This is a genomic window from Oceanobacter sp. 5_MG-2023 (assembly GCF_030548165.1).
Lineage (GTDB): Bacteria > Pseudomonadota > Gammaproteobacteria > Pseudomonadales > Oceanobacteraceae > Oceanobacter.
In genome coordinates this window covers 1-48772 of sequence record NZ_JAUORS010000025.1, presented here as the reverse complement: position 1 = coordinate 48772, position 48772 = coordinate 1, and the positions used below count along the sequence as shown (strand labels likewise).

General features: G+C 52.7%; 35 protein-coding genes. 9 read left to right on the top strand and 26 right to left on the bottom strand.

Features of this window, described 5'->3' with window-relative positions; translation table 11 throughout:
• Positions 1–165 precede the first annotated feature (165 nt).
• The 14 genes from Q4551_RS14335 to leuC form a co-directional block, all read right to left on the bottom strand.
• A complete protein-coding gene (locus Q4551_RS14335) occupies positions 166–1380 on the bottom strand; it encodes an O-succinylhomoserine sulfhydrylase (protein WP_303434554.1) in 1215 nt (404 codons plus the stop codon).
• 117 nt (positions 1381–1497) lie between these two features.
• Positions 1498–3024, bottom strand: coding sequence for an amidophosphoribosyltransferase (gene purF, locus Q4551_RS14330; RefSeq protein ID WP_303434553.1), 1527 nt, complete (start codon positions 3022–3024; stop codon positions 1498–1500).
• Between the two features lie 12 nt (positions 3025–3036).
• A complete protein-coding gene (locus Q4551_RS14325) occupies positions 3037–3540 on the bottom strand; it encodes a CvpA family protein (protein WP_303434552.1) in 504 nt (167 codons plus the stop codon).
• A 178-nt stretch (positions 3541–3718) separates the two neighbouring features.
• Positions 3719–4489, bottom strand: coding sequence for an SPOR domain-containing protein (locus Q4551_RS14320; protein WP_303434551.1), 771 nt, complete (start codon positions 4487–4489; stop codon positions 3719–3721).
• Positions 4474–5805: a folylpolyglutamate synthase/dihydrofolate synthase family protein gene (locus tag Q4551_RS14315; protein WP_303434550.1), complete on the bottom strand. Its 1332-nt coding sequence runs from the start codon at positions 5803–5805 to the stop codon at positions 4474–4476. The genes Q4551_RS14320 and Q4551_RS14315 overlap by 16 nt, the downstream gene beginning before the upstream one ends.
• A 32-nt stretch (positions 5806–5837) precedes the next feature.
• Complete coding sequence (trpA, locus tag Q4551_RS14310) at positions 5838–6641, bottom strand: tryptophan synthase subunit alpha (RefSeq protein ID WP_303434549.1); 804 nt, start codon at positions 6639–6641, stop codon at positions 5838–5840.
• A 14-nt stretch (positions 6642–6655) separates the two neighbouring features.
• A complete protein-coding gene (gene trpB / locus Q4551_RS14305) occupies positions 6656–7840 on the bottom strand; it encodes a tryptophan synthase subunit beta (protein ID WP_303434556.1) in 1185 nt (394 codons plus the stop codon).
• Between the two features lie 34 nt (positions 7841–7874).
• Positions 7875–8528, bottom strand: a complete 654-nt coding sequence (locus Q4551_RS14300) for a phosphoribosylanthranilate isomerase (RefSeq protein WP_303434555.1) — start codon at positions 8526–8528, stop codon at positions 7875–7877.
• A 75-nt stretch (positions 8529–8603) separates the two neighbouring features.
• Positions 8604–9428 (bottom strand): tRNA pseudouridine(38-40) synthase TruA, encoded by an 825-nt coding sequence (truA, locus tag Q4551_RS14295; RefSeq protein WP_303434548.1) that lies wholly within the window; start codon positions 9426–9428, stop codon positions 8604–8606.
• A 3-nt stretch (positions 9429–9431) separates the two neighbouring features.
• Positions 9432–12992 (bottom strand): FimV/HubP family polar landmark protein, encoded by a 3561-nt coding sequence (locus Q4551_RS14290; RefSeq protein ID WP_303434547.1) that lies wholly within the window; start codon positions 12990–12992, stop codon positions 9432–9434.
• A 251-nt stretch (positions 12993–13243) separates the two neighbouring features.
• Positions 13244–14362 carry an aspartate-semialdehyde dehydrogenase gene (asd, locus tag Q4551_RS14285; protein WP_303434546.1) on the bottom strand — a complete coding sequence of 373 codons (1119 nt, stop codon included), beginning with the start codon at positions 14360–14362 and terminating at the stop codon, positions 13244–13246.
• Between the two features lie 125 nt (positions 14363–14487).
• Positions 14488–15564, bottom strand: coding sequence for a 3-isopropylmalate dehydrogenase (gene leuB / locus Q4551_RS14280; RefSeq protein WP_303434545.1), 1077 nt, complete (start codon positions 15562–15564; stop codon positions 14488–14490).
• Between the two features lie 99 nt (positions 15565–15663).
• Positions 15664–16308 (bottom strand): 3-isopropylmalate dehydratase small subunit, encoded by a 645-nt coding sequence (leuD, locus tag Q4551_RS14275; protein WP_303434544.1) that lies wholly within the window; start codon positions 16306–16308, stop codon positions 15664–15666.
• 14 nt (positions 16309–16322) lie between these two features.
• The gene (gene leuC, locus Q4551_RS14270; protein WP_303434543.1) at positions 16323–17741 is read right to left on the bottom strand and encodes a 3-isopropylmalate dehydratase large subunit; all 1419 of its coding nucleotides are present in this window, start codon (positions 17739–17741) and stop codon (positions 16323–16325) included.
• 183 nt (positions 17742–17924) lie between these two features.
• Between leuC and Q4551_RS14265 the strand changes: the two genes are divergently transcribed.
• The gene (locus tag Q4551_RS14265; RefSeq protein WP_303434542.1) at positions 17925–18800 is read left to right on the top strand and encodes a LysR family transcriptional regulator; all 876 of its coding nucleotides are present in this window, start codon (positions 17925–17927) and stop codon (positions 18798–18800) included.
• Between the two features lie 134 nt (positions 18801–18934).
• Entirely contained in the window at positions 18935–19861 is a 927-nt protein-coding gene (gene uspE, locus Q4551_RS14260; protein ID WP_303434541.1) for a universal stress protein UspE, read from the top strand.
• 150 nt (positions 19862–20011) lie between these two features.
• Here uspE and Q4551_RS14255 read toward each other — a convergent pair whose 3' ends face one another.
• From Q4551_RS14255 to sdhC, 10 genes are all read right to left on the bottom strand, one after another.
• The gene (locus tag Q4551_RS14255) at positions 20012–21901 is read right to left on the bottom strand and encodes a propionyl-CoA synthetase (RefSeq protein ID WP_303434540.1); all 1890 of its coding nucleotides are present in this window, start codon (positions 21899–21901) and stop codon (positions 20012–20014) included.
• A gap of 247 nt (positions 21902–22148) precedes the next feature.
• Complete coding sequence (gene sucD, locus Q4551_RS14250) at positions 22149–23021, bottom strand: succinate--CoA ligase subunit alpha (protein ID WP_303434539.1); 873 nt, start codon at positions 23019–23021, stop codon at positions 22149–22151.
• A 9-nt stretch (positions 23022–23030) separates the two neighbouring features.
• Positions 23031–24197: an ADP-forming succinate--CoA ligase subunit beta gene (gene sucC / locus Q4551_RS14245; protein ID WP_303434538.1), complete on the bottom strand. Its 1167-nt coding sequence runs from the start codon at positions 24195–24197 to the stop codon at positions 23031–23033.
• A gap of 126 nt (positions 24198–24323) precedes the next feature.
• Positions 24324–25766, bottom strand: a complete 1443-nt coding sequence (lpdA, locus tag Q4551_RS14240) for a dihydrolipoyl dehydrogenase (protein WP_303434537.1) — start codon at positions 25764–25766, stop codon at positions 24324–24326.
• A 24-nt stretch (positions 25767–25790) separates the two neighbouring features.
• Positions 25791–26996, bottom strand: coding sequence for a 2-oxoglutarate dehydrogenase complex dihydrolipoyllysine-residue succinyltransferase (gene odhB, locus Q4551_RS14235; protein WP_303434536.1), 1206 nt, complete (start codon positions 26994–26996; stop codon positions 25791–25793).
• 26 nt (positions 26997–27022) lie between these two features.
• Positions 27023–29860, bottom strand: a complete 2838-nt coding sequence (locus tag Q4551_RS14230; RefSeq protein WP_303434535.1) for a 2-oxoglutarate dehydrogenase E1 component — start codon at positions 29858–29860, stop codon at positions 27023–27025.
• Positions 29861–30139: 279 nt separating this feature from the next.
• Positions 30140–30850, bottom strand: coding sequence for a succinate dehydrogenase iron-sulfur subunit (locus Q4551_RS14225; protein ID WP_303434534.1), 711 nt, complete (start codon positions 30848–30850; stop codon positions 30140–30142).
• A 13-nt stretch (positions 30851–30863) separates the two neighbouring features.
• Positions 30864–32636 carry a succinate dehydrogenase flavoprotein subunit gene (gene sdhA / locus Q4551_RS14220; protein WP_303434533.1) on the bottom strand — a complete coding sequence of 591 codons (1773 nt, stop codon included), beginning with the start codon at positions 32634–32636 and terminating at the stop codon, positions 30864–30866.
• A gap of 3 nt (positions 32637–32639) precedes the next feature.
• Positions 32640–32987, bottom strand: coding sequence for a succinate dehydrogenase, hydrophobic membrane anchor protein (gene sdhD / locus Q4551_RS14215; RefSeq protein ID WP_303434532.1), 348 nt, complete (start codon positions 32985–32987; stop codon positions 32640–32642).
• On the bottom strand, positions 32981–33355 hold the full coding sequence (gene sdhC / locus Q4551_RS14210; protein ID WP_303434531.1) for a succinate dehydrogenase, cytochrome b556 subunit: 375 nt from the start codon (positions 33353–33355) through the stop codon (positions 32981–32983). Before sdhC ends, sdhD begins: the two co-directional genes overlap by 7 nt.
• A 358-nt stretch (positions 33356–33713) precedes the next feature.
• On the opposite strand from sdhC, the gene gltA reads away from it, so the two are divergent.
• Entirely contained in the window at positions 33714–34991 is a 1278-nt protein-coding gene (gene gltA, locus Q4551_RS14205; protein ID WP_303434530.1) for a citrate synthase, read from the top strand.
• A 420-nt stretch (positions 34992–35411) separates the two neighbouring features.
• Here gltA and Q4551_RS14200 read toward each other — a convergent pair whose 3' ends face one another.
• Both Q4551_RS14200 and waaC read right to left on the bottom strand, forming a co-directional pair.
• Positions 35412–36221 carry an MOSC domain-containing protein gene (locus Q4551_RS14200; protein WP_303434529.1) on the bottom strand — a complete coding sequence of 270 codons (810 nt, stop codon included), beginning with the start codon at positions 36219–36221 and terminating at the stop codon, positions 35412–35414.
• A gap of 124 nt (positions 36222–36345) precedes the next feature.
• Positions 36346–37362, bottom strand: coding sequence for a lipopolysaccharide heptosyltransferase I (gene waaC / locus Q4551_RS14195; protein ID WP_303434528.1), 1017 nt, complete (start codon positions 37360–37362; stop codon positions 36346–36348).
• Positions 37363–37525: 163 nt separating this feature from the next.
• Here waaC and Q4551_RS14190 point away from each other — a divergent pair, with 163 nt between their 5' ends.
• From Q4551_RS14190 to Q4551_RS14165, 6 genes are all read left to right on the top strand, one after another.
• Positions 37526–38473, top strand: coding sequence for a lysylphosphatidylglycerol synthase domain-containing protein (locus Q4551_RS14190; RefSeq protein WP_303434527.1), 948 nt, complete (start codon positions 37526–37528; stop codon positions 38471–38473).
• A gap of 112 nt (positions 38474–38585) precedes the next feature.
• Positions 38586–39662, top strand: a complete 1077-nt coding sequence (locus Q4551_RS14185; protein ID WP_303434526.1) for a glycosyltransferase family 2 protein — start codon at positions 38586–38588, stop codon at positions 39660–39662.
• Between the two features lie 5 nt (positions 39663–39667).
• Positions 39668–41323, top strand: coding sequence for a glycosyltransferase family 39 protein (locus Q4551_RS14180; protein WP_303434525.1), 1656 nt, complete (start codon positions 39668–39670; stop codon positions 41321–41323).
• Positions 41316–42116: a phosphatase PAP2 family protein gene (locus tag Q4551_RS14175; protein WP_303434524.1), complete on the top strand. Its 801-nt coding sequence runs from the start codon at positions 41316–41318 to the stop codon at positions 42114–42116. Before Q4551_RS14180 ends, Q4551_RS14175 begins: the two co-directional genes overlap by 8 nt.
• A 242-nt stretch (positions 42117–42358) precedes the next feature.
• Positions 42359–43570 (top strand): beta-ketoacyl-ACP synthase I, encoded by a 1212-nt coding sequence (gene fabB / locus Q4551_RS14170; RefSeq protein WP_303434523.1) that lies wholly within the window; start codon positions 42359–42361, stop codon positions 43568–43570.
• 164 nt (positions 43571–43734) lie between these two features.
• A complete protein-coding gene (locus tag Q4551_RS14165; protein WP_303434522.1) occupies positions 43735–48624 on the top strand; it encodes a biotin carboxylase N-terminal domain-containing protein in 4890 nt (1629 codons plus the stop codon).
• Positions 48625–48772: the final 148 nt, after the last annotated feature.

Sequence of the window (48772 nt, the reverse complement as noted above, 5' to 3'; positions counted from 1 at the left end):
CGTCATTTCGCTGCATTCGTCGCCTTGCTCTGAACAACGGCAACACTCGCGCAGAGCCGTGCAGGATTAAATAGATGCCCCCAATAGTTATTCCGCTACGCCATTCTGCAACATCAGGGCATAAAAAAACGGGGCCGCAGCCCCGTCTGTGTGACCAGGATGCCGTCAGAGTGAATCCAGTCCTCGGGCCAGATCCTTGCGAATGTCGTTCACATTCTCCAGACCAACCGCAACACGAATCAAGCCTTGGGTAATACCAGCCGCCAGCCGCTCTTCTTCTGCCAAACGCCCATGGGTCGTTGTACCCGGATGCGTAATGGTGGTTTTGGCGTCGCCCAGGTTGGCGGTGATGGAGATCATGCGAGTGGCATCAATCACTTGCCAGGCTTCTTCCCGTCCACCATCCACTTCAAACGACAATACGCCACCCGGCAGACTTTGCTGCTGCTGGATCAGGTCATACTGCGGATGGGATGCCAGGCCACAATAGTTGACCTGTTTCACCTTCGGATGCTGTTGCAACCAGTTGGCCAGGATAGTGGCGTTTTCACTGTGGGCTTTCATGCGCAGGCTGAGTGTTTCCAGCCCCTTGGTAAAGACCCAGGCATTAAACGGGCTCATGGTTGGACCCGCGGAACGCAAAACACCAATCACGGGTTCAATCAGTTCGTGGCTGCCCAGTACGGCACCACCCATGCAACGGCCCTGGCCATCGATGTATTTGGTGGCGGAATGCACCACCAAATCGGCCCCCAACGCCAGCGGTTGCTGGATCACCGGGGTACAAAAGCAGTTGTCCACCACCAGCAGGGCATTGGCGTCACGGGCCACCTGCGACAGTGCAGCGATATCTGCGACTTCAACCAGTGGGTTGGAGGGAGACTCCAGGAAAAACAACCGGGTTTCCGGCTTGCAATGTGCTGCCCAATCGTTGACATCAACCGGATTCACATAATCGATAGCAACGTTGAATTTACGCAGGAATTTTTCAAACAGAACGATGGTGCTGCCAAACACACTGCGAGAGCACAGAACATGATCCCCCGCTTTCAAATGGGCCAGCGCCGCCGCATAAATAGCTGCCATACCGGAAGCCGTTGCAGCACAGGCCTCTGCCCCTTCCATCGCCGCCAGGCGGTCTTCGAAGGTGCGTACCGTCGGGTTGGTATAACGGGAATAGACGTTACCCGGGTTGTCTCCGGCAAAACGTGCCGCGGCTTCTGCGGCCGAGCTGAACACATAGCTGCTACTCGGGAAGATCGCTTCGGAGTGTTCGTTTTCCTGGGTCCGGTACTGGCCCGCACGAACCGCCAGGGTTTCCATTTCACAATCGGTCAGATCCGATTGATAAGGGGCCAACAAGTCGTGAATATCATTCATCAGGTTTCTGCCTTTTCTATGGCTTAAAAACATGGCCTAAAAACGCAACAGGGCAGCGGAGGCTGCCCTGTTATACAGATTCGGTTCAGGTGTCAGGCACCTGTAATACCGAAATAATCAGGATTCTGCCTCGTTGTGCAGGTCAATCGCTACGTTGTTGGCACTGGCGGCCTTGCGGCCTCCCTTGGAGGAATCGCTGCGCAAGTCGGACAGGCGCTGGAAATAATTGTCATCAATATCGCCGGTGACGTATTCACCGTTGAATACCGAACAATCAAATGCTTTCGCAGCCGTTTTGCTGCCTTCCAGACATGCACTGATCAGGTCATCCAGTTCCTGGTAAATCAGCCAGTCAGCACCAATGGCCGTTGCAATTTCATCGGTGGTACGGCCGTGCGCAATAAACTCTTCCTTGGCCGGCATATCAATCCCATAAACATTGGGATAGCGTACCGCAGGGGCGGCCGATGCAAAATACACATTGAGAGCACCGGCATCCCGAGCCATCTCAATAATCTGCTCGCACGTGGTGCCCCGGACAATGGAGTCATCGACCAGCAGGACATTCTTGCCGCGAAATTCCAGCTCCAGTGCGTTGAGCTTCTGACGCACGGATTTCTTGCGCTGCTGCTGCCCTGGCATAATGAAGGTACGGCCGATATAGCGGTTCTTCATAAAGCCTTCGCGGTACTTGACGCCGAGCCGATTGGCCAGTTCCTGCGCCGATGAACGGCTGGTATCCGGAATCGGTATCACAACATCGATATTGTGATCCGGCTGCTCCCGCATGATTTTTTCCGCCAGTTTTTCCCCCATCCGCAGGCGCGCCTTATACACCGCGATGCCATCCATAATGGAGTCCGGGCGGGCAAAGTATACCTGCTCAAACAGACACGGCGTCAGACAGGCGTTGTCAGCGCATTGCTGGGTGAAAATCTCACCGGCTTCGGTCATGACAACACATTCACCGGGTTCAACATCTCGCTCAAGCTGAAATCCCAGGGCATCCAGCGCGACGGATTCCGATGCCACCATGTACTCAGGGCCGGTATCGGTATCACGACGGCCATAAACAGCCGGACGGATACCATTCGGATCACGAAAGGCCACCACGCCATAACCACAGATCATGGCGACCACTGCGTAACCACCACGAACACGCTCATGCACACGACGCACCGCCCGGAAGATCATTTCCGGAGTGGGCACCAGCTGCTTTTGTTCTTGCAGTTCGTGAGCAAAGATATTCAACAGGACTTCAGAGTCTGATGTGGTATTGATATGCCGCAGATCTTCACGATAGAGGTCTTGGGCCAGATCGGTGGTGTTGGTCAGATTGCCGTTATGTGCCAGTACGATGCCGTAGGGCGAGTTCACATAGAATGGCTGAGCTTCCGCCGAGCTGGAACTGCCTGCCGTCGGATAACGTACGTGACCAATGCCCATACGACCAATCAGTCGCTGCATATGGCGGGTACGAAATACATCTCGTACCAGGCCATTATCTTTCCTTAGATAAAACTTTCCCTGATCACTGGTGACAATGCCTGCCGCATCCTGGCCGCGGTGCTGTAGCACCGTCAACGCATCATAAATAGACTGGTTGACATGGGTCTTGGCGACGATACCCACAATTCCGCACATTCGCGTATTACCTCAGAAATCAGACGGGATAGAGGACATCACCCGGTTCGCTGCGCCTGGCAACGTATTACGCGCCCAGTCTGCCAGCACTTCCAGGTGAGGAATAAACATTGATTGCTGCCACCAGGGGTCTTTCGGCACCATGGTAAGCTGCAACCCATAAACAATCGCGACCAGAACAACCAGTCCACGGATACAGCCAAAGACCATACCGAGGATACGATCAGTGCCACTCAATCCGGTCAGACGCACCACCTCGACAATCAGGTGGTTGACCATGGCACCAATAGCCAGTGTGCCCAGAAAGAGCACGACAAATGCGGCGATCCAGCGTAATGAATTGGTTTCAATATAATCAGTCAGGAGCGTGGCCAGATTACCACTGAACATGCGGGCAACCACAAACGCCCCAATCCACACAGCCAGCGACAAGGCTTCCCGGACGAAACCGCGTTTAAGGCTGATCAGGCTGGAGATTCCCAGCACCGCCAATATTACCCAATCAACGACGGCCATCTTGCTCTCGTAGCAGACTCAAAGAAGCGCGCAGTATAGGGTTTAGCATGGATTTCGACAACTGGAGAGACCGGCTTGTGGGCATTTTGCGCCAGCGAAAGCAGAAAAATTCTATCTCCCGTAGCAATCAAGCCGCATGAATCGCTCTTGAGACAATCATTCATGGGCCAGCCTGGCGTTAGCGCGCCATAAAACGTTTGATGCGAAGGTCCGAGCGCTGCAGCTTTTTTTCCAGCTGACTACGCAGTGTTTCAGCCTGCTGTTGTTGTAGCTCCGGGCCAGCAAACACACGGGTCAGACCATCATCATCGGTACGGGCAAAGGCCTTGAAACCCTGCTGACGTATCGTATCCCGGAAGCCCATGGCATTGTCAGCGCTAGAAAAAGCGCCCAACTGTACTACCCAGGCATAGGGCAAGCCACTGTCGTCGAGATGGCCTCGATCCGGCTGCTTCCTGACCGCCGCAGGGATCATGTCATCCAGCCCGGCCAGGACATCGCTATCGGCTTGCCCGGTTTCCGCTGCAACGGGCTTGGCCGTTTGGGCAGGCGTAACAGCCGGCGTGGCCGTGGATGCGGCTACGGTATTGGCACCCGTCACCGGCTCACCATGACCTGCTGCGGTTCCTTGTTGCGCCGTTGCTGCCGCTGTTTTTGCTGTTTGTTCTGTACTTGCTGTTGCCGTACCCGTTGGTTCCGTCGCCGCGGTACCGGGTTGTGGCGTCAGCAACTGGGCCGCCGCCTCACCACTGGCCAGCTGTTCCAGATCAATACGAATACGCTGCTGGTTCTGGACTTCCGTCCAGTCCGGCATATCAGGCATGGGCGGCATATCCTGATCAATCGTTAGCCGCTGGCTGGAACCATCGATCACAATCGGCACGGCGATACCCAGTGCCAGCACAGTGACAACGGCCCCGAGAATACGTTTGTTCAGATGCTTTTCCATACATACTCTCCGCTTTTTTGCTGGGCATGAATGTATGTCAATGCCTGCTCAACGGTATAGAAAGACCCAACGACCAGCCAATGCTCATCAGCAGTGGCCGTTTGTTGCCAGTGCTCCAGGGCATCACGAACCCTTGTACAGGCCGTCACCTCAGCGTCGCTGCCTTGCATCACCACGGTGTGGAAGCGCAGTGCCAGTCCGGCAACATCCAGTCCCCGCGGGCAATCAAGTCCGGCCAGCGTCCACTGCGTGGTATCGGGTAATGCCTGCACCACCGCTTCTACCGGCTTGTCGGCCAGCATGGCCAGCAGGATGCCATCCACCTCTTGCTCTCGGGTGGCCAGATACGCAGCGGCCTGTTCATTATGCGCAACATCCAGCGTCAGTCTGAGTTGTCGTCCATCCGGACACAGGCACTGCCAGCCCTGCAAACGGCCAGGAACCCGCAGGCGCTTGAGGGTTTTGACCACTTCCACTTCAGGCATCAAATGGCCAACCGCTGCCAGCGCCTGTACTGCAGTGGCGATATTGGCCGCCGGAATAAATCCGCGCGGCAATACCCACGACATCGAGGTATCCTCATCCGGACACGGCAGAAAGCGCAGATTCAGAACCGCCTCGCCCCCTTGCACACACTCAGTGATATCAAAGGCTTCGCCCCGCCCCAGCCATAAACCTTCAGCCGCCTCTACCGTCGTGCGAGCACGCTCAGGAGGCATGGGCTGACCACAGACCAGATAACGGTCTGGCCGGACAATGGAGCATTTTTCATAGGCGATAACATCGAGGTCGTTACCCAGCCAGGCTTCGTGATCCAACCCGATACTGGTGACGACCGACAAGTCGGCGTCCACTACATTGACGGCATCCAGACGCCCGCCCAGGCCAATCTCCAAGACACAGGCATCGAGATTCTGTTGTTTGAACCAGGCCAGTGCAGCCAGGGTGCCAAATTCAAAATAGGTCAACGCGATACCTTGACGCGCCTGTTCAACCAGTGCAAATGACTGGCACAGATCCGCATCCGATATATCGTTGCCGTTTACCGACACACGCTCGTTGTAGCGCAGAATATGCGGCGAATTATAACAACCGACCGAAAATCCCTGGCGTGACAACAAGGCACTCATCAATGCTGAGGTTGTGCCTTTGCCATTGGTGCCTGCGACCAGTATCACCAGCCCGGCCGGGTGCAAGCAGCCCAACCGTTCTGCGACCGTACGGACGCGGTCGAGGCCCATATCAATTTCAGCAGGATGCACCGACTCCAGGTGCTCGAGCCAACGCTTGACGTTCCAACTGCTGAAGTCAGCCATCCTGAATATCCTTCTTGGTTACGACCGGGTTATTACTGATCCATCGCGCTGCGCATTTCCTGCATCAGCGCGGCGACCAGACGTTGAGCTTCGGCGGGGTTGGTGGCATTGTCGGCGATACGGTTAACGATCGCACTCCCCACAATCACGCCGTCGCACACGGCCGATACGGCCGCGGCTGTTGTGCCATTCTGAATACCAAAGCCCACCCCTACCGGGATAGACACGTGTTGGCGAATCCGTTGCAAGTTACGTTCAACATCGTCGACATCCAGGGCTTTCGAGCCAGTCACGCCTTTTAGCGAGACATAATACACATAACCACTGCCAGCCTGGCCAATGGCTTCGATACGCTCATCGGTCGTGGTCGGTGCGATCAGGTACACCATATCCAGACCCGCACTTTTGAAGATGGCGTCAACATCAACGGCTTCTTCCGGTGGCAAGTCGACCAGCAGCACACCATCAACACCGGCAGTCACCGCTGCTGTTACAAAGGTGTCATAACCCATGGCTTCGACCGGATTCAGATACCCCATCAGCACCACCGGGGTCGTGCTGTCAGTAGTGCGGAATTCCGCCACCATCGCCAGTACATCACGTAACGAGGTGTTATGTTCCAGCGCCCGCTCACAGGCCAATTGAATGGTCGGGCCATCCGCCATCGGATCGGAAAACGGCACCCCCAGCTCAATCAGGTCACAACCGGCGTCCACCAGTGTGTGCATCATGGGAACGGTGGCGTCCTTTTGTGGATCACCGGCAGTGATATAGGGAATCAAGGCTTTTTTGCCCGTGGTTTTCAAGGCAGCAAACAAACTAGCTATACGAGACATATCGAATTCCGTCCTTATGCAGTCACGCCATCAAGAGTGGCAATGGTATGAATGTCCTTGTCACCACGACCGGACAGGTTGACCACAATCACCTTGTCGGAAGGCATGGTGGCTGCCAACTTCATCGCAAAAGCGACGGCATGGGATGACTCCAGTGCCGGCATAATGCCTTCCAGCTGTGTCAGCTTGTGGAATGCCTCAATGGCTTCGCTGTCTGTAGCGGCGACATACTGGGCACGGCCAACATCTTTCAACCAGGAGTGCTCAGGGCCAACTCCGGGGTAATCCAGACCGGCAGAGATCGAGTGTGTCCCCATGATCTGGCCGTTGTCGTCTTCCATCAAATAGGTGCGATTGCCATGCAAAACGCCAGGACGCCCTTTACTCAAAGGTGCGGCATGGTCATCTCCTTCCAGCCCCAGTCCACCCGCTTCAACGCCATACATGGCTACTTCCGGATGCTTGATATAAGGGTAAAACATGCCGATGGCATTGGAACCACCACCCACACAGGCCACGACTGCATCTGGCTGACGGCCAATCTGTTCCTGGCTTTGCGTTTGGGTTTCACGGCCGATAACAGACTGAAAATCCCGCACCAGCATTGGGTAAGGATGCGGCCCAGCCGCAGTACCGATAATATAGAAGGTGTCGTCCACGTTGGTCACCCAATGACGCATCGCTTCGTTCATCGCGTCTTTCAGGGTTTTGGTACCGGATGTGACCGATTCCACCTCAGCGCCCAGCAGCTTCATGCGATAGACATTCAGCTTTTGACGCTCAACATCCGTCGAGCCCATAAAGACTTTGCATTCCAAGCCGAAACGGGCAGCGACGGTGGCCGAGGCCACACCGTGCTGGCCAGCACCGGTTTCAGCAATAATCTTCTTTTTGCCCATAAACTTGGCCAGTAATGCCTGACCAATGGTGTTGTTGATTTTATGGGCACCGGTGTGGTTCAGATCTTCCCGCTTGAGGAAAATACGCGCCCCGCCACAGTGGTCGCTCAATCGCTCGGCGTAATACAACGGCGACGGGCGGCCAACATAGTGCGCCAGGTCGTGATCAAACGCTTTCTGGAAATCTTCATCATCACGCAGTTTCAGATACGTTGCTTGCAACTCATCCAACGCCGCGGTCAGGGTTTCAGAGACAAAACGGCCGCCGTAAATACCAAAGTGGCCGCGCTCATCGGGCAGATTAGCGTCTAATACCGCAGCATGTGCGTTTTGTTCAGGAGTTGTGTTGTTCGTAGTTGACACGATACACCTCATTCATAAATGCCTGAATCTTGCTGGCATCCTTGATGCCTTTGTTTCCGGGACCATTGGCCTCAACGCCACCGCTGACATCCACCGCAAAAGGATGTACATCGCGAATAGCGGTTGCCACGTTATCAGGAGACAGGCCACCAGCAAGAATAATGGGTTTGTTTAAATCGTCTGGCACCAGCGACCAATCAAAGGTTTCGCCAGTACCACCCGGAACACCGGGTTTGTAGCTGTCTAGCAGCAGAGACAAGGCACCTGGGAAGCGCACGCACGCCTCCACCATATCCGACGCTTGCCGAACACGGACTGCCTTGATATAGGGGCGGTTGAATTGTTGGCAAAAGCCATCGTCTTCGTCACCGTGGAATTGAATAAGGTCGATTCTAACGACATCCAAAACGCTTTGCACTTGTTCAGAAGTCGGATTCACAAAAAGAGCAGTTACCGTAACAAACGCCGGAACCATAGCCACAATAGCAGCCGCTTGCGTAATATCAACCGCTCTCGGGCTGGGTGGGTAAAACACCAGGCCAATGGCATCGGCCCCGGCATTCACAACCGCCAGAGCATCTGCTGCACGGGTAATACCACAAATCTTGGCACGCGTACGGGTCATGGGTAAGGTCGGCATCAGCAAGCTCCTGCATAAATCCGGCGATGGTAGCAGAAAACAAGCCTGCAAAGGTCTGGTTCAGCCGTCAGTCAACGCCAGTACAGGCTCTAACAGTAACGGACCAAAGGGCTGGCTGGGAATATCAAATTGCTCCGGGTAACGTACCCCAACAAAATGCAAACCATCCCCTGGGGCTGTCACCCCGGCGGCCAGGCGGGATTTGGCTTCAAGCACCTCGGTCATCCATTCGACCGGCTGATGGCCCTCGCCAATAGGAATCAGGCAGCCAACGATATTACGCACCATATGGTATAGAAAGGCGCTTGACTCCAGCTCCAGCATAATCAGATTACCCCATTGCCGTACTTCGATACGGTGCATGGTTTTGACTGGGGTTTTGGCCTGGCAATCCTTGGCCCGGAAAGAAGAAAAGTCGTGTTCACCCAACAACAACTGGGCAGCCTGATGCATACGGTCGGCATCCAACGGATAACGCCACCAGGTTAACTGCTCATATTGCAGTGCCTGACGGTATTGGCTGTTGTTGATCAGGTAACGATAACAACGGGCCTGGGCTTTGAAACGGGCGTGAAAATCCGTATCGACCTGGCCAATCCACTGCAACGAGATCTGGGCTGGCGTATTGGTGTTAATCCCCATTAGCCAACCATAATCACTGCGTTTGGAAGTGGTATCGAAGTGGATAACCTGACGGGTTGCATGCACACCGGCGTCGGTACGCCCTGCACAGGCAATCTCAACCGGGTGATTGGCGACCTTGGAGATAGCCGCCTCAAGTGCGGCCTGAACCGTGGGTTCATTGTGGTGTTTCTGCTTCTGCCAACCGTGGAAACAAGCGCCGTTGTATTCCACGATGGCAGCATAACGATAGGTATCAGACATGGATCAGGTCAGCGAATCCAGCAAGTTCTGGGCTTCCTGCTTCTGATGGTCGCTACCTTCCTGAACAATTTCGCCCAGCAGTTCCTTGGCACTGTCGGACTCACCCATATCAACGTAGGCTCGTGCCAAATCCAGCTTGGTGTCGTTGGCATCAGTACCGGACAAGTAGGCAAATTCATCTTCTGTTTCTGCCAGTTCATCCAGGTTGATCGAGTCTGCGGTGAATGATGGAATATCCATCTCGTCAAGACTTTCACCGGCTGGCTCTTCTGGTGCTTCTTCCAGGTCGGCCAGTTCCGGCAGCGCTTCAGGTTCCAGATCAAACGTTAATTCTTCGAGATCATCCAGAGGTGGCAATTCATCCTCTGCGGCGTCCTCTTCCACGGCGGCTACTGGCAGTTCTGTTTCCGTAACGGCTTCCAGTTCCGGTATATCGTCAAGGTCGCCCAACTCTGGCAAGTCTTCCAGTGTTTCTGGAGCACTGTCAGCGCTGGCCTCGTCTTCCAGCTCGGCCAGGTCAAAATCATCGAGCTCCATATCCAGCTCAGACAACTCATCCACGGCTTCTTCTGCCGCATCGTCAGACCCAGCGGCTTCAGCCTCTGCGAATTCTTCCAGCTCGTCCAGTTCCGGCAACGCCAGTTCATCATCACTGTCGTCGCTGTTGACCAGCATTCTGGCACCAGACAGGTCTTCTTCGCTCAACTTGGGCAGGTCTGTCATCGCATCCAGCGAATCCAGTTCCGCTTCCAGGCTGTCGAGGTCAAATTCCATCAGGTTATCGTCTGTCAACTCTTCAGCACTATCGCTGGCACTGGTGGCTTCTGTCGCCGATGCCAGCATTTCCAGGTCATTATCCAGACCTTCCAGATCGAATTCAGTGCCATCCAGTTCATCATCAGCAACCGCGTCGTCGTCGGCTTCCACAACTGGCAGGTCAAAACCGCTGCTTTCTTCATCGTCAGCCGTTGAGCTGTTATCTTCCTCTACTTCCAGCTCTGGGATATCCAGCTCAGGAACGTCGAACTCCAGTACGTTGTCATCGCTGCCGTGATCAGTATCCGCCAGGCTTTCTTCTTCAACCTCGCCCAGTTCTGGAACATCCAAGCCATCCAGATCAAATTCCATCACGTTATCATCCGACAGCCCGGCAGATGCGTCGCTTTCCAGAGGCTCTTCTGACAGCTCGGCCAGCAGGTCGTCTGACACATCAAAATCCATCAGATTGTCGTGTTCTGGCTCACTGACTTCTGTTTCCGGCTCGGCGGCCAGTTCTTCACTACTGTCTTCAAAGGCAGAGAGATCAAATTCCACACCCTGGTCGTCGGCAGAAATCGTGATCTCGTCGGTATGGTGCTCGTCGCTATCCGCCAGGCTATCCAGTGAAAAGTCCATGCCGTTGTCATCTGCGGCCGGAAGGTCGGCTTCGATATCGTCGCCCTGATCCAGCGCGGTTTCGAAATCCATCGCATCGTCACCCAGCACAGGCATGATATCGATGCTTTCTTCCATATCCGTGACGGGAGTCTCTGCCTCTGCTGTCGTCGCAGTGTTGTCCAGTTCACTTTGAAATTCCATGTCCAGATCATCAAGCGATATACCAGACAGAGCATGGGTAGACGGTGCAATCGGATTACTCAGGCGGGAGCGGAACTGCTCTGCAAGCGTAATATCGTCATCTGAGCCGAAGCCCAACAAACGTGCTTCTTCATCGGCAAAGGCGCTGTCATCGTTGAGTTCAGCCAACACTTCCAGCAGTTTAAGGCTGAGATCCGTGCGCCCGGGTTGGGATTCTACGGCTGGAGTCAGTTTGCTCCGTGCTTCATCAAAACGGCCATAGGCAATATCGGCATCCACAGCGGTCAGTAATTCATCCGGCGCATCCAGGCTGTCGGTTGAAATATCCAGCGCATCATCATCAAACAGGTGGTCACCCAATTGCACACCGCTGTCGCTGTCACCACTGCTGCTGCCCTGATCGAAGTTGAAGTGGTCAAAATCCTCGCTTGGTGAAGCGGCGGCGGCCACTTCCTCACTGGCTTCCTGTAACAATGCGGCTTCCGCATCGTCATCGGCTGCTTTTTTAGCAGCCTTGCCTGCCAGGAGTTTTTTCATCAGCGAATAAATCAGAGCGATCAGCAACAACAGAACGGCCAATACGCCACCCAACATGATCGGATCCTGCAGAATGCGATCGATCATGCTTGGCGCTGGCGGTGGCGGAATCACCCGAGGTTTAGGGCGCTGCTCTGCCATTTCCGGCTTGGGTTGTTTGGGTTCAACGGCGGCAGCGGCAGTGTCCGGCTTGGGCTCTGTATCAGCACCTTCAGCACTATCGGCGACGCTCTCACTGCGCTCAATCGCGCCAGCAGCCGGAGTGGTGCCTGCTTCGCTGGCCGGTGTTGCCAGGGCACTGGTTTCATTGTCCTGGCCGGCGTTTACTTGCAGGTTGGCCAGCTGGTCGTCTTTCAGGCTGACCAGACGTTGCAGAGCTGCGATCTGTTCTTCCAGAGAGGCAAGCCGGTCTACCAGTTCGTTGTTTTCACGACGGCTTTTATCCAGGGTTTCCAGTGCGATTGCCAGATCATTTTCCAGTGCTTCGCGGCGGCCATCACCACGACCGACAATCTCACCACTGGCACCGGCAGAACCGGATTGTTCTCCGCGGTCTGATACCAGGCGTACTTCACCACCGGTTGATGTTGCACGGGCAGATGGCGTGGTTGCTGCTCGCCCGGTTGCATCCAGTTGCGCGGCACCGGCAATTTCCTGATTCTGACGTGCCACTTCGGAAACGGCATCATCAAAACTGATGGTACGAATTTGCTCAGAGTCTGGAATACGCAGTACCTGGTGGGTTTTCAGGCGGTTGATGTTGCCACCGATAAAGGCATCCGGATTCTGCTGCTGGATGGCAACCATCATTTGTTGCGGTGTAATGCGGGGATCGGGCCGGGTAGCCAGAGCAATGGCCCACAGGGTGTCATTCGGCTGTACCCGGTAAGTACCCGGTGCGCCAGAGTCACTTTGCCATTGTTCCGCATTATTATGATTTGACGGCGCAGGTCGATTGGTTGGGGCCGCTGGACGGCTGGCGGCCGCTGGCGCGCTGGCTGCACCGCCAGTAGCGGTAGCCGTACTGGTTGGTGTGGATACCAGCGGTTGATAACTTTCTTCCGCAAAAGTAGGCGGGTCGAGCAATACGGTAAACTCTCGTACGACACGGCCGGATGGCCAGTTCAACTCAACCAGAAAATTCAGAAAAGGCTCGGTAACCGAATCCCGGGTCGTCAGGACAACCTTGTCGCCCACTACCTGAAATTTTATTTTGGTAAGAAAATAGGAACGTTCGACGTTGGAGCGTTCAAAGGCTTCGGCACTGGCAAGTACCGGTTTGATTTCCCATTCAGAGAGACCTTCTGAATCGACCAGAACTATTTCGGCAGCCAGAGGCTGATTCAGCGCCGACTTGAGCGTCAACTCTCCCAGTCCCAAGGCCAGTAACTGAGTTGACACGGTCAAGCTTCCGACCAGCAGCAAGGCATTCGCAAATAGGCGCTTCATTGATGCATCCTTGGTTGTCACTTTACGGCTTTATAGCCCTGATTAATCAAAAATTTACGGATATCAAATCCGTCAGCAAGCACTAATACTGGCGGAGGATAATCAAATCCAAGTATCAAGGATAACCGGTTCTGGCGCAATCGTTGCGGCCGATATGCGTCAACAAAACTGATATGTATGAAAGGTTTATGACGTACTCGAGATGTTGCGTATGAAAAAGCGGACACTCGTCCGCTTTTATTTATCAATTTCTATGAACGGTTTAACAAAATCCGCAACATTCTGCGTAAAGGTTCTGCCGCCCCCCAGAGTAATTGATCACCAACGGTAAACGCAGAAATATATTCTGGCCCCATATTCAACTTGCGAATGCGGCCTACCGGTATATTCAGCGTGCCGGTAACAGCTGCCGGAGTTAATGCCGTCATACTGACATCACGGTCATTGGCAATGACACTCACCCACTCATTATGAGACGCCAGAATGGCTTCAATTTCGGCCACAGGAATATCACGGGTCAGCTTCATGGTCATTGCCTGACTGTGGCAGCGCATGGCACCAACACGTACACAAAGGCCATCAATAGGCACTGGATTATGCCCACTCCCCATAATCTTGTTGGCTTCTACCTGGGCTTTCCATTCTTCACGACTCTGACCGGAATCCAGTTGTGAATCGATATAAGGAATCAAACTACCAGCCAGCGGTACACCAAAATGATTTTTGGGATATTCATCACTATTGATAAATTCGGATACCTGACGATCGATATCCAGAATAGCAGTAGCGGGATTGTCGAGTTTATCGCTGACATTGGAATGAATGGCGCCCATTTGCGCAATTAATTCGCGCATATGCTGGGCACCGGAACCGGAAGCTGCCTGGTAGGTCATGGGGGCAACCCACTCCACCAGCCCTTGCTCAAACAGACCACCCAGTGCCAATAACATCAGACTGACGGTACAGTTGCCGCCGACATAGGTTTTGATGCCGTCTTCGAGGCCCTGGTCAATCACACTGGCATTGACCGGGTCGAGTACAATAATGGCGTCGTCTGCCATACGCAAAGAGGAGGCGGCATCGATCCAGTAGCCTTGCCAGCCGGTCTCACGCAAAGCGGCATACACTTTGGAGGTGTAATCCCCCCCCTGACAGCTGATAATGACATCCTGCGCTGCCAAGGCGGAGAGGTCGTAGGCATCTGCCAGTACGCCGTTATCCTTGCCACCCAGAGTCGGTGCTGTTTTGCCTGCCTGGGAGGTGGTAAAAAATTGCGGGGTAATCAGGGCGAAATCACCCTCTTCTTCCATCCGCTGCATCAGTACGGATCCCACCATACCGCGCCAACCAACCAATCCTGTTTTTAACATGTGTTTTTACCTTGTTCTTGATACAGCAAAACCGCGACAGGCGCGGTTTGCATTCCAAACGGGTATCCGGGTTATCTGACCAGTCACAGTATACCCGGACATTACCCCCCGGGTATGCCGCCAGATTACAGGGCTGCCAATACGGCTTCACCCATTTCACTGGTGCTGACACGGGTCATGCCTTCCGAGAAGATATCCCCGGTACGCAGTCCCTGATCCAGCACCTTGCTGACAGCCGCTTCAATCGCATCTGCAGCGACACCTTGATCGAGGCTATACCGTAGCATCATGGCCACCGAGAGGATAGTTGCCAACGGGTTAGCAAGGCCCTGACCGGCAATGTCCGGCGCGGAACCATGACACGGCTCGTACATACCCTTGTTGTTTTTATCCAGCGAGGCAGAAGGCAGCATGCCGATAGAGCCGGTCAACATGGCGGCGGCATCGGACAGGATATCGCCAAACATATTGCCGGTAACCAGTACATCGAACTGTTTTGGAGCACGTACCAGCTGCATGGCGGCATTGTCGACATACATATGCGACAGCTCGACTTCCGGATAGTTTTTTGACATTTCTTCCATGATTTCGCGCCACAGCACGGTCACTTCCAGTACGTTGGCCTTGTCAACCGAGCAGAGCTTTTTGTTGCGCTTCATGGCTGATTCAAACGCCACTCGACCGATACGACGGATCTCGGATTCGTTATAGACGTAGGTGTTGTAGCCTTCACGCTCGCCATTTTCCAGTGTCCGTACACCCCGTGGCTGACCAAAATAAATGCCGCCTGTCAGTTCACGTACAATCAGGATATCCAGCCCGGAGACCACTTCCGGTTTCAGGGTTGAAGCATCCGCCAGCTGCGGGTACAGGATGGCCGGACGCAGGTTGCCAAACAGGCCGAGATTTTTGCGGATATCCAGCAGCCCTTGCTCCGGGCGCTTGGAGCGGTCTTCCAGCTTGTCCCATTTGGGGCCACCCACAGCCCCCAGCAGGATGGCATCTGCGGCCAGCGCCTTGTTCAGGCTGTCTTCAGGCAGCGGGAAACCGGTAGCGTCGTATGCCGAACCACCAACGAGACCATGATCAATCACCAGCCCCATGTTAAAACGACGATCGACGGCTTCCAGCACCTTGACGGCTTCCGCGACAATTTCAGGGCCAATACCATCACCTGGCAACACCAGAATTTTCTTGCTCATTATTATGTCCTGTTACTGACGGTGGCACCGGCTACCCGCCGCCACCGTAAAATTCACAACCAGCCCAGTTCGACGATCGATCCGGACCCTTGACCTGTATTAACCCGCGTTAAATAACCAGGGGGATGATTCACGGCGAGCCGCTTCGTACTGGCGAATATCGTCCGCATCCTGCAAGGTCAGCCCGATATCATCAAAACCATTCAGCAAGCAGTATTTACGGAAAGCATCCACCTCAAATGGAATATCCTGGTCATCAGGAGTCAGAATCAACTGTTTTTCCAGATCGATGGTCAGCGCATAGCCTTCGCTGCCGGATACCGCCTTGAACAGGCCATCCACAACCGCTTCTGATAATACAATCGGCAGCAAACCATTTTTAAAACAATTGTTGTAAAAGATATCAGCGTAACTAGGGGCAATCACCACACGGAAACCAAAATCTTCCAGTGCCCAGGGCGCATGCTCACGACTGGAGCCACAACCGAAGTTTTCCCGTGCAATCAACACGGAAGCCCCCGCGTAACGCGGCTGGTTCAAAACAAAATCGGGGTTTAATGGCCGACCGCTGTTATCTGCATCCGGCTGGCCTTCGTCCAGGTAACGCAATTCGTCAAACAGGTTAGGGCCAAAGCCACTGCGTTTGATCGATTTCAGAAACTGCTTCGGTATGATCATGTCGGTATCGACATTGGCCCGGTCCATTGGCGCTACGATGCCGGTGTGTACAGTAAATGCTTTCATGCTATTTCTCCGGATCAGAATTCGCGAACGTCAACAAAATGGCCTGCAACAGCAGCGGCAGCGGCCATTGCCGGGCTGACCAGATGCGTCCGGCCGCCATACCCCTGACGACCTTCAAAGTTGCGGTTAGAGGTGGAAGCACAATGCTCACCGTTACCGAGCTTGTCAGCGTTCATTGCCAGACACATGGAACACCCTGGCTCACGCCATTCAAAACCGGCCTCGATAAAAATCTTGTCGAGCCCTTCCTGCTCAGCCTGGGCTTTCACCAGACCAGAACCCGGAACGACCAGCGCTTGCATCACGCTGCTGGCTACCTGGCGGCCTTTGGCAATGTCAGCGGCCTGACGCAGATCTTCAATACGGCTATTGGTACAAGAACCAATAAAGACCCGATCCAACTTGATGTCGGTAATTTTCTGACCAGCTTCCAGCCCCATATAGGCATAAGCCCGTTCAAAACCGGCACGTTGAGCACTGTCGCGCGCGTCGTCCAGAGTCGGGACGGTTGCATCAATGGTGGTGACCATTTCTGGCGAGGTTCCCCAGGTCACTTGTGGTTTGATGTCTTCCGCACGAATCTCAACGACCTTGTCAAACACGGCATCGTCGTCAGACACCAGGTCTTTCCAGGCCGCCATGGCCATATCCCATTGCGCGGCTGTCGGCGCGTAAGGGCGACCCTTGACGTACTCCGCCGTAATTTCATCAAAGGCCACCATGCCCACACGGGCACCTGCCTCAATGGCCATGTTGCACATGGTCATGCGGCCTTCCATGCTCATTGAGCGAATGGCAGAGCCACCAAATTCCATCGCACAGCCATTACCGCCAGCCGTACCGATAATACCGATGACGTGCAATACCACGTCTTTACCCGTAATGCCTTTGCCTAACTCGCCGTCTACCTTGATCAGCAGATTTTTCATCTTGCGCTGGATCAGGCACTGGGTCGCCAGTACGTGCTCAACTTCCGAGGTGCCAATACCATGTGCCAAAGCCGCAAAAGCGCCGTGGGTCGCAGTATGTGAGTCACCACATACAACGGTCATGCCCGGCAAGGTAGCTCCCTGCTCCGGCCCCACAACGTGCACGATGCCCTGACGCTGGTCTTTCATCTTGAATTCGGTAATTCCGAATTCATCACAGTTGCTGTCCAGTGTGACGACCTGGATCTTGGAAACAGGATCAACAATACCGTCCACTCCGGATTCACGCTCGACGGCGGTGGTGGGTACATTGTGATCCGGTGTCGCCAGGTTGGCATCCAGCCGCCATGGTTTACGCCCGGCAATACGCAGGCCTTCAAACGCTTGGGGTGAGGTTACTTCGTGTAATAACTGACGATCGATATAGATCAGAGCGGTGCCATCGTCACGCTCTTTGACGACATGCTGCTGCCAGAGTTTGTCATACAATGTTTTACCGGCCATGGTGGCTCCTTATTGGAATTCTCTGTCGACTGGTGTGCTTTCACGGTCCCCGCCCTTTGTATGCGGACGATTGCGTTATGGTACTCACTCTGATAAACAACACAAATTCATTCTTTTTCTATATTGAATTCCTAACAGGAATACTTTGCCAGCCATCAAGCCGGAGGCACCATCGGAGGCATTATGGACAGCCAACAACTGAAAGCTTTTTTGGCCGTTGCCCATCACCGGTCCTTTTCACTGGCCGCGGAACAGTTGTTCCTGACACAGCCCGCAGTCTCCAAACGTATCCATCAACTTGAACAGCAGCTGAACAGCCCACTGTTTGATCGTCATAACCGTTCTATCAGTCTGACGGAGTCCGGTCAGCGGCTATTGCCAAAAGCCCGAGATATTCTCGAATTAATGAATGATACCCAGGTACAGATCAGCAACCTGACCCATTCGGTTGAAGGCACATTAAGCATGGCCACCAGTCACCATATTGGCCTGCACAGAATCCCGCCTTTTTTGAAATCCTTTGTACGACAATATCCAGCGGCCCAGCTGGATATCCGCTTTCTCGGTTCAGAAGATGCCTATCAGGCGGTAGAGCAACGTCAGGTAGAATTGGCTCTGACAACATTGGATAAACGTCAGCCGGATAAAATAACCGCCATCCCGCTGTGGCAGGATGATATGGTCTGCGTCTGTGCCCCCGGCCACCCGCTCGCACAGCAACAGGTCACTCTGGCCAGCCTGGCGGAGAATGCCGTTATTTTGCCAGAGCCAGATACCATTACCTACCGGGTGGTAGACGCAGCCTTCCGGGAAGCGGGGCTGACTCTGGAAACCCGGATGCCGACCAATTACCTGGAAACCATCAAAATGATGGTGGGCGTTGGGCTTGGCTGGTCAGTGCTTCCGTCCAGCATGGTCGACGAACAACTGTCGGTTCTGCCCTGGCCCGGTGTACCGATGACCCGCTCTCTCGGCGTGATCCACCTGACCAATCGTACTCTGTCGAATGCCGCCAGCGCCCTGATTAGCCTGCTCAGTAACAACAATCCTGACGCATGACATCATGACACAAGGCACCAGGGCGTAAGCTGAAAACATAAACGATCAATACCAACAAGAAGCTTGGCTTCTGCCCTGGCGGTCTGTCACGGTATGATCGCTGCTTGCACATCAATCACACGGGAGACGCCGTTATGCTGAACATCAATCATTTGCTGGTCGTACTGGACTCTGACCACCCAGAACAAACGGCACTGAACAAGGCACTCTGGTTAGCCGAAGTACTGAAGGCTGATGTGTGTTTACTGGCCTCTGTCTACGAACCTTATTGCGGTGAAAGTCCTTATCTGGAAGAAGAAACCAAACAACAGATCCGGCGGGCACGCATAGAAGCGACCAACCGCTGGATTGAAAGTTTTGTACCAGAAGTGGAAGAACGTGGTCTCAAGGTTCGTACGGAAGTACATTGGAACAAGCATCTGCACGAAGCCGTCATCGAATCTGTCCGTACAACCGACTACGACCTGGTTATCAAGGGAACCCAGCCCCATAATCTGATCGACCGTTTGTTTACCAATACCGACTGGAATCTGATGCGCCATTGTCCGGCGCCGGTCTTACTGGTCAAGTCCCCGGCATCATGGAAACAAAACCGCATTCTGGCAGCGATTGATGCGACCTCAACGGATGAAGGCCATCAGCGCATCAACGACAATATCCTCGCCTATGCAGAACATCTGGCCGACCATTTTGAAACCGACCTGCATATGGTCAACGCTTTCCCTCAAGTGGATCTTGCCTTCGCCATGGTGCCCGAAGTCACTGCCCCGGATGATATTCAGGCCTATATCACCGAGCAGCACAAAGATGCCTGCGAACAGTTGGCGAAAAAATACAATATCAACACCGATCATGTGCATATTGTGGAAGGAGAAACCGACATCGTTGTTGCCGAGACCGCAGCAACCATCGCCGCGGATGTATTGGTCGTCGGGTCCATCGGACGCAGTGGTATTTCTGGTGTATTTATTGGTAACACGGCTGAGCAGCTGGTCGACAAGATTGCCTGTGATGTTCTTATCATCAAGCCACAAGATGGCGTACTGCCGGACGCTGAATAACCTGGCGAGCCGGGAATTGCGGGCATAAAAAAACCGGGCCTCAGGGCCCGGTAAAATTCAAGATCAGAGAGTGAGAGAGCGTGATATTCGGGCTGCAGAACAGCCCGGGTCACAATGATATGACTCACTAATCAGATTAAGTTCCTGCTTTTATTTCCTGACGCCTTTTTCTTTCAGGGTGGTTTCGATTTCGGCCAGGCATGCCGGATCATCGATTGTCGATGGCGCGGTGTAATCTTCATTGTTGGCAATATTCCGCAAAATCTTACGCAAGATTTTGCCGGAACGGGTTTTTGGCAAACGCTGTACAACAACCGCATGTTTGAAACTGGCGACCGCACCAATCTGGTCACGAACACGTTTCACCAGCTCACGCTGCAACTCACCTTCGTCAACGTCGATACCATCTTTAAGCAGGATCAGGCCCAGCGGCTCTTCACCTTTCAAGTCACTGGTTTGGCCAATAACAGCACACTCCGCCACTGCTGAGTGCCCAGCCACGACCTCTTCCATTTCACCTGTCGACAAACGGTGTCCGGCAACGTTAATGATGTCGTCAGTACGGCCGAGTACAAACAGGTAGTTATCTTCATCCAGATAACCACCGTCACCGGTCACGTAATAGCCTTCAAAGGTACGCAGGTATCCAGCAACAAAGCGGTCATGATTACCCCAGATGGTTGGCAAACATCCCGGCGGCAATGGCAGTTTAAGCGCAATGCTGCCCTGCTCGTTACCAGCAACCGGATTGCCCCGTGAGTCCAGAATCTGCACATTGAATCCCGGTGATGGACGGGTCACAGAACCTGCTTTTACCTCAGCAGGCTCAAGCCCCATATGATTACCAGCGATAGCCCAGGCTGTCTCGGTCTGCCACCAGTGATCCACAATCGGCCGCTTGATATGTTCCATCACCCAGTCATACGTCGGTGGGTCCAGCCGCTCACCGGCCATAAACACGGTTTGCAACTTGCTGAGGTCGTATTGCTGTGCCAGCAGACAATCCGGGTCTTCCTTGCGGATGGCACGGAACGCGGTTGGTGCTGCAAACAGCCCTTTGACACCATATTCTTCACATACCCGCCAGAACGCGCCGGCATCCGGTGTCCGTACGGGTTTGCCTTCATAAAACACGGTCGTACAACCAGCCAGCAACGGGGCATAAACCATATAGGAATGACCCACGACCCAACCAACATCCGATGCTGCCCAGAAGACATCACCAATCTGCATGTCGTAAACGACTTCCATACTGTATTTCATGGCAACCGCGTGGCCACCATTATCCCGAACCACACCTTTCGGCTTACCTGTAGTACCCGAGGTATAGAGTACGTACAAAGGATCCGTCGCCAATACCGGGGTGCAGTCAGCAGGCTCTGCCGCAGCGACACCGACTTCCCAGTCAATATCGTATTGATCATTCAGTTCACAACGGCATAAATCCCGTTGCAGGATAATGCAGCACGATGGCTTGTGTTCAGCAATATCGATGGCTGCATCAAGAATCGGTTTGTATTCAATGATTTTACTTACTTCAATACCACATGAGGCCGACACAACGACCTTCGGTGCGGCATCGTCAATCCGTACAGCCAGCTCATTGGCGGCAAAGCCACCAAATACGACAGAGTGAATAGCACCCAGACGCGCACAGGCCAACATGGCAATGGCGGCTTCTGGCACCATCGGCATATAAATAACAACCCGGTCGCCTTTTTCAACGCCTTGAGCTTTCAGCAAGCCAGCAAAGCGGGCCACTGCCGATGTGAGCTCTTTATAGGTATAAGAACGTTTGGTGTTCGTAACGGGAGAATCATAAATCAGGGCTAACTGATCGCCGCGCCCTTTCAAAACATGATAATCAAGAGCCAGATACGCGGTATTCAGTTCACCATCGGCAAACCAGCGGTCTATGCCATTCTCATCCTTGCTTAAAATAACATCCGGTGCTTTGAACCATTGTATTTTACCGGCTTGTTCTGCCCAGAAACCTTCGGGATCATTGATGGACTGTGTATATTGTTGTTGATATGTCATTAGTCTTCCCCCTTGACTGTCGGGGGATAGCATAAGCGATGGCTCATTCTTGCAGCTATTCGACCAAGGGGGATCACACCTTGGTCTATAACCAACTGTTGTCAGATTGGTGTATGCCATGTCGATTTCTTTTATAAAACGGCTTTCCATCAAGATGATCTGGCATCATTTGAGTATGAAACAGCCATAAAAAAACCCGCCGAAGCGGGTTCTTTTATGGCTGCTCAAACAACAGGCTTATGCTTGTTTACCAGCCGGTTTTTTCTTTCAGAGCCATACCGATGTCAGCCAGGCTGCGTACGGTAGTCACACCAGCGTCTTGCAGTGCGGCAAATTTTTCATCTGCGGTACCCTTGCCACCAGAGATAATGGCACCAGCATGACCCATACGCTTGCCTGCAGGTGCCGTCACACCGGCGATATAGGAAACCACTGGCTTGGTAACATTGGCCTTGATGTAGGCAGCCGCTTCTTCTTCAGCAGTACCACCGATCTCACCAATCATTACGATGGCTTCAGTCTGCGGATCGTTCTGGAACAATTCCAGTACGTCGATGAAGTTGGTACCCGGAATCGGATCTCCACCAATACCAACACAGGTAGACTGACCAAAACCATAATCGGTTGTTTGCTTGACCGCTTCGTATGTCAGGGTACCGGAACGGGAAACAATACCGACTTTGCCTGGCAAGTGGATATGACCTGGCATAATACCAATTTTGCACTCTCCTGGAGTGATAACCCCAGGGCAGTTAGGTCCGATCAGGCGTACACCCAGCTCGTCACATTTAACCTTGGCATCCAGCATATCCAGCGTCGGGATGCCTTCCGTGATACAAACGATCAGTTTGATACCAGCGTTAGCGGCTTCCAGGATTGAATCTTTACAGAAAGGTGCTGGTACGTAGATAACAGACGCTTCTGCACCAGTAGATTCAACGGCTTCAGCCACAGTGTTAAACACTGGCAGGCCAAGATGAGTCTGGCCACCCTTGCCCGGGGTTACACCACCGACCATTTGGGTGCCGTATTCAATCGCCTGTTCAGAGTGGAAGGTACCTTGGGCACCAGTAAAACCCTGACAAATAACTTTTGTATCTTTATTGATTAAAACGCTCATGATTACCCCTTATTTGCCAGCTGCTGCGGCAACAACTTTCTGTGCTGCGCCAGTCAGATCGGTGTCAGCTATGATGTTCAGGCCACTTTCAGACAGAACCTTGGTGCCTTGTGCTGCATTGTTGCCTTGCAGGCGAACAACAACAGGTACCTTGACGCCAACTTCCTTGACCGCACCGATAACGCCTTCTGCAATCATGTCGCAACGGACAATACCGCCGAAGATGTTGATGAATACTGCTTTGACAGAATCATCAGAGAGGATGATCTTGAACGCTTCAACAACGCGTTCTTTGGTAGCACCGCCACCTACGTCCAGGAAGTTGGCAGGGTTGCCGCCATGCAACTTGACGATATCCATGGTGCCCATGGCCAGACCTGCACCATTCACCATACAACCGATATCACCATCCAGAGCAACATAGTTCAGCTCCCATTTGGCAGCATGTGCTTCGCGCTCATCTTCCTGGGAAGGATCATGCATTTCTTGCAGATCCTTATGACGATATACCGCGTTACTATCGATGTTCAGTTTCGCATCCAGACAGTGCAAATCGCCATCAGTAGTGATAACCAGCGGGTTCACTTCCAGCAATGCCAGATCCTTGTCAGCAAACAATTTGGCCAGACCAATAAAGATTTTGGTGAACTGTTTGATCTGATCGCCTTTCAGGCCCAGCTTGAATGCCAGCTCGCGACCCTGGTAAGGCTGTGCGCCAACCAGTGGATCAATCGTTGCCTTGAGGATTTTTTCTGGAGTTTCTTCTGCAACCTTCTCGATTTCCACACCACCTTCGGTCGATGCCATGAAAACAATACGTCGGGTTGAACGGTCAACAACCGCTCCTAAATACAGCTCTTGTGCTATGTCAGTACAGGTCTCAACCAGAATACAACTGACGGGTTGGCCATTTTCATCCGTTTGGTAAGTTACCAGATTCTTGCCCAGCCATTGATCGGCAAAGGCAGTAATTTCATCCTTGGAGGTCACCAGCTTGACACCGCCGGCTTTACCGCGCCCACCTGCATGTACCTGGGCTTTGACAACCCAACGGTCACCGCCGATTTCATCAGCTGCTGCTGCTGCTTCTGCTGCTGTTTTGGCTGCCACACCTTTTGAGACTGGCAAACCGTACTGAGCAAAAAGCTGTTTACCCTGATATTCGTGAAGGTTCATCGCTTTTGTCCTATTTATTTTTAATTTGTCGGATGCCGAACAACTTGTGTGCAAAGCACAGAGTGCGAAGTGTTCAGCTAGATAAACAAAGGCCCGGACTAACCGGGCCTGGGCCTTACCTCGGTCTTACTTTTTCTTCGGGCGACGATTCGCTTTATGAATTGCTGCATTGTTGACAGACAATGCGGCTTCATGAAGCGCTTCAGATACTGTCGGATGGGCAAAAACCATCATACCGACATCTTCTGCACTGGAACCGAATTCCATCGCTACAACCACTTGCTGACAGATATCACCAGCACTTGGTCCAATCACACTGGCTCCCAGAATACGATCTGTCTCGGCACTGGCAATCACCTTGACAAAACCATCAGTCTGGTTACCAGCCATCGCACGGCCATTGGCGGCGAATGGGAAAGTACCTACATTGTACGCTTCACCATCAGCCTTGACTTCTTCCTCGGTTTTACCAACCCAGGCAATTTCAGGGTTGGTATAAATGACCGAAGGAATCACGTCATAGTTAACCTGTGCTTTGTGACCGTGGATACGCTCGGCAACCATAACACCCTCTTCAGATGCCTTGTGCGCCAGCATAGGGCCACGAACCACGTCACCAATCGCCCAGATTCCAGGCGCGTCGGTTTTGCACGCTTCGTCGACATGAATAAAGCCACGCTCATCCATATTGACGCCACAGTCGCCAGCCAACAGATCATCAGTGTATGGCTTGCGACCAACCGCAACGATCAATTTGTCGAACGTTTCGGTCTTCTCTTCGCCACCTTCCTGGAAAGTGACAGCAACAGCACCATCTTTTACCTCAGAACCGGTCACACGGGCACCTAGACGAATGTCCATACCCTGTTTTGTGAACAGTTTCTGAGCTTCTTTCGCAACAGCCTGATCAGCCACGTGCAGGAACTTGTCCTGGGCTTCCAGAACGGTCACCTTGGCGCCCAGACGGCCCCAGACAGAGCCCAGTTCCAAACCGATAACACCAGCACCAATCACGCCCAGACGAGCAGGAACGTCTTTGAATTCCAGCGCACCGGTTGAATCAACAATGATGTCTTCAGTCAGAGGCGTTGGCGGAATGTTCACAGGAACAGAACCGGTCGCGATGATGATATGTTCCGCTTCAAGCAGTTCAGCGTCACCACCATGAGGGGTGAATTCCACTTTTTTGCCAGCCAGTACTTTACCTACACCTTCCAGACCAGTCACACCATTGGCCTTGAACAGGGCAGCAACACCCATGGTCAGGTTTTTAACAATCTTGTCCTTGCGTGCCAACATGGTCGCAATGTCAACAGACACTTCACCGGTGCTGATACCGTGCAGGTCAAAATCGTGCTTGGCTTCTTCATACTTGTGCGAAGTGTCCAGCAGTGCCTTGGACGGGATACAACCCACGTTCAGACAGGTACCACCAAAGACGCCTTTGCCTTCCTTGCTCAGCCACTTGTCGATACAAGCGGTTTTCAGACCCAGCTGGGCACAACGGATAGCAGCAACGTATCCACCAGGACCACCACCTACTACGACTACATCAAATTTTTTGCTCATTACCAATAATCCTTAAATTGTCGATTATACGTCCAGCAACATACGTGCAGGATCTTCCAGCAAGTTCTTGATGGTCACCAGGAACTGAACTGCTTCCTTGCCATCAATCATGCGGTGGTCATAAGACAGCGCCAGATACATCATTGGCAGGATTTCAACCTGGCCATTAACAGCCATCGGACGATCCTGAATCTTGTGCATACCCATAATAGCGGTTTGCGGTGGGTTCAGAATTGGCGTAGACATCAGGGAACCGAATACACCACCGTTGGTGATGGTGAACGTACCACCCTGCATGTCTTCGATACCCAGTTTGCCGTCACGGCCACGCTTGGCGAAGTCACCGATGGTACCTTCGATTTCTGCCAGGCCCATGCTGTCTGTATCGCGCAACACAGGAACAACCAGACCGCGCTCTGTGGATACGGCAACACCGATATCCTGATAGCCATGGTAAACCATGTCATTGCCGTCAAGCGATGCGTTAACCGCAGGGAAGCGTTTCAAAGCTTCAGTTGCCGCCTTGACGAAGAAAGACATAAAGCCCAGTTTTTGGCCATGTACTTTCTCGAACTGGTCTTTGTACATCTTGCGCAGTTCCATCACTGGCTTCATGTTGACTTCGTTGTACGTAGTCAGCATCGCAGCGCTTTGTTGTGCTTCAACCAGACGCTTGGCGATAGTGGCACGCAGACGGGTCATTGGAACGCGTTTTTCGATACGCTCACCAGCAATCGGGGCAGCCACTGGAGCAGCAGCCGGAGCTGGCGCTGGAGCAGCCGGTTTGGCTGGTGCCGATTTCAGGTGATTAACAACATCTTCCTTGGTAATACGACCGTCTTTGCCGGTAGCCTTGATGTCTGCGCCTGCAACACCGTTTTCTTCTGCAATCTTGCGGGCGGCCGGGCTCATGATCAGATCACCGGCGTCTGCTACTGCAGGGGCAGCCTCAGCAGGTGCGGCTTCTGCGGCAGGTGCCGGAGCTGCAACGTCGCCAGCAACAAAAATAGCCAGCACTTCATCACTCAGTACAACATCATCTTCGTTTTTGAAGACTTCTTTCAATGTACCGTTCGCAGGAGCGACTACTTCCAGAACGACTTTGTCGGTTTCGATATCAACCAGCAATTCATCACGCTCAACTGGTTCACCAGGCTGTTTGTGCCAGGTTGCTACCGTGCCATCAGCAACTGATTCCGGAAAAGTCGGGGCCTTGATTTCGATGCTCATTATTGTTTCCTTAAGAATTCCGTCGGTTAGCCCTGCAGATCCAGAGCTTCACTAATGTATTGTTCAAGCTGCGCAAGGTGCAGCGCCATATAGCCAGCAGCTGGTGAAGCAGAAGCAGCACGTCCGGCGTAGTTCAGTGTCATTCCCGGCTTAAGGCTGTTAATGGCACGTAGCATGTAATGCTGGCTGTTGTACCAGGCACCCATGTTTTTAGGTTCTTCTTGTACCCAGAAGATTTCTTCCATATTCGGATACAAAGACAGAATGGCCTTCAGATCGTCATGTGGGAACGGATACAGCTGCTCGATACGAACAATGGCAATATCCTTGATCTCTTCCGCGCGACGACGTTCCAGCAGGTCGTAATACACCTTGCCTGAACACAACAACACACGGCGTACTGACTGCGGATCCAGCTCATCAATCTCATCGATAACCGTCTGGAAGTGACCATCGGCCAGCTCTTCCAGCGTGCTGGTTGCCAGTTTGTGGCGCAGCAGGCTTTTCGGAGACATAACCACCAGAGGTTTACGCACCGGACGAATCACCTGACGACGCAGCATGTGATAAACCTGTGCTGGCGTAGAAGGAATACAAATCTGGACGTTATGCTCTGCGCACAATTGCAAATAACGTTCCAGGCGCGCAGATGAGTGTTCAGGTCCCTGACCTTCATAGCCATGTGGCAGCAGCATGGTCAAGCCGCACAAACGGCCCCATTTATGCTCACCACTGGAAATAAACTGGTCAAAGACTACCTGGGCACCATTGGCAAAATCACCAAACTGGGCTTCCCAGACCACCAGTCCACCCGGTGTTGTCGTGGAATAACCATATTCAAAGGCCAATACGGCTTCTTCAGACAGCAAGGAGTCGTACAGATCAAAGGATGGTTGATCGTCACTGACATGACATAAAGGGATATAACGACTGGCGTCTTTCTGATTGTGCAGAACGGCGTGACGGTGTGAGAAAGTTCCCCGGCCAACGTCCTGCCCGGTAATCCGTACTGGATAACCTTCTTTCAGCAAGGTTGCGTACGCCATGGTTTCAGCGTAGCCCCAGTTGATCGGCGATGCACCAACTCCCATGCGGCCACGGTCTTCCAGAATCTTGCCAACCTGACGCTGAACGGCAAAACCTTCCGGTATTTCCAGCAACTTGGCGGACAGCTCTTGCAGGGCTGCCAGATCAAAGGAGGTATCAGCAGTGGCTGTCCACTCATGACCCAGATACGGTGTCCAGTCGACGAACAATTCCTTGTTAGGCTCTTTGACCAGGCTTTTTACCACGTGGCGGCCTTCATCCAGAGCACGGCGATATTCTTCTTCCAGCTCTTTTGCGTCTTCAGTAGTAATAACGCCATCAGCAATCAACTTCGCCGCATACAATTCGCGGGTTGTTTTCTGCTTCTTGATTTGTGCGTACATGATTGGCTGGGTACCGGATGGCTCATCCGCTTCGTTATGGCCACGACGGCGATAACAAACCATATCAATCACAACGTCTTTCTTGAATTCACGACGGTAATCAGCGGCCAGCTGTGCAGCAAACAGTACAGCTTCCGGATCATCACCATTCACGTGCAGAATCGGTGCTTCGATAACCTTGGCAACGTCGGTACAATATTCAGTAGAACGAACATCTTCACGTTTGGAAGTAGTAAAGCCTACCTGGTTATTGATTACGATATGAATCGTACCACCGGTTTTGTAAGCCCGGGTCTGGGACAGCTGGAAGGTTTCCATCACCACACCCTGACCTGCAAATGCAGCATCACCATGCATGGAAATAGGAACCACCAGTTCACCGGCTTTATCACCACGACGATCCTGACGGGCACGAACAGAACCCTCAACAACCGGCGATACGATTTCCAGGTGAGACGGGTTAAACGCCAGCGCCAGGTGTACTTCACCGCCAGAGGTCATCACATTGGATGAGAAGCCCTGGTGGTATTTTACGTCACCATGTGACTGGTATTCAGACTTGCCTTCGAACTCATCAAACAGATCGGACGCTTTTTTACCCAAGGTGTTGATCAGGGTATTCAGACGACCACGGTGCGCCATACCAATAACAATTTCTTTGGCACCGTATGAGCCGAAACGCTGAATCAGTTCATCCATCAGAGGAATCAGTGACTCACCACCTTCAAGACCAAAACGCTTGACGCCCGGGTAACGGGAACCCAGGTATTTTTCCAGGCCTTCAGCTGCAACCAGACGCTCCAGCAAATGCAGTTTGACTTCATCACTGTATTTGGGGTGGGCACGTGCACTTTCCAGTCGTTGCTGGAACCAGCGTTGCTCTGCGGTGTTAACAATGTGCATGAACTCGGAGCCTACGGTACCGCAGTAGGTTGCTTCGAGCACATCGATAATTTCTTTCAGCGTTGCTTCTTCCTGGCCCATAAACAGGGTACCAGTCTGGAATTTGGTATCCAGATCCGCTTTCGACAAGCCATGGAAATGCAGATCCAGGTCGGGAACATTTTGTCGTTCCATCAAACCCAGTGGATCCAGAGAGGCATGCTGGTGACCACGGCCACGATAGGCATTGATCAGTTGCAGTACCTGAACCTGTTTACGCTCATATTCAGTACTGACACTGCCTTGGGAAACCGGACGGTTACGATGCTGATTTTTTGAAATGAGCAGAAACTGTTCACGGATCGCTTTGTGGGGAGTGTCGACGGTAACGCTTTCGTCGGCCCTTGGAAGTTGATCAAAATAATTACGCCACTCTTCAGGTACCTCACCAGGATCCTTAAGATAGGCTTCATAGAGCTCTTCTATGTAAGCAACGTTACCACCCGCTAACTGGGAGGTGCTCCATAGCTGCTCCATTGTTTGCTCGTGCATGTACGATCACCCTGTTCCTGTAAACATTGAGGAGATCACCCACAGAGTATTTTGCACCGACTCTAGCACTGCCAGACGAGTTAGAGGGCCGACTGATAGGTCGCAAGGCCTCTGAGGTGAATCAGGAATACCCTGATCCCTCAATTGCATTATTAAATTCGTAAAATCACGCTTTGTGGGCGTGATTTTAAAAAATTTTTCACGAAAACAGACTGTGTGTCCAGCCCACTTACGTCTAACCAGCACCCCGTATCATACGGGATGCAGGCCAGTTGCCGATTAAACCTGTTGGTTCAACAGCATGTTGCGGATATGACCAATTGCGCGGGTCGGGTTAAGACCTTTTGGACATACATTGACACAATTCATAATACCCCGACAACGGAACACACTGAATGGATCAGACAGATCACTCAGACGCTCTGCTGTTGCGGTATCACGGCTATCCGCCAAGAAGCGGTATGCCTGCAACAGACCGGACGGGCCAACAAATTTATCCGGATTCCACCAGAACGACGGACAAGCCGTTGAGCAGCAGGCACACAGAATACATTCGTACAGACCATCCAGCTTCTCGCGCTCTTCCGGCGTCTGCAAACGTTCGATCGCAGGCGCAGGTCGATTATTCAGCAAGAACGGCTTGATGCGCTCATACTGGGTGTAGAACATGGCCATATCAATCACCAGGTCACGAATGACCGGCATACCGGGCAGCGGGCGCAATACCAGCTTGTCCATCTTGCCGTTGGTCGCTTCGGAAAGCGGAGTGATACAGGCCAACGCGTTCTTGCCGTTAATGTTCATGCCGTCAGAGCCACAGACACCTTCACGACAAGAGCGGCGATAAGCCAGGCTTGAATCCTGTTCTTTCACCAGAGCCAAGACATCCAGAACCATGACATCTTTGCCGCCAGGAACGGTGATATCGTAATCCTGCATGTAAGGCGCAGAATCCTTTTCTGGGTTGTAGCGATATATACTTACCAGCATTGCATACCTCCCATTAATAGGTACGGATTTTCGGTGGGAACGCTTCCATGGTCTTGGGAGCGAAGTTCACTGCGCGCTTGCCAATCGTCTTGGTTTGCGGGAAGTACAAGGAGTGGCACAACCAGTTTTCGTCATCACGTTCAGTGAAGTCGTTACGGGCGTGTGCACCGCGGGATTCCTTACGCTCAATAGCCGCAACCGCAGTTGCATAGGCTGTTTCGAACAGGTTATCCAGCTCCAGGGCTTCAATACGTGCCGTATTGAAAGCACCACTCTTGTCGGCCAGCACAGTGTTCTTGACGCGAACACCCAGCTCATCCAACATTGCCAGACCTTTCTCCATGCTTGGGCCTTCGCGGAATACACCGAAGTACAATTGCATGGTTTTTTGCAGGTCTGCGCGCACGTCAGCCACACTCTCACCTTTGGTGGAGTTGTTCAGACGATTCAAACGCGCCATTGCCGCTTCAACATCGGCTTCCGATGCATCAACTGATTCAAATCCATCGCGGAAGCTTTGTTCAACCTGCAAACCAACAGCACGGCCAAACACCACCAGATCCAGCAGTGAGTTACCACCCAGACGGTTGGCACCGTGAACCGAAACACAGGCGATTTCACCCGCGGCATACAGACCTTCAATAACAACGTCATTGCCGTTTTCGTCAACGGTCAAGGCCTGGCCACCAATATTGGTCGGTACACCACCCATCATATAGTGACAGGTTGGAACCACCGGGATTGGCTCTTTCACAGGGTCAGCGTGGGCGAAGGTGCGAGACAGTTCCAGAATCCCTGGCAGCTTGGCATTCAGGGTTTCTTCACCCAGATGATCCAGCTTCAGGAATACGTGATCGCCATCTTCACCACAGCCACGGCCACCCAGGATTTCCAGTACCATGGAACGGGCAACAACGTCACGACCAGCAAGGTCCTTGGCGTTTGGAGCATAACGCTCCATGAAACGTTCACCGTCCTTGTTGATCAGGTAACCACCTTCACCACGACAGCCTTCAGTAACCAGTACACCCGCTCCGGCAATACCGGTTGGGTGGAACTGCCACATTTCCATATCCTGCATTGGCACACCAGCACGGATCGCCATACCAACACCGTCACCGGTATTGATCAGGGCATTGGTTGTGGACTGATAGATACGTCCTGCACCACCGGTTGCCAGCACTGTCGCCTTGGCTTTGATATAGAGCGTTTCACCCGTTTCAATTTCAATGGCGATCACACCAGCGACCTGACCCTTGGAATTTTTCACCAGATCAACGGCATACCATTCATTCAGGAAGGTAGTGCCGCCTTTCAGGTTGCCTTGATACAAGGCATGCAACAGGGCATGACCGGTACGGTCTGCCGCAGCACAGGTACGAGCAGCCTGACCACCCTTACCAAAGTCCTTGGACTGTCCACCAAATGGACGCTGATAGATTCGACCTTCTGATGTACGAGAGAAAGGCAAACCCATGTGCTCCAGTTCGAACACAGCCTGAGGACCGACTGAACACATGTACTCGATAGCATCCTGGTCACCGATATAATCGGAGCCCTTGACGGTATCGTACATATGCCAGCGCCAGTCATCATTGGGATCATCGGAAGCAATGGCACAAGTAATACCACCCTGTGCTGACACAGTGTGGGAACGGGTTGGAAAAACCTTGGTCACACACGCGGTTTTGATACCCGCTTCGGTCAGCTGCAGAGCGGCACGCATGCCAGCACCACCACCACCGATCACGATGGCATCAAACGAAATGGTTCTGATTGATGACATAACTCACACGCTCCAGAGGATATCGATACCCCAAACGAGGTAAACAAACAAAAAGCCGACACACACCAGCTGGAACAAGAAACGTACACCAGTATTTTTAAGGTAGTCGGTTGAAATGGTCCACATACCAACCCAGGCATGTGCACAAATAGATATCAGGGCGGCCATACTGAATACTTTCATCCAGGTCTGAGCAAACAATCCCTGCCACTGAGCGAACTGCAAATCTGGTGAAGCCACCAGAAAGCCCACAAGAAACAGTGTATAGAGGGCCAGCACAACAGCACTAGTTCGCTGTACTACCCAGTCATAAAGGCCACTACGGCCAAGATTTGTAACACTTGCTACCATACCCAAACTCCTGCCAGAAGAATCACGATCGCACCAAGTACCAGAGTAATAATGGCAGCAGTACGTCCACCTTCTTTGCTTTCACCAATTCCCATGTCCATCAACAGGTGTTTGATACCTGCCACAAAGTGGTAACCCAACGCAGACAAAATGCCCCAGGCGATGAACTTGACTATTCCGTTATCAAATGCGCTCGTCAAATTGGCGAAGCCTTCCGCAGACTCCAGTGACTCTGCCAACGCAGCCAGCATAAATGCGACAGCGAAGAACAGGATGAGACCGGAGATACGATGGATAATGGATGCTTTGGCGGGAAGAGGGAGCTCAATAGTAGTAATATCCAAGTTTGTAGGTCTATTGCTATTCACGGCTCTTTACACTCTCTTATGGGCTCACTACCCGCAAAACGGGGAGCGAGCGCGGGCTCAAGAAGACGGTCCCAACCTGTACAACTCTTGCACAAGTTTTAAGACCGCGACAAATTATAGTCATGCACCTTCTCTTTTACAAACACTTAGCACCTTGAGTTTACTACTATGGTATGTAGTGTTTACACGATGCCCAGACTCAGCGTGTCTGAATCGGGGAATATACCCTGTCGAAACAGAAAAATATGCTCGACCCCATGGTAATTGACAAAATGAGTTCACAACCTATAGTGAACCCCCTTAATTAGAGGTAACGCCTTAATTACTGGGCTTAATTTGAACAGCAGGAGGCCTATCCATGGCTGACAAAAAAGCAATACTAACGGTCGATGGCATTAAAGAATCCCTGGAATTACCTGTATATGAAGGAACCTTGGGGCCGGATGTTGTTGACGTTCGTAGCCTGACTGGCAAAGGCCTGTTTACTTACGACCCTGGTTTCGTATCCACAGCAGCCACAGAATCCAAGATTACCTATATTGATGGTGATGCCGGTGTTTTACTGCACCGCGGCTACCCTATTGAGCAACTGGCAGAGAAATCCGATTACCTGGAAACCTGCTACCTGTTGCTGCACGGCGAACTGCCATCACCAGCCGAAAAAGAAACCTTCGTCAGCACAATCAAGAACCACACCATGGTTCATGAGCAGCTGAGCCATTTCTTTAACGGTTTTCGCCGCGATGCCCACCCCATGGCCATCATGTGTGGCGTAGTGAGCGCCCTGTCTGCGTTCTATCACGACTCACTTGATATTCATGATGACAAGCACCGCGTCATTTCCGCGCATCGCCTGATTGCGAAAATGCCAACTTTGGCAGCTATGGTTTACAAATATTCCATCGGCCAGCCATTCATGTATCCGCGCAATGATCTGAGCTATTCCGAAAACTTCCTTCACATGATGTTCAATACACCATGCGAAGATCGGGAAATCAGCCCAATCCTGGCCAAGGCCATGGACCGCATCTTCCTGCTCCATGCCGATCATGAACAAAACGCTTCCACTTCGACTGTACGCCTGGCCGGCTCTACCGGTGCCAACCCGTTTGCCTGTATTGCTGCCGGTATTGCGGCACTTTGGGGCCCGGCACACGGCGGCGCCAACGAAGCAGTACTGCACATGCTGGCCGAGATTGGTGATGAATCCAACATCGACAAGTTTATTGCACGTGCCAAAGACAAGGAAGATCCTTTCCGCCTGATGGGCTTTGGTCACCGCGTATACAAAAACTTCGATCCTCGCGCCAAGGTGATGAAACAAACCTGCGACGAAGTATTGGCAGAACTCGGCATGGAAGATGATCCAATGCTGAAAATCGCCATGAAACTGGAAAAAATCGCTACCGAAGATGAATACTTCATCAAACGTGGCCTGTATCCAAACGTCGATTTCTACTCTGGCATCATCCTCAAGGCAATCGGCATTCCAACCGAACTGTTCACGGTTATCTTTGCCACTGGCCGTACGCCAGGCTGGATTGCCCACTGGAATGAAATGATCAGCAGCGACTACCGTATTGGTCGTCCGCGTCAGCTATACACTGGACATCAGCGTCGGGATTACCCAGCCTGATTTTCATAGCAATAAAAAAAGCCGCTTAATAGCGGCTTTTTTTATGCAAACAAACTTCTCATATAATCGTTTTCCCTACACCAGAATCAGCACTCTCATTAATAAAAACACCTATTGATTCAATAAGAATTTTCAATAATTGATATTTTCTTTATAGATCTTGGTCGTATATGAACGCCACTGACTGGCCATATCAACAGACCGGCTTTAATACTTTTTATATCAGCCAGACAAAAGTAAAGCCGACCAATGGCTATATAACATAGCGAGAAAAAACAGATATCCAGAAGAAACTTCCCGGCAGGCTCATCGTATTTCACCTTTCATCCATCGTGCTGATGACACTAAAGTCGCAAATTTCACCCTCGTCAGCTCAGTGCTCACCCGCAACAGCGGACAAAGTTGCCAAACGCCACACCATCAGGCCACCACGACAGCCAGTGAATCCCCTGCCGCCAACACCTTAATCCGCTCAACCAGCGCGTTTTGTCCAAATATCAAGCGTCGATCAATCAGGCAATGCTGCTTCAAAGCCGCCACAACGTCAGGCTGGCGCTGTTGGGTCAGAAGGTCTCGAGTCGGTATCACACAACGTTCACAGGGTTTGACCAGTAACAACTGCCCTTCATCATGAGTCAAAGCCTGCCATTGCTGCTCTGCAAATGCCTCCCCACCCCGTACCACCACATTGGGCCGAAAGCGCAGCATATCGATGTCCAGCCCAGCACTTTGACTCAAGGTCGCCAAGGACTCCTCACTGGTCACCAACAAAGGGAAACCATCAGCAAAACCAACCCACTGTCCGACGCTGGCACACCCCCGGTCGACCTGACGATGACTCTCGGGCGGCATAAACACCAGTCGTGCCGGTTTGCCCAATACTTCCGTCAGCCAGTTGGCCGCCAGATCTCCGCAATCCAGTGCTTTCGCCTTGTCCGACCAGACAGAAACGGTCAGCTGCCGACTACTGGCACTGGGAGGATCAACCACCAGGTCTTCCATTCCATCCATCCCCAGAGTCAGCACACCTTGCTGCAACCGGGTCTGGATACTCGCCATCACAGGCAACCGGCGCTGAGTCAAAAACTCACCTTCCGGATCAACAATCATATAGCGACGATCTCCTACCGGCCCTTGATGATCAAAGGTCAGACGATCAACCCGATAGCCGGCACAGGATTTGACCGGATACAAATACAGATCAGCAATCTCTATGGTTTGCGCTGTCATGGTAGCCCTCCGGCTGACATATTCTGGTAAAAAATAACGATGCCACAAAAAGCCATACAGACGCCAATCGAGACTTGCCATGATGCCCATTGAGGCAGGCAACCACAGGCCGTCGCCACCCCCTTCACATCCTTGCCAGTACTGCTTGCATCACTGCTGCAGGAGTTATCTGCTGATAACACGGCGGCTGAATATCGCCGCTTCCCGGGTGCAGGCAGCGTTTTGACAAACAGGGGGCGCATGAGTAATCACTTTTTAATACCGTCATGGCAGGCCCCAGGGCCCCGGTCAGGGAAGCATCGGTAGCACCATAAATAGCCACTGCCGGAATTTCCAGAGCGGCGGCCACATGGCTCAAGCCGGTATCCACTCCCACAATGGCTTCAGCATGAGCCAGATAGGCAGTCAAGGAGTCCAATCCCATTCGAGGTAGTACGCTGACACCCTCCACCCCATCAGCGATGGCCATTGCCCGCTGATGTTCTTCTTCATTACCCCAAGGCAATACCACCTGGCGGCCACTGGCAACCACATCCATTGCCAGCTGACGCCAATAATCCTCCGGCCACAATTTGGTGACCCAGGTTGTGCCGTGTAAAAACAGCCAATAACTGGCCTCTATGTCCGGAGCCTGCCAGCGATGGCGATCCACCCCATAGCTGAAGGGGTACTGTGTTTCATCGTAGCCCAGTGCCATCGCAAACAAGCGCCGCAAGCGATGGATGGCATGTTCCCCTCGCGCCACAGACAGAGTCTGGTCATACGCTCGTGCTGCCAGAGGTTCCCGGGCGCTGTGACGATCCAGCCCTACTTTGCGACCACACGCCAGTCGAGTAATCAGCGCACTTTTAATCAATCCCTGGGCATCCATCACAAGATCGTACCGGGTTGATTTCATTTGCTGGTAAAACGCGCGCATTTCCGCCCGGTTATGCGCTGCCAGCGGCTGCTTGCGCCAACGCCGCCAGGCCACCGGAATAACCTTGTCGACCACCGGATGCCAGGCAGGAATATCTGCAAAAGCCTCCTCGACCACCCAGTCGACCGATAAACCAGGCAAGGCCCGGCGAGCATCTTCCAAGGCAGGCAAGGTATGAAAGACATCCCCCAATGATGAGGTTTTAATCAGCAGAATTTTCACAACAGCACCCAACTACACAGTTGCGCGGAAAGTACCGCCTGCCTGCCCAGGATGCAAATTTTGCTGCTCCCCGGACACGCCTTTCTTGACAAGCCCCACCGGCAGCGCAAGTATCGCTGCCCCGGCAAACCTCACCCGCCTTGCTCACAGGAACCGTCATTACATGCTGCTCAGATCGTGGAAATTCTGGATAAGCCTCGCCATTCTGCTGGTCTTTGTCGTTGTGGTTGAACGCAGTTATGGCTGGATCGCAGTACTGGCCAGCTGGCAACGGATATCGGCGGCAGAGCTGGCCGTTGCAGTCACCCTGATGCTGGTCAGCTATTTGCTGCGGGCATTCCGCTTCTACGACTTTTTTAATTCATACTGCCACGGCCACTGGTGGCGGCTGACCCGCATTACCGTATTACATAACTTTTTTAACAATCTGTTGCCCATGCGCAGCGGTGAGGCGGCATTCCCGATGCTGATGAAAACCCATTTCAGCTGCCCGGTACGCCATAGCTTGCCTGCGCTGTTATGGCTACGGCTGCTGGATCTTTATGTCTTGCTGGCACTGGCGGTCTGGACCTTGAGTGATCTGCCCGGCAACCCGATCTCCGTTGATCCCGCACATGTCTGGCTGTGGCAAGCTGGCTTGCTGGTTTTACCGTTATTGGTTTTACCGGTACAGAATCGTATCCGTCAGCTGTTAGCCAGTCACCCGGGTTCCGTTGCCAACAAACTCGCTGACCTGATGCAGGCCCTGCCTTCGTCGCCCTGGCCGTTTATTCGTGCCTTGTTATGGACGCTGGTCAACTGGGTACTAAAGCTGGCAATTTACGCTTGGGTGTTGCAACAATTTATTACACTCAGTTTTGGGCAATCCTGGGTCGGTGCCAGTACCGGAGAGCTCAGCAGTATTCTGCCGATTCATGGTGTCGCAGGTGCAGGGACTTACGAAGCAGGTATTGTCGCCGGATTGTTGCCCTGGCAACTGGACACCGCAGCAGTCCTGGCCGCGGCTGTTAACCTGCATCTCTTTGTACTCGGTTGCACCCTGCTGCTGACCGCCATAATCACCCTGGCCACCAGCCGCTTGGGCAATCGGCGCAGCAGTACAAATACCTAGGTATCCAGGTGTTGAAAGATTAATTGCATCTATGCAACGGTTGCCTCGTTTTATCACTCGGCGCTTTTGGGTATCATCCGCGGACTTTTAAAGTCTGCAGAGTGGTAACCCCGTGATAGATTGTAGCAAGCCGTCCTTGTCCATCGTTATTCCCATGTACAACGAAATTGACAATGTCGGCCCCATGGTTGCCCGGGTACATGAAGCCCTGATCAGCTATCAGGGTTACTGGGAACTACTGGTGGTGGATGATGGCAGTAACGATGGCACCCCCCAGGCACTGCACCGCGAAGCGGAACAATATGGTCCTCATGTCCGGGTCATTGAATTACGCCGTAACTTTGGCCAAACAGCTGCCATGCAGGCGGGCATCGACGAGGCTCGAGGTGAGATGATCGCCACGCTGGATGGTGACCTGCAAAATGATCCCGCCGATATTCCCCGCATGATTGATCACCTGATCGAAAAAGACCTCGACCTGCTCACCGGCTGGCGTAAAAATCGCAAGGACGACCTGGTGATGCGCAAAATTCCGTCTCGCATCGCCAACCGCCTGATCGGCAAGATTACCGGTGTACGGATTAATGACTATGGCTGCTCACTGAAAGTCTATCGGGCTGCCATTATCAAGCAAGTACGCCTGTACGGTGAAATGCACCGCTTTATCCCTGCCTGGGTCGCTGCGGTTGTGCCTCCCAGCCGGATCGGTGAAATTGTTGTTACCCATAATGCCCGCACCGCAGGTACCTCCAAATACGGCATTTCCCGTACTTTCCGGGTGATTCTCGATTTGTTGTCGGTTTACTTTTTTATGCGCTATCGCGCCCGTCCAGGCCACTTTTTTGGCATGATCGGTTTGGGCATGGGATCAATTGGTACGTTGTTATTAATGTATCTGGCAGTGATCAAGTTCGGCTTTGGTGAAGATATTGGTAGCCGCCCTCTTTTTCTGATCGCGGTGGTCTGTGTTATCGCGGCGCTGCAATTCCTTACCACCGGCGTCATGTCTGAGCTCATTTCACGTACCTACTTTGAGTCATCACAGCGGCAGCAGCATCAGTATATTATCTATAATCGCGATGGCGCTTCCGACGACAAGGAAGCCTGCTGGGCGGCTCCCGGCCAGGTGATTGTTGAAGCATCCACTCCTGAAGCCAATTCAGATAACGACGTCAGCAGTCAGGGCTGATTGCGATGAAAATACCACTCCCCACAGCGTTGCCGCTGTGGTTGCTGCCCGTGCTGATCGGATTTTTTTCCCTTAATCTGGGCGGCTATTTGCTGTTTGATCATGACGAAGGCGCTTTCAGTGAAGCCACTCGCGGCATGTTTGAGCGTGGCGATTTTATCACGACCTGGTTGAACGACCGGGTACGGTTCGACAAACCGATCCTGATTTACTGGCTGCAAGCCATCTCGATATCCCTGTTTGGCACGGAGGTCTGGGCTTTCCGCTTGCCTTCTGTGCTGGCAGGAATTGGCTGGTCTTTGTCGGTGTTTGCCTTTGCGCGTCGTTATATCAGCCGCGATACCGGCATCGCCGCTGCCATCATCTGTGCCAGCGCCCTCGGCATCAATATGATCTCCCACGTGGCCACGGCGGATGCGTTACTCAACCTTATTCTCACCGCTACGTTGCTGTTGATGTATCACCACAGCCAACTCAGCCTGGTGCAGCCTGAATTCCCCGGTACCCGACAGGTGCTTTACGGTATCTATGCCCTGATGGCACTGGGTGTACTTACCAAGGGGCCGGTCGCCGTCGCGATTCCCCTGGTGGTCAGTGTGATTTTTTATCTCTGGAGTGGCCAGCGTACTGCCCTGCTGAAAGCACTGTTTTTTGTACCGGGCTGGCTGTTGTTTCTGGTTATTGCGGCACCCTGGTACATCACCGAATACCTGGCTCAAGGGCAGGCGTTTATTGACGGTTTTTTCTTTAAACACAACGTCAATCGCTTTAACAATGCCATGGAAGGTCATGATGGTGGCTTGTTGTTTTACCCACTGGTATTGCCTTTTGTGCTGGCTCCTTTTGGGCCGCTGCTGCTGCGTATGCTGCCCAGCATCACAAGTGTTACGCGGGAGCCGCTCAACCGGTTTTTATGGATCTGGTTCTTGTTTGTCCTGATCCTGTTCAGCCTTGCCAGCACCAAATTACCCCACTACATATTGTATGGCTGCACGCCGCTGGTGTTATTGATGGCCCGTTATCGCTTTCACCTGCGTCGCCGTTGGCTGGTCGCCATACTGCCCTTGCTGTTTTTTGCGCTGATGGCGGCTTTTCCCTTACTGATCCCTTCGATCAAGGCTGGATTGACCAATCCGATCGAAATCGAAACGGCGGAACGTGCCGCTCTCTACGTCAATCAGGATTTTGCCATTATTGCAGCGGTGTTTGGCCTGCTCTCACTCCTGGCCATACTCTGGAAGCGTCTGCCTATCTGGCACGGTCTGTTGGTTACTGGAGCACTGCAGACCCTGTTTGTCTGGTATGTATTCGCTCCGGCCTTCAGTGAAGCACAACAACGCCCTATTCATGACGCAGCGATGTTTGTGCGCCAGCTGGGCCTTGATGTGGTCACCCAGTCAATTGATACCCCCAGTTTTAACGTCTATCTCGACCGGGTAACACCACGCCGGTCACTGGAGCCCGGTGAGATCGGTTTTGGCCGGATCGACCGCGTCCAGAAAATCGATGATTACCAGCTGCTGTTCCAGTCTGGCCCCATCGTTATTATTCGCCGGCCGGATAACACCGCAGGCGAGGCCGCCGAACCGATCTCCACTCATGACCCGGCAGCGGCAACCCAACAAACACCGCCTCCAGCAACAGAGACCCTTGATGACTGATACCTGTTTGCCACTAGCGCGCCGTCATCTGCTGCCATTACTGGTAGCAGCCGCTCTGTTATTGCTGTTCGCTCTGGTGGTCGCTTTAACCGGCACCAATGCGGCCCTGTTTCTGATGCTGAATCAGGATGCTGGCCTGCTCCCCAATGCCTTGTGGGCAAATCTGACCTTCACCGCCGATACGGTCTTTGCCATGTCATTGTTGTTGCTGGTCGCCAGCTTCCGCCCGGCCCTGTTCGCCCCCAGCCTGTTATTATTGGTACTCGGCACTCTGTTTGTGCACGGCGGCAAAGCCTTGTTTGATGCTGCCCGCCCTGCGGCGGTACTGGTATCCGACAGTTTTCAGATTATTGGCCCGGTATTGCGCCATCACAGCTTCCCTTCTGGCCATTCGTTTACCGCACTGGGCGCCTGGACCCTGGTAATTCTGGCTGTACCACCGCGCGGGCTAATGCCTCTGCTTACTCTTGCCCTGCTGGCAGCGGCCAGCCGTATCGCCGTTGGTGCCCACTGGCCACTCGATGTACTGGTGGGGTCAGCCTGCGGAATTCTGATGGCTTGCTTGTCTGCCTGGCTGGTGCAAGCATTTGCCTGGTTGCGTCGCCCGGCGGTCTTGTTTAGCTCGGCGGCATTATTAACCATTGCAGCCGTCTATATGCCCTTTTTTGACAGCCGCTACCCCGATACCCGGCTCTTGGCGACGGTGATGGCGCTTGTCACACTCGCCACTGCCGCCGCAAAATTCTGGTGGCCCAGAGTGCAGCAAGCCAAAACACCATCATCCCTTGATTGAGATCAACACGACTGGGCTGGCGACATTGTCAGCCGGCAATCGGCTCTGACATTTGATTACCGATTCTCAGTTAAGGATATTTTTCTTTATCCATTTTTGCCGTCTGCTATATAGTAACCGCCAATTTCATGGAAATTGGGCCTTTAGACGGTTCATTACTTCTTTTTGAAACAATAATTCAACGTGTTTGTCGTACACTGGCACGTCAAAGCACAAACAATAAACTGTTCAGAGATCTGGTTATGCGTCGAGTGGTAGTTACAGGTATTGGTATTGTTGGTTGCCTCGGAAACAACAAGGACGAGGTGCTGGCATCATTGCGTGAGCAGCGCTCCGGCATCCGTTTTATTCCGGAATATGCTGAGCAGGGGATGCGCAGCCATGTTGCCGGCCGCCCCCAAATCAACCTCTCGGAACACATCGACCGTAAACTCTTCCGTTTTATGGGTGATTCTGCGGCTTATTCCTATCTTTCACTGAAAGAAGCCATTGAAGATGCGGGCCTGAGTGAAGAGATGGTGAGCAATCCCCGCACCGGCCTGGTTGCCGGTTCCGGCGGTGCATCCACCAGCGATACAGTTGAGTCTGTCGATATCCTGCGCACCAAGGGTATCCGTAAGGTTGGCCCTTACCGCGTCACCCGCACCATGGGCTCTACAGTATCGGCTAACCTGGCCACGCCATTCAGCATCAAGGGCGTGAATTACTCCATGACGTCGGCCTGTGCCACCAGTTCACATTGTATTGGTCACGGTATGGAACTGATTCAATGGGGCAAACAGGACATCGTTTTTGCCGGTGGTGGTGAAGAGGAGCATTGGTCGCTCTCCATGCAGTTTGATGCCATGGGTGCGTTGTCGAGCAAGTACAACGACACACCGGAAAGCGCTTCCCGTGCCTATGACAGCACCCGTGACGGTTTTGTTATCGCCGGTGGTGGTGCCATGGTCGTTCTGGAAGAGTACGAGCATGCCGTTGCTCGTGGTGCAACAATCTACGCTGAACTGATTGGCTACTCCGCTACATCCGATGGTGCCGATATGGTCGCCCCATCCGGTGAAGGTGCTGTTCGTTGCATGAAAGATGCCCTGCAAATGGCTGGCAACCCAACCATCGATTACCTGAACACCCACGGCACCAGCACACCGGCAGGTGATATCACTGAACTGAAAGCCGTTGGTCTGGCCTTTGATGGCCAGGTTCCTCCTATCAGCTCCACCAAATCCCTGACTGGCCACTCTCTGGGTGCTGCTGGCGCACAAGAAGCTATTTATTCTATCTTGATGATGAAACACGGATTTATCACTGGCAGTGCCAATATCTCTGAACTCGATGAAGGGGCCAGTGATTATCCGATCGTTCGCGACAACCGTGACGCCGAATTAAAAACTGTGATGTCCAACAGTTTTGGTTTTGGCGGCACCAACGCGGCGTTGATATTCAAGGCTCTCTGAGCCTGATCTGGGAGCAAGGCACCAGCGCAGTTGCTCCCGTATTCGCATTTAACAGCCCGTCTCTGCGCTCGAACTATGTCCGACCGTAGTTTCGGGCTTGTTTGGTCTGGTAAGTACCCTGCCAGCTCAGCCCGATGATCGGCATATTACGGAATTGATCAACCATGTCTGAACAAAACAAACCTAAAGAAATAGACCAGCTGTTTCAAATCGCTGAACAACTTGCGGCAGATTCCTCTCTCTTCCCTGAATATGAGGACAACGCCGTTGACCATAGCGTCAAAGGGCTGGTCGATCCAAAGCATTGCAAAACCGAGCTGGCTCGCCTGAGTACACTGAACATCGATGAATATATCGAGCAGGTTGTTACTCCCAGCGAAAGCAACCAGCGCCCCGGTGCCAAATCAGTGGTTGGTCATCTGATTCTGCGTGTTATTACTGAAGTAGACGACGGTCCATTGTACGCCACAGAAGCCGATATGGACTTTAACGGCAAAATTCGCCGCGTCGGTTTTATCTGTCAAAACCGTGAACACAGCAATGGTTCCTGGGGACCGTCCCATCACAACCGGGCCGCCCAGCTGGCACGCTCCTATGCCCAGCGCGCCATGCCGATTGTCACTTTTATTGACACCCCGGGAGCCGATGCCGGAGAACAAGCCAACGCTGGCAACCAGGCGCACAGCATCTCTCACCTGATCACCGAAATGGCCAACAAGGATGTGCCCACATTAGGCATTATCTGGGGGGCCGGTTATTCTGGTGGTGCCATTCCATTGGCAACCACCAACATTTTGCTGACCATCCGTGATGGTATTTTTAACACCATTCAGCCTCAGGGTCTGGCCAGCATTGCTCGCAAGTACAACCTGTCCTGGCAAGAATGCGCCAAATACGTCGGTGTCTCCGGCTATGAGTTGCGCAAAGCCGGCATTATTGATGGCATTATTGACTACGCCCCGTCCGATGCAGACGAAAAACGTTTTAACCTGCACCAGGCCATTGTGACCGGCGTTCAATCGATCGAAAGCAATGCGGCTGAATTTGCCAAAAATCACCCGTATATGATGGATCATTACAAGCAGTCGGTAGACCGCTTCCTGACGCCATCCGACAACCTGCAAAAACTGCAAAAAGACGCCAACTTCTTTCTTGCCGAAACACCAACCGAACACATCAACGTGTTTGGTCTGACGTACCGCTACACCCGTTACCTGACCTTGCGCCGCCGCATTCACTCCAGCACCGTTGAAAACTACGGCCGTCTGGCAGAAAAAGAGATTCCGGAAGGCCAACTGCAACAGCGTCAAGCTGCAGAAGCCAAACGCAAATTCCAGAACTGGCTACAGGCACCGGAAAAAATCGTCTATGACGATGCCCTGCATAAAAGCTGGAAATCCTTCTGGAGCAAATACGAAGATCGTGACGAGAGCCGCTCGACGATTGTCCGTCTGTTCCTCGGTGAGCCGAAAAACAATTACCTGAAATCCAAGCAGGAACTGTGCTTCAAGCTTGGCCTGTACCTGTTCAATCGCTGGAAATCCGATGCCCCGGTCAACTTCCAGGGGCTGCTGGATTACCTCGAAGATTACAAACAAAGCCGCTTCCTGATCCGTGCTGATGACGTTCTCGACACTCAGGCCGTTGCACATTTTATCGAGAACAATCCCCACCCGCTGGCAAGCTATATTCGCGAACAGTTACCGCACGATGTGCATCAGGAACTGACCGAAGGCCTGAAAAAGGAAAAATCCAAAGGTGCCCTGAAGCAATCCATTGCCTCTGCCCTGAATATTATCCTGCAGGGTGTCTTGATCCCGGAAAGCGTGCGCACCGAGTTAAAGCTTTCCAGCCGGACCGATGCCCTTGCCAATGACATAAGCAGCGCTCGGGTAGAAGCCAACCGCCGCATTCTGGAAGAATCTCTGGCGCCTTACATCCAGTTTCGCCAGGAAAACATCCAGAACCCACAGCATCCTGATATCACCATTCTGGATGCCATCTTGCATGACGAACTCCGTTACGAGTTCACACAAGTCTGCAAGAACATGCTGGTGTTTGGTCAACTGTATGACAACTTCATCAACAACCTGGTGAACGTTGCCAAGGAAGCCAACGAAGCCCGTGCCCTGTCACTGGAATCGCTCAAGGCCCTGCTGGAAAAATCCCTGGCCGAAGCCACGGTCGGAGACACCTATACCGAACAGGAACGGGAATCCTTTACCCACTGGCTGAGCTACTTTATCAAGAGCAGCCAACGCGGTCCCTTCCTCAAGTCCGTTGAAGAGTGGAAAAAACTGGCCTTCCCACGCCTGTCTGACACCTTGTTTGTAGTCATTACCTTTATCTTCGAGAAACTGTTGCCCGAGTACCACGCAACAGACCAGGAAGGCAAAGCCTACAGTGGCCGTATCAACCCGGTTTCCATTGGTCGTCGTAAAGACTTCTGGAACCGCTTGACCATGGCCTACCATGACTTGCTGATCCAGCAGGTTCTGGACGATACCAAACGCCAGAAAAAAACCTCGCCCAACGCATTGATCGAGCGCTTTTTCAGCGACTTCCAGGAGCTCAACAGCAGCCTGATGTCCGCCGACCCGACATCATTCCCGGGTTTCCGCAGCTCAATCGAAACAGCGCTGAAAAAAGATATCCAACCTTGCGGTGTGATTACCGGTATTGGCACCATTCATATTGGCGAGCGCGAGCAGCAAGTGGGCGCTCTGGTATCCAACCTGGACTTCCAGGCCGGTGCCTTTGATATGGCGGCGGCCGAGAAATTCTGCAAACTGATGGTCGAATGCGCCAAGCTGCATTTGCCCATCGTCTGCTTTGTCTCTTCCGGTGGCATGCAAACCAAAGAAGGCGCTGCAGCACTGTTCTCCATGGCAGTGACCAACGATCGAATTACCCGCTTTGTTCGTGACAACGAATTACCACTGGTGGTGTTCGGCTTTGGCGACTGTACCGGTGGAGCACAAGCCAGCTTTGTCACCCATCCATTGGCGCAAACGTATTACTTCTCCGGCACCAATATGCCATTTGCTGGCCAGATTGTTGTGCCCTCTTACTTGCCAAGCACCTGCACCCTGTCCAACTACCTGTCCGTGTCACCCCAATCCATGGACGGTCTGGTACGTCACCCGTTCTTTGACACCCTGGATGACCAGCTCCGGGCCATTGATCCGGATATGCCAGTGGCTCGTCACTCTGTTAATGATGTACTGGAGCGTGTATTACAGGGTTATGTCAGTGCCGAACGCCTGACACCTGACACCGGTAAAGGCTCTACCGCCACCAAGAAATTTGGCAAAATCGATAAAGTCCTGATTCATGCCCGTGGCTGTACCGCAGTCAAACTGATCCGCAAGGCACAGGAAAATGATATCAAGGTCGTTCTGGTACAGTCTGACCCGGATATGGAATCAGTACCGGTCGATATGCTGGGGCCTGAAGATCGCGTTGTGTGTATCGGTGGTAACACCCCGGACGAATCCTATCTGAACGCCAAATCCGTACTGCGGGTAGCGCACCACGAAAATGTGACGGCGTTGCACCCAGGGATCGGCTTCCTTTCAGAGAGCAGCCAGTTTGCTGCCCTGTGTGGTAACCACGACATCAACTTTGTTGGCCCGGCCGTTTCCTCAATGGAAACCATGGGTAACAAATCCAACGCCATCAATACCGCCATGCGGGTACAGGTACCTGTAGTACCTGGATCTCATGGCATTCTGACCAGCTCAGCCAATGCGGCAGCGGTAGCAGATGAAATTGGTTATCCGGTGCTGTTAAAAGCCGTACACGGCGGTGGTGGTAAAGGTATTCAGGTTGTTCATTCAGCCGACAAGATGCATACCCTGTTCCACCAGATTTCTACTGAAGCCAAAGCCGCTTTTGGTAACGGCGACGTGTATCTGGAAAAATTTGTCACTTCCCTGCGCCATATCGAAATCCAGGTGCTGCGCGACATGCATGGCAATACCAAGATTCTCGGTCTGCGTGACTGCTCGGTACAACGGAACAACCAGAAGATTTTTGAAGAATCTGGCTCCACCATGTTACCGCGCGAACTGGAACAAGCTGCTTACGACTTTGCTGCCAAGCTGGCCGATGCTGTCGATTATGTCGGTGCCGGTACGGTTGAATTTATATTCGACCTCGACGCCGACACCATTTACTTCATGGAAATGAACACCCGCTTGCAGGTTGAGCATCCCGTGACCGAATGGGTATCTGGCATCGACATTGTTTCCACCCAGTTCAAGATCGCTGAAGGTGAATCCATTGCCGACCTGAAACCGGTCTCCAAAGGTTATGCCATTGAAGTACGTATCAATGCTGAGAAACCGGTATTCAAGGGTGAAGAGCTGCAGTTCGTTCCAACCCCGGGCACCATTCAGCAATGCGTCTTGCCTAAGGAAGATTATATCGACCTGATTTCCATGGCAGCTGCTGGCAAACAGGTATCCCCCTTCTACGACAGCATGATCGTGCAGATTATCTGTTATGGCGAAGACCGGGACGACACCATTGCCAAGCTGCGTGAATACCTGGATCGCGTCAAGATCACTGGCGTATGCACCAACATCCCGACGGCCAAACGCGTTCTGGATGATGAGGTATTCCGCAATGGGATTTACGATACCGGTTATCTGCCGAAATTCCTCGATCGCATCGATCTGGATGAACTGATCGCCGACGTGGACAAAGAAGCGGACCTCTCAGCCAATGCCGTCGACGCCTCTGCCCTGAAGATCGAAGGCTCGGATGAACTGAAAGTACTGTCGCCAACCACCAGCATCTTCTATGGCTCGTCTTCGCCCAGCGAACCGGCCTTCGTCAAGGAAGGCGATATCATCGACGTTGAGCACACGCTCTGCCTGATGGAAGCCATGAAAATGTTTACCCCTCTGAGCCTGAAACAGTTCAACCGCGCTGGCGCTGACCTGTACCCGGCCAATCAGAAGTTCAAGGTTACCCGTATCATGAACTCCGATGGCCAACAGGTGAATCAGGGTGACTTGCTGTACGTCGTCAAGCCGATCCAGGAATAACAGTCGACAAATGATCATGACTCCGGTTATCAGCTCACTTGAGCGGATAACCGGAAGTTTTGCTTCTGTTACTTCTGTTACTTCTGTTACTTCTGTTACTTCTGTTACTTCTGTTACTTCTGTTACTTCTGTTACTTCTGTTACTTCT

Bases quoted from the DNA above. Each gene is read 5' to 3' on its own strand.
- Q4551_RS14335 (WP_303434554.1), bottom strand. From the start codon at position 1,380: ATGAATGATATTCACGACTTGTTGGCCCCTTATCAATCGGATCTGACC.
- purF (WP_303434553.1), bottom strand. From the start codon at position 3,024: ATGTGCGGAATTGTGGGTATCGTCGCCAAGACCCATGTCAACCAGTCT.
- Q4551_RS14325 (WP_303434552.1), bottom strand. From the start codon at position 3,540: ATGGCCGTCGTTGATTGGGTAATATTGGCGGTGCTGGGAATCTCCAGC.
- Q4551_RS14320 (WP_303434551.1), bottom strand. From the start codon at position 4,489: ATGGAAAAGCATCTGAACAAACGTATTCTCGGGGCCGTTGTCACTGTG.
- Q4551_RS14315 (WP_303434550.1), bottom strand. From the start codon at position 5,805: ATGGCTGACTTCAGCAGTTGGAACGTCAAGCGTTGGCTCGAGCACCTG.
- trpA (WP_303434549.1), bottom strand. From the start codon at position 6,641: ATGTCTCGTATAGCTAGTTTGTTTGCTGCCTTGAAAACCACGGGCAAA.
- Q4551_RS14300 (WP_303434555.1), bottom strand. From the start codon at position 8,528: ATGACCCGTACGCGTGCCAAGATTTGTGGTATTACCCGTGCAGCAGAT.
- truA (WP_303434548.1), bottom strand. From the start codon at position 9,428: ATGTCTGATACCTATCGTTATGCTGCCATCGTGGAATACAACGGCGCT.
- Q4551_RS14290 (WP_303434547.1), bottom strand. From the start codon at position 12,992: ATGAAGCGCCTATTTGCGAATGCCTTGCTGCTGGTCGGAAGCTTGACC.
- asd (WP_303434546.1), bottom strand. From the start codon at position 14,362: ATGTTAAAAACAGGATTGGTTGGTTGGCGCGGTATGGTGGGATCCGTA.
- leuB (WP_303434545.1), bottom strand. From the start codon at position 15,564: ATGAGCAAGAAAATTCTGGTGTTGCCAGGTGATGGTATTGGCCCTGAA.
- leuD (WP_303434544.1), bottom strand. From the start codon at position 16,308: ATGAAAGCATTTACTGTACACACCGGCATCGTAGCGCCAATGGACCGG.
- leuC (WP_303434543.1), bottom strand. From the start codon at position 17,741: ATGGCCGGTAAAACATTGTATGACAAACTCTGGCAGCAGCATGTCGTC.
- Q4551_RS14265 (WP_303434542.1), top strand. From the start codon at position 17,925: ATGGACAGCCAACAACTGAAAGCTTTTTTGGCCGTTGCCCATCACCGG.
- uspE (WP_303434541.1), top strand. From the start codon at position 18,935: ATGCTGAACATCAATCATTTGCTGGTCGTACTGGACTCTGACCACCCA.
- Q4551_RS14255 (WP_303434540.1), bottom strand. From the start codon at position 21,901: ATGACATATCAACAACAATATACACAGTCCATCAATGATCCCGAAGGT.
- sucD (WP_303434539.1), bottom strand. From the start codon at position 23,021: ATGAGCGTTTTAATCAATAAAGATACAAAAGTTATTTGTCAGGGTTTT.
- sucC (WP_303434538.1), bottom strand. From the start codon at position 24,197: ATGAACCTTCACGAATATCAGGGTAAACAGCTTTTTGCTCAGTACGGT.
- lpdA (WP_303434537.1), bottom strand. From the start codon at position 25,766: ATGAGCAAAAAATTTGATGTAGTCGTAGTAGGTGGTGGTCCTGGTGGA.
- odhB (WP_303434536.1), bottom strand. From the start codon at position 26,996: ATGAGCATCGAAATCAAGGCCCCGACTTTTCCGGAATCAGTTGCTGAT.
- Q4551_RS14230 (WP_303434535.1), bottom strand. From the start codon at position 29,860: ATGCACGAGCAAACAATGGAGCAGCTATGGAGCACCTCCCAGTTAGCG.
- Q4551_RS14225 (WP_303434534.1), bottom strand. From the start codon at position 30,850: ATGCTGGTAAGTATATATCGCTACAACCCAGAAAAGGATTCTGCGCCT.
- sdhA (WP_303434533.1), bottom strand. From the start codon at position 32,636: ATGTCATCAATCAGAACCATTTCGTTTGATGCCATCGTGATCGGTGGT.
- sdhD (WP_303434532.1), bottom strand. From the start codon at position 32,987: ATGGTAGCAAGTGTTACAAATCTTGGCCGTAGTGGCCTTTATGACTGG.
- gltA (WP_303434530.1), top strand. From the start codon at position 33,714: ATGGCTGACAAAAAAGCAATACTAACGGTCGATGGCATTAAAGAATCC.
- Q4551_RS14200 (WP_303434529.1), bottom strand. From the start codon at position 36,221: ATGACAGCGCAAACCATAGAGATTGCTGATCTGTATTTGTATCCGGTC.
- Q4551_RS14190 (WP_303434527.1), top strand. From the start codon at position 37,526: ATGCTGCTCAGATCGTGGAAATTCTGGATAAGCCTCGCCATTCTGCTG.
- Q4551_RS14180 (WP_303434525.1), top strand. From the start codon at position 39,668: ATGAAAATACCACTCCCCACAGCGTTGCCGCTGTGGTTGCTGCCCGTG.
- Q4551_RS14175 (WP_303434524.1), top strand. From the start codon at position 41,316: ATGACTGATACCTGTTTGCCACTAGCGCGCCGTCATCTGCTGCCATTA.
- fabB (WP_303434523.1), top strand. From the start codon at position 42,359: ATGCGTCGAGTGGTAGTTACAGGTATTGGTATTGTTGGTTGCCTCGGA.
- Q4551_RS14165 (WP_303434522.1), top strand. From the start codon at position 43,735: ATGTCTGAACAAAACAAACCTAAAGAAATAGACCAGCTGTTTCAAATC.